The organism is Streptomyces griseicoloratus, from assembly GCF_014534645.1.
GTDB lineage: Bacteria > Actinomycetota > Actinomycetes > Streptomycetales > Streptomycetaceae > Streptomyces > Streptomyces griseicoloratus.
Genome location: NZ_JACVQF010000168.1, coordinates 115344 through 172888, shown reverse-complemented (window position 1 = coordinate 172888; position 57545 = coordinate 115344). Strand labels below are relative to the sequence as shown.

At 72.8% G+C, this 57545-nt stretch carries 51 protein-coding genes, 1 tRNA gene, 2 pseudogenes and 1 riboswitch (1 of these 55 only partly in view); of the genes and pseudogenes, 31 read left to right on the top strand and 23 right to left on the bottom strand.

The genetic code is table 11. The features are described 5' to 3' along the window. Positions 1-75: 75 nt before the first annotated feature. The 3 genes and pseudogenes from H0H10_RS07470 to H0H10_RS07460 all read left to right on the top strand — a co-directional run. Positions 76-726, top strand: coding sequence for a GntR family transcriptional regulator (locus H0H10_RS07470; RefSeq protein ID WP_188180046.1), 651 nt, complete (start codon positions 76-78; stop codon positions 724-726). 46 nt (positions 727-772) lie between these two features. After that, positions 773-914: pseudogene (locus H0H10_RS07465) on the top strand (PIG-L family deacetylase); the annotation flags it as partial. Further along, positions 911-1294: pseudogene (locus H0H10_RS07460) on the top strand (VOC family protein); the annotation flags it as partial. The pseudogenes H0H10_RS07465 and H0H10_RS07460, both read left to right, overlap by 4 nt. 179 nt (positions 1295-1473) lie before the next feature. Here the strand turns inward: H0H10_RS07460 and H0H10_RS07455 are convergent. The 5 genes from H0H10_RS07455 to H0H10_RS07435 all read right to left on the bottom strand — a co-directional run bounded on the left by H0H10_RS07455 (position 1474) and on the right by H0H10_RS07435 (position 6029). After that, positions 1474-2436: a bile acid:sodium symporter family protein gene (locus H0H10_RS07455; RefSeq protein ID WP_188180045.1), complete on the bottom strand. Its 963-nt coding sequence runs from the start codon at positions 2434-2436 to the stop codon at positions 1474-1476. A 212-nt stretch (positions 2437-2648) separates the two neighbouring features. Next, entirely contained in the window at positions 2649-3686 is a 1038-nt protein-coding gene (locus H0H10_RS07450) for a hypothetical protein (RefSeq protein WP_188180044.1), read from the bottom strand. A 48-nt stretch (positions 3687-3734) separates the two neighbouring features. Next, positions 3735-4700: an alpha/beta hydrolase gene (locus tag H0H10_RS07445; RefSeq protein ID WP_188180043.1), complete on the bottom strand. Its 966-nt coding sequence runs from the start codon at positions 4698-4700 to the stop codon at positions 3735-3737. A 200-nt stretch (positions 4701-4900) separates the two neighbouring features. Next, positions 4901-5122 (bottom strand): hypothetical protein, encoded by a 222-nt coding sequence (locus tag H0H10_RS07440; protein WP_188180042.1) that lies wholly within the window; start codon positions 5120-5122, stop codon positions 4901-4903. Positions 5123-5153: 31 nt separating this feature from the next. Beyond that, a complete protein-coding gene (locus tag H0H10_RS07435) occupies positions 5154-6029 on the bottom strand; it encodes an SDR family NAD(P)-dependent oxidoreductase (RefSeq protein WP_188180041.1) in 876 nt (291 codons plus the stop codon). Positions 6030-6426: 397 nt separating this feature from the next. On the opposite strand from H0H10_RS07435, the gene H0H10_RS07430 reads away from it, so the two are divergent. From H0H10_RS07430 to H0H10_RS07375, 14 genes are all read left to right on the top strand, one after another. Then, on the top strand, positions 6427-7479 hold the full coding sequence (locus H0H10_RS07430) for a 2,3-butanediol dehydrogenase (protein WP_188180040.1): 1053 nt from the start codon (positions 6427-6429) through the stop codon (positions 7477-7479). A gap of 178 nt (positions 7480-7657) precedes the next feature. Next, positions 7658-8623: an alpha/beta hydrolase gene (locus H0H10_RS07425; protein ID WP_188180039.1), complete on the top strand. Its 966-nt coding sequence runs from the start codon at positions 7658-7660 to the stop codon at positions 8621-8623. 277 nt (positions 8624-8900) lie between these two features. Then, positions 8901-8974: transfer RNA gene (locus H0H10_RS07420), tRNA-Pro, on the top strand. A gap of 178 nt (positions 8975-9152) precedes the next feature. Further along, on the top strand, positions 9153-9287 hold the full coding sequence (locus tag H0H10_RS40495; protein WP_262506238.1) for a putative leader peptide: 135 nt from the start codon (positions 9153-9155) through the stop codon (positions 9285-9287). Between the two features lie 119 nt (positions 9288-9406). Further along, positions 9407-10078, top strand: coding sequence for a glutathione S-transferase C-terminal domain-containing protein (locus H0H10_RS07415; protein WP_188180038.1), 672 nt, complete (start codon positions 9407-9409; stop codon positions 10076-10078). Between the two features lie 53 nt (positions 10079-10131). Continuing rightward, positions 10132-10241: riboswitch (SAM riboswitch) on the top strand. 32 nt (positions 10242-10273) lie between these two features. Next, positions 10274-10426 (top strand): hypothetical protein, encoded by a 153-nt coding sequence (locus H0H10_RS07410; RefSeq protein WP_188180037.1) that lies wholly within the window; start codon positions 10274-10276, stop codon positions 10424-10426. A gap of 204 nt (positions 10427-10630) precedes the next feature. Beyond that, a complete protein-coding gene (locus H0H10_RS07405; RefSeq protein ID WP_188180036.1) occupies positions 10631-11611 on the top strand; it encodes an amino acid ABC transporter permease in 981 nt (326 codons plus the stop codon). Further along, entirely contained in the window at positions 11608-12405 is a 798-nt protein-coding gene (locus tag H0H10_RS07400; protein ID WP_188180035.1) for an amino acid ABC transporter ATP-binding protein, read from the top strand. Before H0H10_RS07405 ends, H0H10_RS07400 begins: the two co-directional genes overlap by 4 nt. A gap of 67 nt (positions 12406-12472) precedes the next feature. Further along, complete coding sequence (locus tag H0H10_RS07395; RefSeq protein ID WP_188180034.1) at positions 12473-13492, top strand: ABC transporter substrate-binding protein; 1020 nt, start codon at positions 12473-12475, stop codon at positions 13490-13492. Between the two features lie 57 nt (positions 13493-13549). Continuing rightward, positions 13550-14296 (top strand): GNAT family N-acetyltransferase, encoded by a 747-nt coding sequence (locus H0H10_RS07390; RefSeq protein ID WP_188180033.1) that lies wholly within the window; start codon positions 13550-13552, stop codon positions 14294-14296. Beyond that, positions 14293-14445, top strand: coding sequence for a putative leader peptide (locus H0H10_RS41180; protein WP_373566819.1), 153 nt, complete (start codon positions 14293-14295; stop codon positions 14443-14445). Before H0H10_RS07390 ends, H0H10_RS41180 begins: the two co-directional genes overlap by 4 nt. Before the next feature lie 79 nt (positions 14446-14524). After that, positions 14525-15727: an LLM class flavin-dependent oxidoreductase gene (locus H0H10_RS07385; protein ID WP_188180032.1), complete on the top strand. Its 1203-nt coding sequence runs from the start codon at positions 14525-14527 to the stop codon at positions 15725-15727. A 19-nt stretch (positions 15728-15746) separates the two neighbouring features. Continuing rightward, positions 15747-17123 (top strand): NtaA/DmoA family FMN-dependent monooxygenase, encoded by a 1377-nt coding sequence (locus tag H0H10_RS07380; protein ID WP_188180031.1) that lies wholly within the window; start codon positions 15747-15749, stop codon positions 17121-17123. Next, positions 17120-18211, top strand: a complete 1092-nt coding sequence (locus tag H0H10_RS07375; protein WP_188180030.1) for an LLM class flavin-dependent oxidoreductase — start codon at positions 17120-17122, stop codon at positions 18209-18211. The genes H0H10_RS07380 and H0H10_RS07375 overlap by 4 nt, the downstream gene beginning before the upstream one ends. Positions 18212-18337: 126 nt before the next feature. On the opposite strand, the gene absR1 is transcribed toward H0H10_RS07375, so the two are convergent. Next, entirely contained in the window at positions 18338-19417 is a 1080-nt protein-coding gene (gene absR1 / locus H0H10_RS07370) for a beta-glucuronidase AbsR1 (RefSeq protein ID WP_188180029.1), read from the bottom strand. A gap of 96 nt (positions 19418-19513) precedes the next feature. Between absR1 and H0H10_RS39675 the strand changes: the two genes are divergently transcribed. Then, positions 19514-21904, top strand: a complete 2391-nt coding sequence (locus H0H10_RS39675; protein WP_373566818.1) for a LuxR C-terminal-related transcriptional regulator — start codon at positions 19514-19516, stop codon at positions 21902-21904. Positions 21905-21911: 7 nt separating this feature from the next. On the opposite strand, the gene H0H10_RS07355 is transcribed toward H0H10_RS39675, so the two are convergent. After that, entirely contained in the window at positions 21912-24992 is a 3081-nt protein-coding gene (locus H0H10_RS07355; protein ID WP_223179522.1) for a CHAT domain-containing protein, read from the bottom strand. Positions 24993-25149: 157 nt separating this feature from the next. Here H0H10_RS07355 and H0H10_RS07350 point away from each other — a divergent pair, with 157 nt between their 5' ends. From H0H10_RS07350 to H0H10_RS07340, 3 genes are read left to right on the top strand one after another with little or no spacing between them, the layout of a single operon-like run. Beyond that, positions 25150-26583, top strand: coding sequence for a S8/S53 family peptidase (locus H0H10_RS07350; protein WP_188180027.1), 1434 nt, complete (start codon positions 25150-25152; stop codon positions 26581-26583). Between the two features lie 8 nt (positions 26584-26591). After that, positions 26592-27230 (top strand): RNA polymerase sigma factor, encoded by a 639-nt coding sequence (locus H0H10_RS07345; protein ID WP_188180026.1) that lies wholly within the window; start codon positions 26592-26594, stop codon positions 27228-27230. Further along, complete coding sequence (locus H0H10_RS07340; protein ID WP_188180025.1) at positions 27227-27727, top strand: hypothetical protein; 501 nt, start codon at positions 27227-27229, stop codon at positions 27725-27727. The genes H0H10_RS07345 and H0H10_RS07340 overlap by 4 nt, the downstream gene beginning before the upstream one ends. Positions 27728-28097: 370 nt before the next feature. Here H0H10_RS07340 and H0H10_RS07335 read toward each other — a convergent pair whose 3' ends face one another. Continuing rightward, the gene (locus H0H10_RS07335; protein WP_188180024.1) at positions 28098-28895 is read right to left on the bottom strand and encodes an N-formylglutamate amidohydrolase; all 798 of its coding nucleotides are present in this window, start codon (positions 28893-28895) and stop codon (positions 28098-28100) included. Between the two features lie 86 nt (positions 28896-28981). Between H0H10_RS07335 and H0H10_RS07330 the strand changes: the two genes are divergently transcribed. Beyond that, the gene (locus H0H10_RS07330; protein WP_188180023.1) at positions 28982-29323 is read left to right on the top strand and encodes a DUF5713 family protein; all 342 of its coding nucleotides are present in this window, start codon (positions 28982-28984) and stop codon (positions 29321-29323) included. 61 nt (positions 29324-29384) lie between these two features. Here the strand turns inward: H0H10_RS07330 and H0H10_RS07325 are convergent, their stop codons facing one another. The 5 genes from H0H10_RS07325 to H0H10_RS07305 all read right to left on the bottom strand — a co-directional run bounded on the left by H0H10_RS07325 (position 29385) and on the right by H0H10_RS07305 (position 36831). Next, the gene (locus tag H0H10_RS07325; RefSeq protein WP_188180022.1) at positions 29385-31604 is read right to left on the bottom strand and encodes an NADP-dependent isocitrate dehydrogenase; all 2220 of its coding nucleotides are present in this window, start codon (positions 31602-31604) and stop codon (positions 29385-29387) included. A gap of 129 nt (positions 31605-31733) precedes the next feature. Beyond that, a complete protein-coding gene (locus tag H0H10_RS07320) occupies positions 31734-32813 on the bottom strand; it encodes a mechanosensitive ion channel family protein (protein WP_188180021.1) in 1080 nt (359 codons plus the stop codon). 183 nt (positions 32814-32996) lie between these two features. After that, entirely contained in the window at positions 32997-34514 is a 1518-nt protein-coding gene (locus H0H10_RS07315; RefSeq protein WP_188180020.1) for an amino acid permease, read from the bottom strand. A 27-nt stretch (positions 34515-34541) separates the two neighbouring features. Continuing rightward, positions 34542-35546, bottom strand: coding sequence for a hypothetical protein (locus H0H10_RS07310; RefSeq protein ID WP_188180019.1), 1005 nt, complete (start codon positions 35544-35546; stop codon positions 34542-34544). Positions 35547-35886: 340 nt separating this feature from the next. Next, entirely contained in the window at positions 35887-36831 is a 945-nt protein-coding gene (locus tag H0H10_RS07305; protein ID WP_223179516.1) for a lysylphosphatidylglycerol synthase transmembrane domain-containing protein, read from the bottom strand. A gap of 201 nt (positions 36832-37032) precedes the next feature. Here H0H10_RS07305 and H0H10_RS07300 point away from each other — a divergent pair, with 201 nt between their 5' ends. Then, positions 37033-38907 carry an ABC transporter ATP-binding protein gene (locus tag H0H10_RS07300; protein WP_188180017.1) on the top strand — a complete coding sequence of 625 codons (1875 nt, stop codon included), beginning with the start codon at positions 37033-37035 and terminating at the stop codon, positions 38905-38907. Positions 38908-39025: 118 nt separating this feature from the next. Next, complete coding sequence (locus H0H10_RS07295) at positions 39026-39469, top strand: DUF3093 domain-containing protein (RefSeq protein WP_188180016.1); 444 nt, start codon at positions 39026-39028, stop codon at positions 39467-39469. 58 nt (positions 39470-39527) lie between these two features. Here H0H10_RS07295 and H0H10_RS07290 read toward each other — a convergent pair whose 3' ends face one another. Then, positions 39528-40859 carry an erythromycin esterase family protein gene (locus H0H10_RS07290; protein WP_309141745.1) on the bottom strand — a complete coding sequence of 444 codons (1332 nt, stop codon included), beginning with the start codon at positions 40857-40859 and terminating at the stop codon, positions 39528-39530. A 237-nt stretch (positions 40860-41096) separates the two neighbouring features. On the opposite strand from H0H10_RS07290, the gene H0H10_RS07285 reads away from it, so the two are divergent. Next, entirely contained in the window at positions 41097-41489 is a 393-nt protein-coding gene (locus H0H10_RS07285) for a DUF2267 domain-containing protein (protein ID WP_188180015.1), read from the top strand. A 150-nt stretch (positions 41490-41639) separates the two neighbouring features. After that, positions 41640-42098: a YceI family protein gene (locus H0H10_RS39670; RefSeq protein ID WP_309141744.1), complete on the top strand. Its 459-nt coding sequence runs from the start codon at positions 41640-41642 to the stop codon at positions 42096-42098. A 69-nt stretch (positions 42099-42167) separates the two neighbouring features. Here H0H10_RS39670 and H0H10_RS07275 read toward each other — a convergent pair whose 3' ends face one another. The 5 genes from H0H10_RS07275 to H0H10_RS07255 form a co-directional block, all read right to left on the bottom strand. Beyond that, positions 42168-42806, bottom strand: coding sequence for an MBL fold metallo-hydrolase (locus H0H10_RS07275; RefSeq protein WP_188180014.1), 639 nt, complete (start codon positions 42804-42806; stop codon positions 42168-42170). A gap of 10 nt (positions 42807-42816) precedes the next feature. Then, the gene (locus H0H10_RS07270; protein ID WP_188180013.1) at positions 42817-43248 is read right to left on the bottom strand and encodes a DUF2267 domain-containing protein; all 432 of its coding nucleotides are present in this window, start codon (positions 43246-43248) and stop codon (positions 42817-42819) included. 85 nt (positions 43249-43333) lie between these two features. Continuing rightward, positions 43334-44041, bottom strand: coding sequence for a CBS domain-containing protein (locus tag H0H10_RS07265; RefSeq protein WP_188180012.1), 708 nt, complete (start codon positions 44039-44041; stop codon positions 43334-43336). A gap of 58 nt (positions 44042-44099) precedes the next feature. After that, a complete protein-coding gene (locus H0H10_RS07260; protein ID WP_188180011.1) occupies positions 44100-45635 on the bottom strand; it encodes a carboxylesterase/lipase family protein in 1536 nt (511 codons plus the stop codon). 100 nt (positions 45636-45735) lie between these two features. Next, positions 45736-46389, bottom strand: a complete 654-nt coding sequence (locus H0H10_RS07255) for a maleylpyruvate isomerase N-terminal domain-containing protein (protein ID WP_309141743.1) — start codon at positions 46387-46389, stop codon at positions 45736-45738. 115 nt (positions 46390-46504) lie between these two features. Between H0H10_RS07255 and H0H10_RS07250 the strand changes: the two genes are divergently transcribed. Further along, on the top strand, positions 46505-48397 hold the full coding sequence (locus tag H0H10_RS07250; RefSeq protein ID WP_188180010.1) for an ABC transporter ATP-binding protein: 1893 nt from the start codon (positions 46505-46507) through the stop codon (positions 48395-48397). 293 nt (positions 48398-48690) lie between these two features. Then, positions 48691-49938: an MFS transporter gene (locus H0H10_RS07245; RefSeq protein WP_188180009.1), complete on the top strand. Its 1248-nt coding sequence runs from the start codon at positions 48691-48693 to the stop codon at positions 49936-49938. A 178-nt stretch (positions 49939-50116) separates the two neighbouring features. On the opposite strand, the gene H0H10_RS07240 is transcribed toward H0H10_RS07245, so the two are convergent. Beyond that, positions 50117-50824, bottom strand: coding sequence for an NAD(P)-dependent oxidoreductase (locus tag H0H10_RS07240; RefSeq protein ID WP_188180008.1), 708 nt, complete (start codon positions 50822-50824; stop codon positions 50117-50119). A 114-nt stretch (positions 50825-50938) separates the two neighbouring features. On the opposite strand from H0H10_RS07240, the gene H0H10_RS07235 reads away from it, so the two are divergent. After that, complete coding sequence (locus H0H10_RS07235) at positions 50939-51655, top strand: TetR/AcrR family transcriptional regulator (protein ID WP_309141742.1); 717 nt, start codon at positions 50939-50941, stop codon at positions 51653-51655. Between the two features lie 246 nt (positions 51656-51901). Here the strand turns inward: H0H10_RS07235 and H0H10_RS07230 are convergent, their stop codons facing one another. Together H0H10_RS07230 and H0H10_RS07225 are read right to left on the bottom strand one after the other, a co-directional pair. After that, entirely contained in the window at positions 51902-53497 is a 1596-nt protein-coding gene (locus H0H10_RS07230; RefSeq protein ID WP_223179486.1) for an MFS transporter, read from the bottom strand. An 87-nt stretch (positions 53498-53584) separates the two neighbouring features. Next, positions 53585-53956, bottom strand: a complete 372-nt coding sequence (locus H0H10_RS07225; protein ID WP_309141741.1) for a MerR family transcriptional regulator — start codon at positions 53954-53956, stop codon at positions 53585-53587. 47 nt (positions 53957-54003) lie between these two features. Here H0H10_RS07225 and H0H10_RS07220 point away from each other — a divergent pair, with 47 nt between their 5' ends. Then, the gene (locus H0H10_RS07220; protein ID WP_188180006.1) at positions 54004-54888 is read left to right on the top strand and encodes an NAD(P)H-binding protein; all 885 of its coding nucleotides are present in this window, start codon (positions 54004-54006) and stop codon (positions 54886-54888) included. A 45-nt stretch (positions 54889-54933) separates the two neighbouring features. Here the strand turns inward: H0H10_RS07220 and H0H10_RS07215 are convergent, their stop codons facing one another. Then, positions 54934-55452 carry a hypothetical protein gene (locus tag H0H10_RS07215; protein ID WP_188180005.1) on the bottom strand — a complete coding sequence of 173 codons (519 nt, stop codon included), beginning with the start codon at positions 55450-55452 and terminating at the stop codon, positions 54934-54936. 559 nt (positions 55453-56011) lie between these two features. On the opposite strand from H0H10_RS07215, the gene H0H10_RS07210 reads away from it, so the two are divergent. Then, positions 56012-57545 carry the 5' end (the start) of an ALF repeat-containing protein gene (locus H0H10_RS07210; protein WP_188180004.1) on the top strand. Its footprint extends 1850 nt past the window's final position, so 1534 of the gene's 3384 nt are visible here — the first part of the coding sequence; it begins with the start codon at positions 56012-56014; its stop codon lies off the right edge, out of view.

The window sequence follows — 57545 nt, the reverse complement described above, 5'->3', positions numbered from 1 at the left end:
TACGGCAAACAAAATGGTTGACAATCCTGTTTGGCTGGATTTACGTCCGACAGGCACTCACTCAGGGAGGGCGACATGCCGGAACAAGCGCGTCCGAGCACCGGGGAGCAGGCGAAACAGCTTGCGCTCGGGCAGCTGCGGCAGGCGATTCTGCGCGGCGAGATGGCACCGGCCCAGCGGCTGGTGGAGAACGAGCTCGCCGAGCAGTTCGGCGTGACCCGGGCCAGCATCCGGGCCGCCCTGATCGATCTGGAGTCCCAGGGGCTCGTGGAGCGGATCCGCAACCGTGGTTCACGGGTGCGGGTGGTGACCGTGGAGGAGGCGGTCGCCATCACCGAGTGCCGCCTGGTCCTCGAAGGGCTGTGCGCGGCGAAGGCGGCCGTGGCCGTCAGCGACGAGCAGCTCGCCGAACTGAAGGAGCTGGGCGCGGCGATGCGCAAGGCCGTGGCCGGCGGCGAGCCGCTGACCTACTCGGACCTCAACCACGAACTCCACGCCAGGATCCGGGAGTTCTCCGGCCAGCGGACGGCCGTGGAACTGCTGGAGCGGCTCAACGCCCAACTGGTGCGCCACCGCTTCCAGCTGGCGCTGCGCCCGGGACGTCCGCAGCAATCCCTGAACGAGCATCTGGCCATGATCGAGGCGATCGAGGCCAGGGACCCGCAGGCGGCCGAGGCGGCCGTCTGCGCCCACCTCACCAGCGTGATCGAGGCGCTGCGCGACTGACCGCGCACCGAGGCGGGCGCCCCCTGTCCACCAAGGAGAAGCATCGATGACGCACGGCAACGCGCCCGCCGCCGCCCCACGTTCCACACTCGTCGTCACCGCGCACGCGGGGGACTTCGTGTGGCGGGCAGTCGGCGAAGGCCTGGCGCGAGGGGAAGACGGTGGAGGAGATCAAGGTGCTGCGCCGTCCCGCTGGCTGACGTTCACCGACAAGTCCTACGACGTCGTCTGCACCGAGGACTGGACCGGCTCCTTTGGCCGGCTGCACCACATCGCCTTCGCGGCCGGCACCCGCGAGGACATCCTGCGCGCCGCCGACCTCGCCATCGACACCGGCGTGTTCATCGAGACCGGCCCGCACGAGCACGCCGTCCAGCAGACGTTCTTCCTGTACGTCTACGAGCCCGGCGGCAACCGCATCGAGCTGTGCAACCCGCTCACCCGCCTGGTGCCGGCGCCCGACTGGCCGCTGGTCACCTGGACCGAGGCCGAGCGGGCCAAGGGCCAGGCCTGGGGGCTGAAGACCATCGAGTCCTTCCACACCCACGGCACGCCGCCGGTCGCCTGACAGGGCCCACCCCCTCCAAATTGTTGCTGAGATTGTCAACAGAGGCATTGACACTCAACGACGCCGGGCTGGGACAAGGCGGGTGCGGTCTTCACGCGAGTTCCTTCCTCGGCCGGCCGGCACGCGCCACGGGCGTGTCACGCCAGGCCAGTCGAAGGGGGCGTACGGCGGTTGACGGATCAGTGCCGCCGCCGGGACAGCCAGGCGGCGGCCAGGGCGCCGGAGATGTTGTGCCAGACGGAGAAGACCGCGGCCGGGAGCGCCGCCAGCGGGCTGAAGTGGGCGGTGGCCAGGGAGGCCGCGAGCCCGGAGTTCTGCATGCCGACCTCGAAGGCCATGGCACGGCTCGCCGGTTCACCGAGCCGGCCGATCCGTCCCGCGCCGTAACCGAGTGCCAGGCCGAGTCCGTTGTGCAGCACGACGGCCACGAACACCAGCCCCGCCGCCGACTTGATGGCGTCGGCACTGCCCGCCACCACCACGGCCACGATCACCGAGATCGTCAGCGCGGACAGCCAGGGCAGCACCGGCAGCGCCCGCTGCACGTACCGGCCCGCCAGGAGCCGCACGACGAGGCCCGCGAGGACCGGGAGCAGCACCGTCTTGAGGATGTCGGTCACCATGGACCCGGCGTCGACCGGCAGGTACTCACCGGCCAGCAGCAGCGTCAGCGGCGGCGTGACCAGAGGGGCGACGAGCGTGGAGACGGTGGCGACGGAGACGGACAGGGCGACGTCACCGCGCGCCAGGAACGTCACCACGTTGGAGGCCGTGCCGCTGGGGGCGCAGCCCACGAGGATCACGCCCGCGGCGAGCTGCGGCGGGAGCTGGAGGAGATGGGCGACGGCCCAGCCGAGCCCCGGCATGATGACGTAGTGCGCGACCAGCCCCAGCGCCACGGCCCAGGGGCGCTTGGCGACGCCCCGGAAGTCCTCCGGGGTCATGGTGATGCCCATGCAGAACATCACGACGCCCAGCAGGTACGGCACCGCCTCGCCCCAGCCGGCGAAGCTCCCGGGGAGCAGCAGGCCGAGGGCGCCGGCCGCGAGGACGAGGAGCGGGAAGACGGTGACGGCGCGCCGCGCGGAGCGGTCGCCGGTGACATCGGCGTTGCTGAGGTGTTCGGGTTCTTCGGTACGCACCGTGCGAGGTAACGCCCGGTGGAAGGAGGGACGCAAGGCCGTCTCGCGATGTGATCATCGGGCCGGCCCGCGGCGCCGGCCGGCTCAGTCGCGGCCCGTCCGGTCCTCGTCCGACAGATGCTCCACCGTGCTGCCGGTCTCCGTGAGCGTCGTGTCACCTGGCCGCAGGAGTACACCCCGTCATGGCCTGCGCGTTCCCTGGATCCCTCTCGTCAGCGGTTCCCGAACCGTTCATGACGCGTCTGGTCATGGGGCCTCTGGGGGAAGGCCGGGCGTTCCGCGACGCCCGGGTCGGTGAGCCGCAAGAGGAACTCGGAAGCCGCGTAGCGCACCTTGCCCGCGGCAGTGCGCGGGTCGTATCCGAGTTGACGCGTCAGTGCATCGTGCCGCGCCTGAAGCGTGGAGTGGTGCATGCCGAGTGCGGCCGCCGCAGCCCGAAGGCTGTCCGCTTCGACGAGTGCCCGTAGTACCTGGGCCGAGCGGGCGTCCAGGCGGGCGAGTGCTCTGATGTCGTCATGCGGCTCCTGCGGATCGTGTGCCCGAGCGAGCAGCAGCAGGGCGCCCAGGTCTGTCGCATCGACGACCGGATCCGTCGCGTCGGTGAGCCGCAGCGCGATCACCGCGCCGTCCCAGGAGTCGGGCGCGTGGTCGGCTCGCACCCACTGACCGAGCCCCGCCGGCTTTGACGGCGGCTCCTGCGCGGTGCGGCACAAGGTGGCACGCACGATCCCGTACTTGGTGGGGACGACCGCCGACGATGCGCTGGCGGCTTGCGTATCCGATCGCGTCGCCATGATCCGGATGCGCGATCCCGGATCGACCCGCAGCTTCGCCAGCGCTGTGGTCCGCTCGGTGACGGTGCGGGCCGGGTCGATCACGATCTCGAGGTCGCTGACCGGGTTGCGTCGCGCTTCGATGAGGTCGAGGGACAACGCCAGGCGTTCGACGATCATCTGGTCGTTGGCATGGTGGGGGCCGATGCGCTCCAGCCACACGGCTCCGACCGAACACGCCCGCTCCGGCGATCGTGTGATCGGCTCGGTCCGGACGGTCTGGCCGTCGGGGCCACGACGGCTGATCCGTCCGCGCCGGTCTGCCCCGGCAACGACCCCGGAGAGTGCGGCCGCGCCGCGCAGCAGCGCGTCGAGCCCGGCGCCGGCGGTGACGAGGGTGTCGAAGTATGTGACGACTTTGAGGGTCTCGCTGGCCTCGGGATCGAGGGCGGTGAGCCGTCCGACGAGTTCCTGCATCTGCTCTCCCTCGCTCAGGTGGCCAGACTACCGCCCTCGCCGGGTGCATCAGGCTCCGAGGAGCCGGTTGACCCAGGTGCTGCGGGCGGCCAGCATCGCCCGTCCGAGAGTGCTGTCGGGCGCGGCGAGGTCGAAGCCGTGGAACCCGCCCGGCCACACGTGCAGTTCGGCCTGTACTCCGGCCGCCCACAGGGCGGTCGCGTAGGCGACGTCCTCGTCCCGGAACACCTCGGCCGATCCGCAGTCGATGAAGGCCGGCGGCAGCCCGGACAGGTCCGTGGCCCGTGCCGGCGCGGCGTAGACCGAGACGTCGTCGGTGCCGCGCCGGTCGCCCAGCAGCGCGGTCCATCCCATCCGGTTGCTCTGCCGGTCCCACAGGCCGACGCCGTCGAACTGGACGCTCGAGACGGTCCGGTCGCGGTCGTCGAGCATCGGGTAGATGAGCATCTGCCCGATCAGCTGCGGGCCCTTGCGGTCACGCGCCAGCAGAGCCGTGCCGGCCGCGAGACCACCGCCGGCGCTGGAGCCGGCGATCATGAGCCGCCGAGGATCGAAGCCGAGCCCGGTGGCGTGCTCGGCCGCCCACACCAGTCCCGCGTAGCAGTCCTCCACGGGGTACGGGTCGGGGAACTCCGGCGCCAGCCGGTACTCGACCGTCACGAGGACGGCGTCGTTGTCCACGACCCAGGGGATGACGTGCTGGATTCCGGCGAAACGGTCGCCGGTGACCATACCGCCGCCGTGGGTGTGGTAGATCCCCGGGCCCAGACCCCGGTGGTCCTTGCGTGCTATGACGCTGACGAGGATGTCATCGCCCTGGTGGCCGGGGATGGTCACGTCGCGGACCGTCACGCCCATCGCGTCGAAGTCTTCGTCGGTCAGCTGGTACGGCGGGTTCGCGCGGACCACCGGGATCATCTCCGCGGTGAAGGTGAGCGGCGCCACCTCGGCCATCCGGCCGAGGGCGATCTCCAGCTCCGGGTCGAACGGGGGGCGGGGGAGGGACGTCGTCATGAGGAACTCCTTTGCTGTTGGGGGGCATGCGACAGACGGGATCCCGGTGGACCGGGACAGCAGGGGGGAGGGACAGGGGGCAGGGCACGGGGGAACGGCGCTGCGCTGCTACGGCAGGGGTCATCACCGGACCGGAGTCCACCCCGTGACCATCCACTCGGCGGGGCGGCTGCGAGGATCCCGAGCCGGGCCGTGCCGGGTCAGTCGTCGGCGGCAGTGGCCCGGCCGACGGCGATCGGCGGCATCATGATCTTGCGGGTCCGGTGATCGCCGATCTTTGCGGAGGTGTGCGGACAGCTCCTCGCCGACGGCGTACTCGGCGACCTTGCGGTCCCGGAGCCGTTCATGACGTCGTCGACGCGGCCCAGGACTCGGATGCCGCCGGGGTCGGCGTCGGCTTCGGCGTACGCGTCGGCCGGCACCCCGGCACGTACGCCGTTTGGTGGGGCGCGCTCAAGCCGAGACGGGGTTCGTGCCCCCGGCCAGCATCTGAGCGGTCGTGTCCGGGCCGTGGCGGCCGTCGAACGCCTCGTACGCGTCCTCGATCTCGGCGTGTATGCGGCGGGCAAACGCTCCCCACTCACGATGGGTGACGATGACGAACCGACCGTCCCGGACGGCTTCCACGACCTGTTCGCCGACACGGTCGGGATCGGCGCCCTTGGCGAGCACCGCGTGGTTGGCCTCGGCGACCTCACGGTTCAGCTGCCGCCCGAGCAGCTTGGCCTCGGCCTCGCCGGCGGTGAAGTTGATGCGGGTGGCGACGGTCCCCGGGATGAGCAGGGAGACTCCGACGTTGCTGTCCCGCATCTCCTCGCGCAGCACCATGGTGAAACCGACGCTCGCGAACTTCGACGCGCTGTAGGCCCCCACGTTGGCCATTGGCACCAGTCCGGAGACCGAGGCGGTGTTGAGGACGTGCGCTCGCGTGCCGCGGCTCCTGAACCGCGGCAGGAATGTCGACACGCCGAGGAACTGGCCGTCGATGTTCACTCCGAGCACCCAGCGCCAGACCTTGAGCGGCGTCTCCTCGATCGTGCCGCCGCCGTTCACGCCGGCGATGTTGCACAGGATCGAGATCGGGCCGAGTGCTTCCTCGGCCAGGTCGGCCGCGGCCGCCCAGCTCTCCTCGTCGCTCACGTCGAGCCGTACCGCCGTCACGGTGCCGCCGGCGTCCGTCAGCTCCTGGGCGGCCTCGGCGAGCCGCCCTTCGTCGACATCGGCCAGTGCGACCTTCGCGCCTGCGGCGACGAGCGCCCGCGCGACGCCGAGGCCGATCCCGGACGCCCCGCCCGTGACGAATGCCGCTTCACCAGCCGGCCAGTCCATGATGAGCTCCTTCGCTGTGTCTGCCGCTCACCACCCTCAGGTGAGCTGCGTCCATGGTCGGCAGGGGGCGCTGCAGCAAGGAACCGCCGTTCGCGGCAGATGCCGGCCGATCAACCCGCCGTTCGGGCACACCGTCGTGTGTGAGAGCCGATGAGATGAGTGGCTCAGCGACTCGTCGCGCGAACGGCGGGCAGGACCGTGGAATCCAGCCGCGTCCGGCGGTGGGCCCGGCACCCCGGCGCACACGACGATGAGGGACGGACGGCGCAACCGCGCGACGGGCGCGCACACCCGGCCGGTCCGATGTCTCATGACCGCACCGCAGCGCCGCGAGCGCGCGGTACGCGGCGGGAGAAGCACCGGCGACCCCGGTCCTGTCAGGAGAAGGAGAAGAGGAATGAAGGCAGCACGGTTCTACGGCAAGGAGGACCTCCGCATCGAGGAGGTGCCGGAGCCCAGCCCCGGTCCCGGGCAGGTGAAGCTGCGCAACGCCTACGCCGGCATCTGCGGCTCCGATCTCCACTTCTTCTTCTATCCCGAGTCGCTGCCGTTCGCCTTGGACAAGCCGCACCCCCTGACCGGTGCCACGTTGCCGCAGATCCTTGGCCATGAGTTCTCCGGCACCGTCGTCGAGGTCGGCGAGGGCGTGACGGACGTGAAGGTCGGCGACCGCGGCGCCGTCTACCCGCTGGCGGTCTCCTGCGGCACGTGCGCGGCGTGCCGGAAGGGCCTGTTCTTCTCCTGCCCGCTGATGGGCTCGCTCGGATCGAACGTCACCGGCGGCGGCCTGGCGGAATACGTCACCCTCGATGCGTCCAAGCTGCATGTGCTGCCGGACAGTGTGGACCTGCGGACGGGCGCGCTCGTCGAGCCGATGGCGGTGGCCTGGCACGCAGTCTCGCGCGGCGGCGTGAAGCCGGGCGGCACGGCACTCGTCGCCGGCGCCGGCCCCATCGGCATCGGATCCTGGTTCGCGCTCAAGGCGCGTGGTGTGGACAAGGTGCTCGTGTCCGAGCCGAGCGCGGACCGCCGCGCCATCATGTCCGGCCTGGGCGCGCAGGTTGTGGACCCGGTGAACGAGGACCTCGCGGCCGCCGTCGCCTCGCTCACCGACGGCGACGGCGTGGACATCGCGGTGGACGCGGCAGGTGCGGGCCCGGCGCTCGCCTCTGCCCTGGCGGGCCTCGCCCCGGGCGGCCGACTGGTGGTCCCCGCGCTGCACGAACACCCGGCGCAGCTCCAGCCCACGCAGCTCATGATGACCGAGACGGAGATCGTCGGGGCGGTCGGATACCGGCCCGCAGAGTTCGACGAGGTCATCGCGGCCATGGTCGACGGCTTCTACGACACCACCGGCTGGGTGCAGGAGCTGCCGTTCGAGGGCATCATCGACGCCATCCATTCGCTGCGCAGCGGCGTCGGCGGGAAGATCCTCCTGCAGGTCGGCTGAACGCATCCCCGGTCCGGTACGGACGGCCTGGCGTGGCCGTCGGTACCGGACCATGGCGTTGTGGCGGGCTGCGCGCGCGAACGGCGGAAGCCGTCTGCCGATACCGCAGCGGGGCCCACCACGCGCAGGACGATTGATTCGACGCCGCAACCGACGTGGCGCAGGTGAAGGAGTCCAGATGGCCGTGAACATGCCGCGACCGCCGTTCGACCCGGAGCTTGCGGCTGTACTCGCGATCCTCGCAGACCAGATCCCCCCGACCCTGACGGCGCAGATGATCCCCGACATGCGCCGAACCGCACCGGCGGAGGTCACCGACGAGACGCTCGAGGACGCCGGTCTGACCCGGCGCGACGTCCCGGTCCCGGGGTACCGGGGTGCCGGCATCACCGTCTCGGTGATCGCCCGCCGAGATCATCAAAGGCCCGGGCCGGGGATCTACCACACGCACGGAGGCGGCATGGTCTCCGGGAATCGGTTCTCCGGCCTGATCCAGGCCCTCCCCTGGGTCCTCGAGCACGACGCCGTCCTGGTCACCGTCGAATACCGGCTCGCACCCGAGCATCCCGATCCCCACCCGGTCGAGGACTGCTACGCCGGGCTGCTCTGGACGGCCGAGCACGCCCGGGAACTCGGGATGGACCCTGACAGGCTGATCATCGCCGGGCAGAGCGCCGGTGGCGGCCTCGCCGCGGGCACCGCGCTCCTGGCCCGCGACCGGCAGGGGCCGCCCCTGGCCGGCCAGGTCCTGATGTACCCGATGCTCGACGACAGGGACCAGACGGTCTCCTCGGTCCAGTTCGATGCTGTCGGGGTGTGGGACCGCGGCAGCAACGTCATGGGCTGGACGGCGCTCCTCGGCGAGCGGCGGGGAACCGACGAGGTGTCGATCTACGCTGCGCCCGCCCGTGCGACCGACCTGACCGGGCTGCCGCCCGCATTCATCGACTGCGGCTCGGCCGAGGTCTTCCGGGACGAGGACGTCGCGTATGCGACAGCCCTTTGGCACGCGGGCGTGCAGACCGAACTCCACGTGTGGCCCGGCGGGTTCCACGGCTTCGACCTGACCGCACCCCACACGGCTCTCGCGCATGCCATGACGGCCGCGCGAAACGCCTGGGTGGCACGCATCCTGGGCTCCTGAGGCGACGCCCGCACGCGGATCACGAGGAACGGGGGAGAAGACGATCGTCTCATAGGGGCCTCGGCGGACCTTGCAGACGCGGGATCCCGGTGGCCCGAAGGTGTGGCGCGAACTCACGGAGCAGGCGGCGAACCGGGGGTGACACCGCCAGACCGCGCACAGGGCGTGCACCGTACTCCGCCGGCCGATCCGAGGGGGACGGTCGGCGGCCTCCGCGGTGCCGACGATGAGGTAGGCTTGACCAGCGCGATCACACGGAAACCGTGGGACGCGGCACCGGGACGTGGCGCAGCTTGGTAGCGCACTTGACTGGGGGTCAAGGGGTCGCAGGTTCAAATCCTGTCGTCCCGACGGTTGCGAAGGGTCTTCGCGGGCAACTGCCCGCGGGGGCCCTTTCTGCATGCGGTGAACGCCCGCCCCGTCGGCCGGTGCGCACCACCGCGACGGACCGCCGCCCGGACACCCCCTTGACGCGCCCCGGATGCCGGTCGACACTTCGTTAGGAATCCTAGTGAACAGGTAGGGAAAGATGGCGCGCCTTCAGCCGGCCACCAGCCGAGTGAGCCGTACGCCCGGACCGTCGCTGCCGCCGTCCCCCCTGCTCACCTCCCGCCGGCACATCGACCTCCTCCGCGTCTGCAGCGCGATCAGCTCCCTGCGCTGAGCCCCCGGTGCCGGCCGACGGCGGTCCCCAGAACGGGTCCCGTCCGCACCGGCACCCGCTCACGGCCCGACGCCGCTTCCGCCGCGCGTACCTCCACGCGCCCGCCCCCGGGGAGAACCATGTCCGTCACACCGCTCGCCCCCGTCCCCGCCTTCCGGGGACGCATCGGCCGCGACCCGCGCAGCGGCCACTACGCCGTGCCGCGCCGCTACCGGCTCCACCTGTCACCCACCCACCCCGACTGTCTCCGCATCGCCGTCGTGCACGGCCTGCTCGGACTCGGCGAGATCTGTCCCGTCACCCTCCTCGACCCGGTCCCGGACTGTCCGGACGGAGGTCACTCCGCGCTGCGCCCGCTGTACGAGGCGAGCGCGCACCACTACCGGGGCCCGGCCGTCGCACCGGTGCTCAGCGACGCCTGGTCGGGCCGGATCGTGAGCACGCACGCGCCCGACATCATGCGCGACCTCGCCCGCCGCTTCACCTCCGCCGGGCCCGTGCTGTACCCGGGGGGCGCGGAGGCGGAGATCGAGGCCGTCGAGTCGCTGTGCGCGCGGGCGGCCGACCCGGCGGCGCTGCCCGAGGTGCTGGACCGGCTGGAGGGCCGGCTGACCGCCCACCCCTGCGTCCTGGGCGACCGGCTCACCGCGGCCGACGTCGAGGTGTGGGTGGCCCTGGCCGGCCTCGACACCGCACACCGCGGCCCCCGCCACCCCGCCCTCTGGGCCCACGTGCGGCGACTGACCGCGCACCCGGCCTTCGGCCGCCTGCTCCAGGTCCGTCCCACCTGACGGAACGGCGTTGACACGCGAAGGGTCAACTGCCTTAACTACGCACCACGAACGGTCATGAGCGTCAGCGGCAAGCCCTGGCTGGCTGACCGGCAACCCTCGCTCCGCGGTGGGGTGCCCCAGGTGACGACCGGACCGGATGACGTTTCGGTAAGCGCGAGGGCCCACAGGGCCGGAACAGAGACGATGACGGACATGTACGCAGCACCCAGGACGGCCGCCCGCCGCCCCCAGGGCTGCGTACGGCCGTACCCGAGCCCGCTCGTCGCCGACCGCGCCGTCGATCTGCTCCGGGTCAGCAGCGCACTGTGTACCGACCCCGGCCGCGCCGCCCGCTGTCAGGGCTGACCTCTTCCTCCAGCCTCAGCGGCGGCCGCCCCGCCCGACGAACACCGCCCGTGCGGTGTGCCGTTGTCCGCCCCACCCCGGTCCCGTGCGTCCCCGTGCGCCGCCGCGCCCCGCAGAGCGGTCCCCGCCCTGCCGTCCCGCCGTAGCGGCTCACCACCACCCTCACGGCCGCCCCGGGGTGTCCGACTCCGCCGGAGCCCACCCATGAGCCAACCCCCAGGCGCCGCCGTGTCCCTCGCCGAGGCACCGCCCGCCGGCACCACATCCCGGCCACCCGCGGCCCAGCGGGTGCTGCCGCTGCGCAGGCCGGGCCGCTGGATCGCCACCGCCGCCGTCCTCGTCGTGGTCGCCCAGATCATCCACGGACTGGCCACCAACCCCTTCTACCAGTGGGACCGCTTCCGCTACTGGTTCCTGCGCCCCACCATCCTCGACGGACTGCTCATCACCCTCGAAGTGGCCGCGCTCAGCGCCGTGCTCGGGCTGCTGGGCGGCGTCCTGCTCGCCCTCGGCCGGCTCTCCGGCAGCCCGGTACTGCGCGCCGTGAGCTGGACGTACACCTGGCTGTTCCGGTCCGTCCCGCTGATCGTCGTCCTGATCTTCCTCTACAACTTCAGCGCCCTGTACCAGACGCTCAGCCTGGGCGTGCCGTTCGGCCCGGCCTTCGTCACCTTCGACGAGTCCCGGCTCGCCACCGACATGGCGGTCGCCGTCGTCGGCCTCAGCCTCAACGAGGCGGCCTACGCCTCCGAAGTGGTCCGCGGCGGCATCCTCTCCGTCGACCAGGGTCAGCACGAGGCGGCCGCGGCGCTCGGACTGCCGAAGGGCTACCAGTTCCGCCGGATCGTCCTGCCGCAGGCGCTCAGGTCCATCACCCCGAACTACGTCAACCAGCTCATCGGCCTCATCAAGGGCACGTCCCTGGTGTTCTACGTGTCGCTGCTGGACCTGTTCGGCTCCGTGCAGACGATGGGCAGCACCTACCCCGGCGACATCGTGCCTCTGCTGCTGGTCGCCACCGTCTGGTACCTGATCCTGACCAGCGCCGTGTCCGTCGTCCAGTTCTACGTCGAGCGGTACTTCGCCCGGGGCGCGACCCGCACCCTGCCGCCGACGCCCCTGCAGAAGGCGCGCACCGGCCTCGCCGAGGCGCGGGCCCGGCTGCGCCGGGAGGCCGCCGTATGACCACCACCGAAAAGACCCCGACGACCCCGACGAGCCCGGCCGCCCTGGAGGTGCACGGCGTGCACAAGTGGTACGGCACCCACCACGTGCTCGACGGCATCGACCTGTCGGTACGGCCCGGCGAGGTCACCGTCGTCCTCGGCCCGTCCGGCTCCGGCAAGTCCACCCTGCTGCGCGTCATCAACCACCTGGAGAAGCCGGAGCTGGGACACGTCAGCGTCGGCGGCGAACCGATCGGCGTCCGGCGCCACGGCGCCCGGCTGAGGGAGCTGAGCGAGCGGGCCATCCTGCGCCAGCGCGGCCGGATCGGCTTCGTCTTCCAGAACTTCAACCTCTTCCCGCACCTGACCGTCCTCGACAACGTCGCCGCCGCACCCGTCGCCACCGGCAAGCTCACCCGCGACGAGGCGCGGGAACTGGCCCGCGAACTGCTCACCCGCGTCGGCCTCGGCGACCGCACCGGCGCCTACCCCCGGCAGCTCTCCGGCGGCCAGCAGCAACGCGTGGCCATCGCCCGCGCCCTCGCCCTGCGCCCCGGCATCATCCTCTTCGACGAGCCGACCTCGGCCCTCGACCCCGAACTGGTCGGCGAGGTCCTCGCCGTCATCAAGGACCTGGCGACCAGCGGCACCACCCTCGTCATCGTCACCCACGAGATCGGCTTCGCCCGCGAGGTCGCCGACCGCGTCGTCTTCATCGACGGCGGCCGGATCGTCGAACAGGGCCCGCCCGCCCAGGTGCTGGACCACCCCCGGCACGAGCGGACCCGGGACTTCCTCGCCAAGGTGCTCTGACCCGCCCCACGCCGCTCCACCCACCCTCCCGCCCCTCACCCCGCCCTCTCGGCGACAAAGGACAGTCATGCCCCACCACCTCTCCCGACGCGGCCTCCTGCGCGGCATCACGGCGGCGACCGCCGTCACCGCCCTCGCCTCCTCCCTCGCCGCCTGCGGCGGCGACAGCGACGCCGCCACCACGACCGACGCCGCCGGCACGGTGACGGTGGGCCGGCTGTCCAACGGCGCCGCGCGGCAGACGGCGCTGAAGGTCTCGGAGGTGAAGGCCATCAGCGCCCGCCTCCCCGAGTCCGTCCGCAGCCGCGGCACGCTCGTCATCGGCGTCGGCGCCCTCCCCGACGGATTCCCGCCGCTGGCCTACGTCGGCAGCGACCAGAAGACCCTCACCGGGGCAGAACCCGACCTTGCGCGGCTGGTCGCCGCCGTGCTCGGACTGCGTCCCGAACTGAAGAACTCCACCTGGGAGAACATGTTCGTCGGCATCGACAGCGGCAAGGTCGACGTCGCCTTCGCCAACATCACCGACACCGAGGAGCGCAAGCGGAAGTACGACTTCGCCTCCTACCGCAAGGACGACGTCGGCTTCGAGGTGCTGAAGAAGAGCACCTGGAACTTCGACGGCGACTACCGCAACCTCGCGGGCCGGACCGTCGCCGTCGACAACGGCACCAACCAGGAGAAGATCCTCCTGGAGTGGCAGGCGAAGCTGAAGCAGGAGGGCAAGAAGCTCACCGTCAAGCACTACGCCAGCAAGAACAGCACCTATCTCGCCCTGACCGGCGGGAAGATCGACGCCTACTTCGCCGCCAACCCGGGCGTCGCCTACCACGTCACCCAGACCGCCAGGTCCCCCCGGCCCACCCGCAGCGCGGGTACCTACTCCGGGGCCGGCGCCTCGCTCCAGGGGCTGATCGCGGCGACGGCCAAGAAGGACAGCGGACTCGCCGAGCCGATCGCGGACGCCATCAACCACCTGATCGACAACGGGCAGTACGCCAAGTGGCTGGCCGCCTGGAACCTCACCACCGAGGCCGTGGAGAAGTCCGAGGTCAACCCGCCGGGACTGCCCCTCGACAACTCCTGACGCCCAGTCAATCTCCTGCGGCAGCAGCTCGATCACCTCGTGAAAGGAACACGCTCCGTGGTCCATCCGCCCGACGTCCGCCTGGACGGAGCCCCGGCCCCGGTCGCCCCGCACCCCCTGGACAACGCCGCCTGGGCCGCCCTGACCGGCCCGCACGCCCACCTCGCCGAACGCGTCGGCCGGGCCGCCCGCTACCCCTCGGACGTCGCCGTCTTCGCCGCCCTCGCCGACCCCGCGGACCCGGCCGCCTGGGCCGACCTGCACCGGCTCGTCGGACCGGCCACCGACGTGGCCGTCCCCGGCGCGGACGCCGTCCCCGAGGGCTGGCAGACGTCCGGCGGCGTGCCCGGCGTGCAGCTCGTCGACACCGCGCTGCGGGCCGAGCCCGACCCCGAGGCCGTGGCGCTCGGCCCGGCCGACGTCCCCGAGATCCTGGATCTGATCGCCCGGACCAGACCCGGCCCGTTCCTGCCCCGGACCGTGCTCCTCGGCACCTACCTCGGCATCCGCCACCGGGGCCGGCTGATCGCCCTCGCCGGTGAACGGCTCCGGCTGCCGGGCTGGACGGAGATCAGCGCCGTGTGCACCGACCCCGGCCACCGCGGCCGGGGCCTGGCCACCCGCCTCGTCCGGGCGGTCGCCGCGGGCATCCGCGAACGCGGCGACACCCCGTTCCTGCACGCCGCCGCGAGCAACACCCACGCCATCGGGCTGTACGAGTCCCTCGGCTTCACCCTGCGCCGACGCACCACCTTCCTCGAAGTCCGCACACCGGGAACAGCGCACGCCCCGGAGGCGTTGTGACAGCGGACACGAGGTGCGCGGCGCCGCTCACGCGGACCGCCCCGGCGACGGAGGTGACGGACGTGGCACGTGCTCCGCACGCCGTCCGCCTCCACTCCCGGCCCCACATCGACCTGCTGCGCGTGGCCGGCGCGCTCTGTCGCCCCTGACCTGTTGCTCCCAGCCGCCGTGCCCCCGCCCCGGTGACGGCCGGCGTTCCCGTACGGACGATCAGGAAGGCACCCACACGTGTCCACAACTTCCGCCTCCCCACTGCACCTCGCCGTCGCCCTGGACGGCACCGGCTGGCATCCCGCGTCCTGGCGCGAGCCGGTGGCCCGGCCCCGCGACCTGTTCACCGCCGGGTACTGGGCCGACCTGGTCACCGAGGCCGAGCGCGGGCTGCTCGACTTCGTGACCATCGAGGACGGACTCGGCCCGCAGTCCTCGCACCTCCTCCTCCCGGACGAGCGCACCGACCAGGTCCGCGGCCGGCTGGACGCCGTCCTCATCGCCTCCCGCGTCGCGCCCCTGACCCGGCACATCGGGCTGGTGCCGACCGTGGTGGCCACCCACACCGAGCCGTTCCACATCTCCAAGGCGATCGCCACGCTCGACTACGTCAGCACCGGCCGCGCCGGACTGCGCGTGAAGATCTCGGCCCGCCCCGACGAGGCCGCCCACTTCGGCCGCCGCACGATCCCCCGCATCGACGGCTACGAGAGCCCGGCCGCCCGTGAGCTGGTCACCGAACTGTTCGACGAGGCCGCGGACCACGTGGAGGTGGTCCGGCGCCTGTGGGACAGCTGGGAGGACGACGCCGAGATCCGGGACGTGGCCACCGGCCGCTTCGTCGACCGCGACAAGCTGCACTACATCGACTTCCAGGGCCCGCACTTCAGCGTCAAGGGCCCCTCCATCACCCCCCGGCCCCCGCAGGGCCAGCCCCTCGTCACCGCCCTCGCCCACTGGACCGTGCCGTACCGGCTCGTGGCCCGGCAGGCCGACGTCGGCTACGTCACCCCGCACGACGCCGGCCAGGCCCGGGCGACCGTCGCCGAGATCCGCGCCGAGCAGGAGGCCGCCGGGCGCGCCACGCAGCCCCTGCACGTCTTCGCCGATCTGGTCGTCTTCCTGGACGACGACCCGGCCGCGGCCGCAGCCCGCAGGGACCGCCTGGACACGGCCGCCGGACAGCCGTACACCAGCGACGCCCGGATCTTCACCGGCAGCCCCGCCCAACTCGCCGACCTCCTGGAGGAGCTGAGCGGCACCGGACTGACCGGGTTCCGCCTCCGGCCCGCCGTCCTCGGCCACGACCTCCCCGCGATCACCCGGGGCCTCGTCCCCGAACTGCAGCGCCGGGGAGCCTTCCGCCGCACCTACGAGGCGGACACCCTGCGCGGACTGCTCGGCCTGTCCCGCCCCGCCAACCGCTACGCCGCCGCCTGAGCCGGAGGACGCCACCACCATGACCAAGCCGCTGAAGCAGATCCACCTGGCCGCGCACTTCCCCGGCGTCAACAACACCACCGTGTGGAGCGACCCGAGGGCCGGCAGCCACATCGAGTTCGCCTCGTTCGCGCACTTCGCACGCACCGCCGAACGCGCCAAGTTCGACTTCCTGTTCCTCGCCGAGGGACTCAGGCTCCGCGAACAGGGCGGGCAGATCTACGACCTGGACGTCGTCGGCCGCCCCGACACCTTCACCGTCCTCGCGGCGCTCGCCGCCGTCACCGACCGGCTCGGCCTGACCGGCACCATCAACTCCACCTTCAACGAGCCCTACGAGGTGGCCCGCCAGTTCGCGAGCCTCGACCACCTCTCCGGCGGACGCTCCGCCTGGAACGTCGTCACCTCCTGGGACGCCTTCACCGGGGAGAACTTCCGCCGCGGCGGCTTCCTGCCGCAGGAGGAGCGCTACTCCCGCGCCCGGGAGTTCCTGGCCACGGCGAACGAGCTGTTCGACTCCTGGCGCGGCGACGAGATCGTCGCCGACCCGGTCACCGGCACCTTCCTGAGCGACGCCAAGGCCGGTGCCTTCGTCCACCGCGGACGGCACTTCGACATCCACGGCCGCTTCGACGTCCCCCGCTCCCCGCAGGGCCGCCCGGTGATCTTCCAGGCCGGGGACTCCGAGGAGGGCCGCGAGTTCGCCGCCGCCGACGCGGACGCCATCTTCAGCCGGCACGCCACCCTGAAGGAGGGCCAGGCCTTCCACCGGGACGTCAAGAGGCGGCTCGCCAAGTACGGCCGCCGCCCCGACGAACTGCTGATCCTGCCCGCCGCGACCTTCGTGCTCGGCGACACCGACGCCGAGGCGGAGGAGCAGGCACGCGAGGTACGGCGGCAGCAGGTCAGCGGCGCCACCGCCCTCAAGCACCTGGAGTTCGTCTGGAACCGGGACCTGTCCTCCTACGACCCCGACGGCCCGCTGCCCGACATCGACCCGGACGTCGGCGAGGAGCACATCGCGCGCGGCCGGGCCCAGGTACGGATGTACCGCGACCCGCTGGCCACCGCCCGCGAGTGGCGCGCGCTGGCCGAGGCCAACAACTGGTCCATCCGGGACCTGGTCATCCACACCGGCAACCGCCAGACCTTCGTCGGCTCCCCGGCCACCGTCGCCCGGACCATCGACGACTTCGTGCAGGCCGACGCCGCCGACGGCTTCATCCTCGTCCCGCACATCACCCCCACCGGCCTCGACGAGTTCGCCGACAAGGTCGTCCCGCTGCTCCAGGAACGGGGCGTCTTCCGCGCCGACTACGAGGGCACGACCCTGCGCGACCACCTCGGCCTCGCCCACCCGGACGCGGCGCGCGGCAACGAGCGGGCGGCGTCGTGAAGTTCCTCGCCATCACCCTGATCGTGCACCGCCCGGACCCGGTCACCGGCGTGCGCAAGAGCACCCACGAGCGCTTCCGCGAGGTCCTCGGCAACGCCGTGCTCGCGGAGGAACTCGGCTTCGACGGCTTCGGCGTGGGGGAGCGGCACGAACGCCCCTTCATCTCCTCCTCGCCCCCGGTCGTCCTCGGCCACATCGCCGCGCTCACCCGCAGCATCCGGCTGTTCACCGCCGTGACGACGCTGAGCCTGCTCGACCCGGTCCGCGCCTACGAGGACTACGCCACCCTCGACCACCTCTCCGGCGGACGCCTGGAGCTGATCATCGGCAAGGGCAACGGCACCGCCCAGCGCGAGCTGTTCCACGTCACGCCCGAGGACCAGTGGGACCGCAACGCCGAGAGCTACGAGGTCTTCCGGCGGCTCTGGAGGCAGGACAAGGTCACCGCCCGCACCCGCTTCCGGCCCGAACTGACCGACGCCGAGGTGTGGCCGCGGCCCTACCAGCAGCCGGTCCGCGTCTGGCACGGCAGCGCCACCAGCAAGCAGTCCGTCGACCTCGCCGCCCGCTACGGCGACCCGCTGTTCTCGGCCAACGTCACCCACCCGGTCGAGCCGTACGCCGAGCTGATACGGCACTACCGCGAGCGCTGGGAGCACTACGGGCACGACCCGGCGGACATCGCGATCGGCGCGGGCACGGCGGGCCTGTACGTGGCCCGCACCTCGCAGCAGGCCCGGGAGACGTACCGTCCGGTCTTCGAGAGCAACCTCGCCTTCCAGCGCGCGACCGGCCTGCCCGTCGTCTTCGAGACCCTGGAGGACTTCGTCGAGCGCAGCTCGGCGCTGATCGGCAGTCCGCAGGAGGTCGTCGAGAAGGTGCACCGCTACCACGAGCGGTTCGGGCACACCGTGCTGCACCTGCACGCCGACGCCGACGGGCTCACCGACACCGAACACCGCCGGTCCCTGGAGCTGTTCCAGTCCGAGGTGGCCCCGGTGCTGCGGCACGGCATCCCGGACCCGCCCTTCGCGTGGGGGCCGGTCCGCCCGGAGTCACCGGTCACCGGGGAACCCGCCCGCGTGTGACACCCCCCGGCGTCCCCGGCCGCGCCGGTGCGGCCGGGACCCGTCTCCCTCCCCCGAAGGTGACGGATCCCGGCCATTTCCCCCGGCGCCGGACTGGTCTGTGTGCGCAGGTGCCGCCCGCCGCCGTCACCAGCACATGACGGCCGTCTCGCCCGGACCCCAGCAGGAGTACAGGCGGACCCGGACGACGTAGCGGCGGCCCTTGACGAGCCGTGCGCGGATCCTGGCGTTGCGCGGGGTGCCCCCGTCGTCCTGGCCCGCGAGGTAGCGCGGCTCCCCGTCCCGCTCCTCGAAGACCACGACGACGGCGTCGCTGTCGCCGAAGGTTCCCACGGTGTACTCCCGGGTCTCCGGCGGGTCGACACGGAAGTCCGCCTGCTCGCCCGGGCCGAGACCGAGCGGCACCGAGCGGAACGGCAGCAGCGGCCCCGGCCGGTCGGCCGGCGGGTACCAGCGCAGCACGAACTCCTTGTCGGCGGCCGAGAGGGTGCCGGCCGGGTGCAGGCCCGATCGGTAGTGCTCCGGCTCCAGGATCAGCCCCGACGGGAACGGGTACTCCATGATCGACTGCGGGTCCCAGACCGCGCCGTTGACCTCGTCGGAGTCCAGTTTGCGCAGTATGTTGTGGAACGTCCGCTCGCGGCTCCAGTGGTTCGGCGGGCCCGCCAGTTCGGCGTACACGGCCTCGTCGTCCCAGTGGATGCCGGCGAACGGGCTCTGGTGCTCGTGGAGCATGCCGAGCGCGTGCCCGATCTCGTGCAGGGCCGTCGCGCGCTCCCCGGGCGCGGTCAGGTCCCAGCCGAAGTTCATGGTGCGGTCGTTCACACCGATCCGCAGCGCGTCCTTGCCCACCGCCGACCAGGAGCCGTCGCCGGCCTGGAACCCGATGCGCAGCTCGGCCTCCGAACGGTCGCCGACCTCGGTGAAGACGAGCCCGATCCCCAGGTCGGCCCACTCCCGGAAGCAGTCGCGCACCACGTCCCGCTGCTCCTCGGCGCCGACCCACGACACCCGCCGCAGCTGACCGGTTCCCGGTACCGGGATGACCGACGCGTCGGCGTCGCCGTCGAAGAAGCAGTAGTGCAGCACCGTGCCGTTGACCCACATCCGCCGCCCGCCCACGAGCGCGGCGAGCCGCTCGGCGGCCAGCCCCGGCGGAAGCGCGGGGGCAGGCTGCTGCGCGAGCGAGCAGTAGCGTGCGGTCATGGCCCCCAGACTGCCCCCGGGCAGCGCCCGGGCACCTGAGTCGGGGGCTACTCAAGTCACCCTGTATCAGGGATGAGTATCCGGGCTCTTGTTTCCGTGACGATTGACGAACGGGACGCGCGGACGCCCGATACGCCCTGGCCGTTCACCGGGCGCGAGGACGAACTGGAGCTGGTGCGCCGGTCGGTGACCGCCGGACGGAACGGCATCGTGGTGACGGGACCCGCGGGCTGCGGCAAGACCAGACTGGTGGTGGAGGCCGTCCGCGGCACGGACTGCGCCCGGGTGGCGGGGACACCCGGGACGCGGGGGATCGCCTTCGCCGCGTTCGCCCACCTGCTGCCCGAGTCGGTCACCCTGCACCGCGCCGTGCAGTTGCTCTCCGGCGTACGGCTGCTGCTGGTGGACGACGCGCACCTGCTCGACGACGCCTCCGCCGCGCTCGTGCACCAGCTCGCCGTGCAGGGCCGCACCCGGCTGCTGGTCGTCGCCACGGACGGCGCCCGGGTGCCCGGCGCGATCGGCAGGCTGTGGACCGGCGAACTGCTGCCCCGGCTCGCCCTGGAGCCGCTGCCCCCGGAGGAGACCGCCCGGTTGCTCACGGCGGGCGCCGGCGGGGGCCTGGAACCGCTCACCGCCGACCGGCTGCACCGCCTGTGCGGGGGAGACCTGCGGCTGCTGCGCGAGCTGCTGGCCGCCGTGCGCGGGCAGGGGCTGCTCGCGACCGTCCCGGACACCGGCGAGCGGGCCTGGCGGGGCCCGGTGCCGCTGACGGTGACGGTGCGCGAACGCACCGCGCACGTCCTCGACCGCGGGCGTCCCGGGGAACGCGAGACGCTGGATCGCCTCGCCTTCGCCGAGCCCCTGTCCCTGGACGTGGACGAACTCGACGTACGGACCCTGGAGCAGCTGGAGTCCGAGGGACTGGTGCACGTCGACGACCAGGGTGCCGCCCGCCTCGCACACCCCCTGCACGGCCCCGTGCTGCGGGCCGCGGCCGGCAGGCTGCGGGCCCGGCGCCTGGCCCGCACACCCGACCGGTGTGCCTCGGCCCTGGCGGCGGAGACGGCCGCGCTCGCCCGGCGCATCGAGCAGGCCGACGTACGGGCGCCCGAGACGCCCGTGGGGGACTGGCTCGTGGCGGAGGGCGCGCCGGTCCCCGCCGGGTACGCGGCCGTACGCGCCCGGCTCGCCCGCCTGCGCGGCCGGCTCCGCGAGGCCGCGGCCTGGGCCCGCGAGGGCCTGCGCGAAACCACCACGGACCCGGCCTGCCTGACCGAACTCATCCTCGCCACGGCCCAGCAGGGCGAGACACCACGCTCCGGGGAGACACCCGGGGTCGGCTCCACCATGGCCTGGCCGACCGAGAGGCCGCCGTCCGGCGCGACGCCCGGGGACGGCTTCGCCATGGCCCGGTCGGGTGAGGTGCCGCTGTCCGGCGCGACGCCCGGGAACGGCTTCGCCATGGCCCGGTCGGGTGAGGTGCCGCCGTCCGGCGCGACGCCCGGGGACGGCCCCACCACCGCCCGGCCGAGCGAGACGCCGAACGCGTGCGCAGACAGCGCCGTTGTCGGTCCCACGCAGAAGACCGCCCTTGCCGGCCCTGCGCCGGACGCCGGCCTCGTCGATCCGGCGCCGGACGCTGCGCGTGTCGTTCCCGCCTCGGGTGTCGGCCGCGTCGGCCCCGAGTCGGGCGCGGTCCCTGCCGGCGTCGGGCCGGCGGCCGTTCTCGCCGGCGCCGCGCCGGGCGCCGGTCCTGCCGGTCCCGATCCGGACGCCGTTCTCGTCGGTTCTGTGTCGGGCGCCGCCTTTGGCGGTCCCGCGCGGGGTGCCGGTCAACTCGACGGCGCGTCGGGCGCCGCTCGTGTCGGTTCCGGCTCGGACGCCGGACCCGGTGGTGGGCAGCCGCTCGCGCCCCGCGGCGGTACCGCGGTCGCGTGGGGTGCCGTAGCGCGCGGTGATCTCGGTTGGGCGGCCGTGCTGGCGGTCGAGTCCGGTGATCCCTACGACGCCGTGCGGTTCGGCGTCCCCGAGCGGGCGGCCGGCCGGCTCACCGGCGTCTTCGCCGCCCACGCCGACGCCCTGGCCCGCGGGGACGGGCCCGGGCTGGACCGGGTGGCCGAAGAGCTGGAGCGACGCGGCTTCCTGCTGTTCGCGGCGGAGGCGCACGCCCAGGCCGTCCGCGCCCACCGGGATCCGCGTGCCGCTCGTGTCTCCCGGACCCGCGCCGTCGCCCTCGCCCGGCGCTGCGAGGGCGCCCGCACCCCGGCCCTGTCCGGCCTGGTGCTCGGCGAACTCACCGCCCGTCAGCGGCAGATCGTCACGCTCGCCGCGGCGGGCCTGAGCAACCGGCAGATCGCCGAACGCCTCACCCTGTCCGTCCGCACCGTCGGCAACCACCTCTACAGCGCCTACACCCGGCTGGGCACCGGTGACCGGGGAGCCCTGCCGTGGCTGGTGGAACTGCCCGAGACGCAACCGGCCTGATGACGCATCAGGCCGCTCCGAACGCTGAGAACGCCCACCCCGTCGCCTGATGCGTCGCGTCGCCCGGCAGCGCGGCCCGCGCGTCGCGCAGCGCCTCCGCCAGGGACAGGCCGGCGTCCAGCCCCTTGTGCAGCGCGAGCATCAGCGGCACGACCGCCGCGTCGTTGACGGGCGCGCTGCACGCCACCACCCCGGCGGTGCCCAGCGGCAGCAGCGCCGTGACCAGCCCGAGCAGCTCGTCCGCGCCGACGGACGCGAACCGGGCGGTGTCGCAGCAGGAGAGGATGATGCGGTACGGGCTGCGGTCCAGCCGCTCGAAGTCGTGCACGATCAGCGGCCCGTCGGCCATCCGCAGCGACGAGAACAGGGGGCTGTCCGCACGGAAGGTGCCGTGCGCCGCGATGTGCGCCAGCGCGGCCCCGTCCAGCTCCTCCAGCACCCGCGGCACCCGCGCGTCGTCCCCCTCCAGCACGACCGGCCCGCCGACACGACCGCCTGCCGGAGCAGCAGCCTCCGCGCCGCCGTCACCGGCCGCCGGCCCCTGCGCCGCTTCGCGGTCCGCCCCGCCGGCCTGCCCGCCCCGCCCACTGGACCCCGGCACGACAGGCCCGCCGGCCGCCCCGGACCGTGCGCCACCCCGGGGGGCCGGCGGCCCGGGCCGGTCGCTGCCTGCCGGCGTCCGTGCTCCGGTGCCGCCCGGTGTGCCGGCGTACTCGGGCTGGTTGTGCCGCGGTGCGGCCGGTGATCCGGGCCGACCGGTGGCCTCCGGTGGACGTGGTCCGGTGTCGGCTGGCGTGCCGGCGTACTCGGGCCGTTCGGTGCCCTCCGGTGGACGTGGCCCCGTGCCGCTCGGTGTGCCGGCGTAGCCGGGCCGGTCGTGCGGCGGTGCGGCCGGTGGTCCGGGCTGGTCGGTGCCCGCCGGCGTCCGTGGCCCCGTGCTGCCCGGTGGGCCGGCGTAGCCGGGACCGGGGCCGGGCCGGCCTGACGGGCCGCCGTACCGGGCGGCGAGTTCGGGGACCTCCGCGCCACCGCTCGCCAGGCCCGGCCCCCGTACCAGCACGTGCCGGCCGCCGGGCGGCGGCGCGGTCTCCCGGGCCCGCAGCCAGCTGCTCGCCGACGGGGACACGCTGAACACCCGGTCCCGCAGCGCGGGCAGCAGCGCCCACGGCACCCGGTGCAGCCGCCCCGGCGGGACGACCACGACCGGGCCGGAGCCCAGGTGCGCCGCCGCGGGACCAAACAGCAGTTCCTGCAGGCGCACACCCGCCGCCTCCACCACCGGAAGCCGGGCCTCCGCACCCGGGTGCGCCAGCCGCCGCAGCCCGGCCTGCACGTGCTCCGCCTCGCGCTCGGCCTCCGCCAGCAGCCCGGCCTCGAACCGCCGTACCCGTCCCTGCCCGCACAGCAGCACATGCACCCGCCCGTCGAGCACGGCCAGTTCCACCAGCCGTACGCCGTCGCCCAGCCGCTCCAGCAGCCGCCCGACGTCGAACCGGTCCCCGTCGCCGGGCGCCTCGCCCCGCATGTGCAGGGTGCGCGAGCGGATCTCCCGCTCCAGGCGCCGCTGTTCCCGTTCCAGGGCCGGGACGGGCCGGCCGCCGTCCGTCCGGGCCTCCTCCGCGCGGGCGGCGATCTCCCGGAACGCTGTCATGGCGCTCAGCAGCACCGGATCGGCCGGCGGCCGGGTCGGCGGCGCCGACAGCACCGTCGCCCGCCAGCGCTCGCTCCACACCAGCAGCCGCCGCGGCCCGCCCGACACCAGACTCGCCCGCTGCGCCAGCCCCGCCAGCTCCGCGCCCTGCTCGGTGGCCCGCGCCCGCAGCTCCGAGGCGCCCAGCGTCATCCGGTGGTCGTCGAGTACGTCCAGCCCCCGCCGGCACGCCTCCAGCACACCCCGCGTCGACCCGGCCGCCCGCGCCCGCAGCGCCTGCGCCGCCCAGCCCGTCAGCCGCGCCAGCGGCGGCCCGCCGTGCCGGCTGCGCGCGGCGACCGCCAGATGCCGCTCCGCGTCCGCCGTCCAGCCCAGGCCCAGCGCGATCCGCCCCGCCAGCAGCGACGCCTCCGGCGCCGCCGGCGCCCCGAACGACGCCAGCTTCTCCGCCACCGCCGCCGCGTCCGCGACCAGCCGTCCCGACCCGCGCCCGGCGGCGACCCGCGCCTCGATCAGCACCAGCCGGGCGTGCGTCTCGTACCAGGTGCGCCGCTGCCCCGCGAACAGCCGCACCGCGACGGCCGCGCGCGCGACGGCGGTCTGCGCGTCACCCGCCAGCCGGGCCGCCCGCGCCGCGACCAGCAGCAGCTCCGCTTTGCGGGTGGACTGCCCGCCGATGCCGTCCAGCGCGGCGATCGCCGCGTCCGCCTCGGCCAGCGCCTCCGGCGCCAGCCCCGCCGCCATCAGCACCTCGCAGCGCCGGATGGTCAGCATGAACGTCGGGGTGCCCAGCTTGGCGTACCGCTCCTCCGCCTCGTCGAGCAGCCGCAGCGCCGCCGGCACGTCACCGGACCGGAACGCGGCCAGCCCCCGGCTCTCCACCGCGTCGGCCTTGTCGTGCTCCTGGCCCGTCGTGTCCCACAGCGCCTCCGCCGCGGTGAAGTCGGCGTCCGCCCGCTCCACCGCGCCGAGCGCCAGATGCACCGTGGCCCGCAGCGTCAGCGCCCGCGCCGTCCAGATCACGTCCTCCGCCTGCCGCAGCACCGGAATCGCGCGCCGTACGTCCTCCAGCGCCTCACCGTGCCGGCCCAGCACCCACCAGACGTACGCCCGCCGGTACAGCACCCGCGCACGGGTGTGCCCCGTGCCGCGCGCCACGCCCTGCTCGAACGCCGCGAGACCGTCCCGGGTGCGGCCGCTGTGCACCAGCGCCACCCCGAGCGTGGCGAGCACGTCCGCCTCCCGCTCGGCCGAGTCCGCGCGGGCCGCGAGATCGCGGGCGCGCCGCAGATGGGCCAGGGCCCGCCGCATGTCGCCGAAGTCCCGCTGCCAGATGCCGATCACCTGGTGGGCGACGGAGGCGTGCAGCGGCGACGGATCGGCGGCGAGCACCGCTTCCGCCCGTGCCAGAGCCTCGTTGGGGGCGGCGAACACCATCGGCAGCAGTTGGAGAACCGAGTCGTTTCCCGCTGTCACCCCACGGATGGTAGTGGTCCGGAACCACGCCCCACAGGTTCGAGTCTGTATCAATCAGTCACCCTCGGACTCTGATTGACGACCGTCGCCACGACCGCCGCCTCAGTGAGGACACGCCATGGCACCACAGAGATTCCGCGAGCAGTTCGACCAGATCCAGCGCTCGATGCCCGACGTCCCGCTGGCGATGGGCCCGGACGACTCCGCCGAGTTCTTCTACGAGAAGGGAGTCGTCCTCGCCCGCGACGGCGAGGAGGCGCGCCTGGTCGAGGACACCGTGCGGGAGCACTTCACCACGTTCGCCGGCCTGACGCCGGACCACGTGCGCCGGGCGAGCCCCGAGACCAACCGCACGGGCATCACCCGCATCCGGGTCGGCGACCCCGGCGAGGGCGACCGCAGCGGCGACCCCACCGTCGCGCACGCCCTGCGCTCCCTGCGCACGGCGGAGGGACGCGCCGGCCGCCGCCTGATCAGCCGCAACCACGTGGTGTCCATCGCCGTCAACGCCTGCCCCGGCGACGAGCCCGTGCCCGTACCGCCGACCGAGCCGCCGAACCCGGCCGCCGCCGAGACCGCGTACGACGCCGACACCGCCGTCGGCGTCCTCGTCATCGACACCGGCCTCATGCGCGACTACCGCTCCTACCCGCTGCTGGCGCACACCGAGGGCGACGCCCAGATCCGCGAGTGCGACGACGACGGGATCCTCCAGCAGTACGTCGGCCACGGCACCTTCATCGCCGGACTGCTCGCCGCCGTCGCCCCCAACACCGACCTCGTCGTGCGGAACACGCTCAACGACGCCGGAGCCATCCTGGAATCGGAGTTCGGCGAGAAGCTGTTCGAGGCCGTCGACCGGGACGGCTGGCCCGACGTCATCAGCCTCTCCGCCGGCACCTCCAACGGCCGCACCGACGGCCTGCTCGGCGTGCAGGCCTTCATGGAGGAGCTGCGCGAACAGCGCACCCTGCTCGTCGCCGCCGCCGGCAACAACGCCAGCGCGACGCCCTTCTGGCCCGCCGCCTACGCCGACCTGCCCGGCTGGGAGGACGCCGTGCTGTCGGTCGGCGCGCTGCGCGCCGACGGCGAGTTCGGCGCCTGCTTCAGCAACCACGGCGGCTGGGTCAAGGTCTACGCCCCCGGCGAGCGCCTGACCAGCGCCCTCACCGGCTTCGGCACGCCCGTGCCGTACGTGTACCAGCACTCCACCTACGACGCCTGCCGGTACGGCTTCGGCTACGCCTGCACCTGCCAGTACCCCCGGCACACCGGAGTGCTGAGCGAGCCGGGCGAGGCGCCCGCCAAGCCGGACCAGGTGATGTTCGAGGGGCACGCGCAGTGGAGCGGCACCTCGTTCGCCACGCCGGTGGTCGCCGGCCTGGTGGCCCAGCACATGACGGCGAAGGGGGAGACCGACCCGCGCGCGGCCCGGTCCCAGCTGCTCGCCGCGAACACCGAGTACGCGGAGGTCCGCGGGGCGCACGTGCCGGCGCTGCTCCCGCCGACCTGGCGCCCGGTGTCCGTGGACCCTCCGGCCCCGGGGACGTGAGCGGGGGAATGCGGGGCGGAACCGCCCCCTCCACGGCGTACGATGACGAGTCGTACACGAGGGGTGGGGCCGTGGACCGTGGAGATGTCGGGGCGCTCGTCCTGTCCGCCGCCGACGGGGACGCGGCGGCCTGGAAGGCGCTGGTGGACGGGCTGGGACCGCTGGTGTGGTCCGTCGTGCGCGCGCACGGGCTGTCGGACGCGGACGCGCACGAGGTCTACCAGACCGCCTGGTTCCGGTTCGCCCAGCACCTGCAGCGGATCCGCGAACCGGAGAAGGCCGGCTCCTGGCTGGCGAGCACGGCACGGCACGAGTGCCTGAAGCTGCTCAGGGCGGCGCGGCGGTGGACGCCGACGGACGACCCGCAGCTGCTCGACCGGGTCAGCGAGGACCGTACGCCGGAGGAGTCGGTGCTCGACTCGGAGGAGGCCGCCGCGCAGACCGAGCGCGTGAGGCGGCTGTGGCAGGAGTTCGAGGAACTGGGGGAGCGGTGCCGGCAGCTGCTGCGGGTACTGATCGCGTCACCGCCACCCAGCTATCAGGAGGTGTCCGCCGCGCTGGGTATCGCGGTGGGCAGCATCGGGCCGACGCGCCAGCGCTGTCTGCGCAGGCTGCGGGCCCGGCTAGAGGCACGGGGGACGCTGTGAACGGTACGCACGACGACGGTTTCGACGACGACGACTTCGCCGAGGGGGCCTTCTCGGACGAGGAGTGGGACACCGGGCTGCTGGAGGAGGAACTGCGGCAGGCCGCCGCGATCCTGGACCCGGTACCGGCCGGGCTGCGGCAGATCGCCGTCGAGGCGTACGCCCTGCGCGACGTGGACGCCCGGATCGCGGAGCTGACGTTCGACTCGCTGGTCGACGCCATCCCGGTCAGGGGAGAGACGGACCCGCCGCGGATGCTGACGTTCCGCGCGGGCGAGGTGACGGTGGACGTGGAGGTGACCGCCGAGGGCCTGATCGGCCAGCTGCTGCCGCCGGGGCCGGCCCGGATCGACGTGCTGAGCGGCCCGCGGGCCCACGCGCGGCTCACGGCGGACGACATGGGCCGGTTCACCGGCGACGCGCCGCCCGCCGGCCCGTTCGCCCTGCGGCTGCGCACCGGCGAGGACCTGGTCGTCACGGAGTGGCTGCGCGCCTGACGCCCCGCCCGGCCGGGCCCGTCGGGCGCGCACGGCAGGGTCCGGGGTCGCGGCCCGCGGTCTTGCGCGCCGGGCCGCTGTCCGGTGGGGAGCGCACGCCCGCGGCCTCCGGCCGTCCGTCGATGAGGAATCCGGTCCGCGTCCGCTGAGCGCGGCACCGGTGCCATGGCGATGTCCGTTGCCGACGGGCCGATGCGGGTCGGCACCCGCTCCGGGCGGACCCGGGCGGGAGCGTCCCCCAGGTCGCCGACGCGATGCGCGTGTCGTGCAGGCCGACGTCCTCCGGGGCCGGGCGCGGGCCCGCCGGTCGAGGCGCCGTACCCGGCCCTCGTCGCCGTCCCCTGGCGCGCGGGAGCGCTCCGGCCGGGGTTCAGCCCGAGACGGCGTCGACGAGCGTCGCCAGGGACGCGGCGAGGCGGGACAGGCCGGGCCCGGCCGGGCCGCCCGGCTCCGTCATGTAGGTGTCCCGGCGGATCTCCACCATCAGCGCACGGACCTCGCTCCGCTTCCCGTAGAACTCCAGCGGCACGTACGCCCCGCTGAACGGGCTGTCCAGCCCCGTCTCCCCGCACGGGGCGAACGCCTCGCGGGCCGCGGCGAGCAGCGCGGGCGGCGTGTGGAAGGAGTCGGTGCCCAGGCAGACCGGCGGGCGCGGGCCCTCGCCGTGCAGTTCGTAGGGCAGCCGTTCGGTGGGGTAGGAGTGCACGTCGATGATCACGGCCCGGCCGGTGGCGGTGAGCCGGTCGGCGACGGCCTCGGTCATCGCCCGGGCGTACGGCCGGAAGTACCGCTCGATCAGAGGCTCCGGGTCGGTGTCGTCGGGGCGCAGGACGGCACGGTGCGTGGTCCGCGTGTACACGGCGCCCATCCCGACGGCCGTCATCTCCTCCCGCTCGTCCGGGAACCGCTCCGGGTCGACGACCAGCCGGGACGTCCGGTTGACGAACCGCCACGGCGTCACACCGGCCAGACCGGCCGCCTCCTCGGCGATCTCCGCCGTGTGCGAGTCGGTGATGTGGTCGAGCTCCCGCCGGAGTTCGTCGTCGTCGAGGACGATGCCCGAGCGGACGGCGGGCGGTATCTCCCGCGAGGAGTGCGGCACGTGGAGGATCACGGGGGAGTGCCGGTCGCCGGGGAGGACGTCGAAGGACTGCGGGCCGTCGGTCATGGGCTGCTCCAGGGGCGTTGTCAGTGGGGTGCGGCAGGATCACGTCCGGATGCCGGGGGACCCGGACGACGAGAGCGGGAGACATCGTGCCGATCACCAACCAGCAGGCAGCCGCACATCCGTTCCTGCGGGGGATGTACGAGGACGGGTACTACCCGGACCACGTCGTGGACCGGGCCAGGGAGATCCTGCTGCGGCTGTGCGAGCGCATCGAGGCGGAACGCCCCGCCGATGTGGCGGCGCTGTACGCGCTGACCCACGCCGCGACCGAGGAGTTCAACGCGCTGGAGGACGAGTTCGACGCGGCCGGCAGCGAGCTCGGGACCGTGGCCCGGGAGCTGATCGGCGAGGACTTCTGGTTCGTGGCCCGGGCGTACGGCTTTCCGGACGCCGATCCGGAGGAGCTGATCGCCACCCGGGACTGGTGAGAGACGGGCACCCCCGCCTCCGCCGGAGCGGAGACGGGGGTGCCTGCGCAGGCCCCTCGGATCAGGCGAGGGACGCCAGCGCCTCGTTCCAGGTGGCCGACGGGCGCATGACCTCGGCCGCCTTGGCCGGGTCGGGCTGGTAGTAGCCGCCGATCTCGGCCGGCTTGCCCTGGACGGCGATCAGCTCGTCCACGATCTTCTGCTCGTTGGCGGCGAGCGTCTCGGCGAGCGGGGCGAAGGCCTTGGCCAGGTCCGCGTCGTCGGTCTGCGCCGCCAGCTCCTGCGCCCAGTACAGGGACAGGTAGAAGTGGCTGCCGCGGTTGTCGATGCCGCCGACGCGCCGGGTCGGGGACTTGTCCTCGTTGAGGAAGGTCGCCGTGGCGCGGTCGAGGGTGTCGGCGAGGACCTTGGCGCGGGTGTTGCCCGTGGCCTCGGCGTACTGCTCCAGGGACGGCACCAGGGCGAAGAACTCACCCAGGGAGTCCCAGCGCAGGTAGTTCTCCTTGACCAGCTGCTGGACGTGCTTCGGCGCGGAGCCGCCGGCGCCCGTCTCGAACAGGCCGCCGCCCGCCATCAGCGGGACGACCGACAGCATCTTGGCGCTGGTGCCCAGCTCCAGGATCGGGAAGAGGTCGGTGAGGTAGTCACGCAGCACGTTGCCGGTCACCGAGATGGTGTTCTCGCCGCGGCGGATGCGCTCCACCGACAGCTTGGTCGCCTCGACCGGGGAGAGGATCCTGATGTCCAGGCCCTCGGTGTCGTGCTCCGGCAGGTACTGCTTCACCTTGGCGATCAGGTTGGCGTCGTGGGCGCGGCCCTCGTCCAGCCAGAACACGGCCGGGTCGCCGGTGGCGCGGGCGCGGGTGACGGCCAGCTTCACCCAGTCGCGGATCGGGGCGTCCTTGGTCTGGCAGGCGCGGAAGATGTCGCCGGCGGACACGGTCTGCTCGATGACGGCGTTGCCGGCCTGGTCGACCAGGCGGACGGTGCCGGTCACCGGGATCTCGAAGGTCTTGTCGTGGCTGCCGTACTCCTCGGCCTTCTGCGCCATGAGGCCGACGTTCGGGACGGAGCCCATGGTCGACGGGTCGTAGGCGCCGTTGGCGCGGCAGTCGTCGATGACGGCCTGGTACACGCCGGCGTAGGAGGAGTCCGGGATGACCGCGAGGGTGTCGTGCTCCTGGCCGTCCGGGCCCCACATGTGGCCGGAGGTGCGGATCATGGCGGGCATGGAGGCGTCGATGATGACGTCCGAGGGGACGTGCAGGTTGGTGATGCCCTTGTCGGAGTCGACCATCGCCAGCTCCGGGCCCTCGGCCAGCTCGGCGTCGAAGGAGGCCTTGATCTCGGCACCCTCCGGCAGGCTCTCCAGGCCCTTGTAGATGCCGCCCAGACCGTCGTTCGGGGTCAGGCCGGCCTTGGCGAGCGTCTCGCCGTACTTCGCGAAGGTCTTCGGGAAGAAGGCACGGACCACGTGGCCGAAGATGATCGGGTCGGAGACCTTCATCATCGTCGCCTTCAGGTGCACCGAGTACAGGACGCCCTCGGCCTTGGCGCGGGCGACCTGCGCCGTGAGGAACTCGCGCAGCGCGGCGACGCGCATCACGGAGGCGTCGACGACCTCGCCCTTCTTCACCGGCACCGACTCGCGCAGGACGGTGGTGGAGCCGTCGTCGCCCTTCAGCTCGATGCGCAGCGCGCCGTCCTCGGCGATCACCACGGACTTCTCGGTGGAGCGGAAGTCGTCCACGCCCATGGTCGCCACATTGGTCTTGGACTCGGCGGTCCAGGCGCCCATGCGGTGCGGGTGGGTCTTGGCGTAGTTCTTCACCGACGCCGGGGCGCGGCGGTCGGAGTTGCCCTCGCGCAGGACCGGGTTGACCGCGGAGCCCTTGACCTTGTCGTAGCGGGCGCGGATCTCGCGCTCCTCGTCGGTCTTGGGGTCGTCCGGGTAGTCCGGCAGCGCGTAGCCCTGGCCCTGCAGCTCGGCGACGGCGGCCTTGAGCTGCGGGATCGACGCCGAGATGTTCGGCAGCTTGATGATGTTGGCGGCGGGCGTCTTCGCCAGCTCACCGAGCTCGGCGAGGGCGTCCGGGATGCGCTGGTCCTCGGTCAGGTACTCCGGGAACACGGCGATGATGCGCCCGGCCAGCGAGATGTCCCGCGTCTCCACGGAGACACCGGCCTGCGAGGCGTACGCCCGGATGACCGGCAGGAAGGAATACGTCGCCAGGGCCGGGGCCTCGTCAGTGTGCGTATAGATGATGGTCGAGTCAGTCACCGGGTGCTCCGCTCCACGTCTGCAACATTGCTCGACATCAAGATATCTCGTGATCGACCTCGGCTCGACAGGGGTCGCGCGGAGATTCCGGACGGCCGGCCGCCCGACCCCTGTCGAACGACCGATCGATCAGGGGGACGGGACGACGTCCTCGCCCGTCCGCTGCGGCGGGATCACCACGGTCCCCTGCTGCAACGCCACCGTCCGGGTGGGCGCCGGGATGCGGATGCCCTCCTCGCGGTACCGCCGGTGCAGGCGCTTGATGAACTCGTGCTTGATCCGGTACTGGTCGCTGAACTCGCCGACGCCCAGGATCACGGTGAACCCGATCCGGGAGTCGCCGAAGGTGTGGAAGCGCACGGCCGGCTCGTGGTCCGGCACCGCGCCGGTGATCTCGGTCATCACCTCGGCGACCACCTCGGTCGTGACCTGCTCCACGTGGTCCAGGTCGCTGTCGTAGGCGACGCCGACCTGGACCATGATGGTCAGCTGCTGCTCGGGCCGCATGAAGTTCGTCATGTTCGACTTCGCGAGCTGGCCGTTCGGGATCACGATCAGGTTGTTGGACAGGTCGCGGACGGTGGTCTGCCGCCAGTTGATGTCCTCGACGTACCCGTCCTCGCCGCTGTCGAGCTGGATGTAGTCACCGGGCTGCACGGTCTTCGAGGCCAGGATGTGGATGCCGGCGAAGAGGTTGGCGAGCGTGTCCTGCAGGGCCAGGGCGACCGCCAGGCCGCCGACGCCGAGCGCGGTGAGCAGTGGCGCTATGGAGATGCCCAGCGTCTGCAGGACCACCAGGAAGCCGATCGCCAGCACCAGGATCCGGGTGATGTTGACGAAGATCGTGGCCGACGCGGCGACCCCGGAGCGGGACGTCGTCACCGTCCGCACCAGTCCGGCGATCACCCGCGCCGCCGACACCGTCGCCACGAAGATCAGCAGGACGGTCAGCACCTGGTTGACGTTGTGCTGCACCGTTCTCGTCAGCGGCAGCGCCGCCGCCGCGCTCGCCGCGCCGCCCACGACCGCGGCCCACGGCACGATCGAGCGCAGGGCGTCCACGATCACGTCGTCGCCGCTCCAGCGCGTGCGCTTGGCGTGCCCAGCCAGCCAGCGCAGCAGCATGCGCAGCAGGAACGCGCCCAGCAGGCCGGCGGCCAGCGCGATGCCGGCGAGCACCAGGTCGTCCACGGTGAGGTCGCGGGTCACCGGTCACCTCCGGGAAGTGCGACTGCGGCGAAGGCCCTCGCCGACGGCCGGATGTGAAGTCTCGTCACGTCGTCACCTGTTCGATTCCGGGATGTGCGATCGCGCCGGCCCGCAAGACAGTTCGACCGGCGCGACCGCTCATCCTGCCGCATCGGGCGCGGCGGTCCGTACCGGCGGGGTGTCTCAGACGATGCCTTCGGCCAGTTCGGCCTGATCCCGGTCGTCGCCGTACGCGGCGGTCGTGGGCGTCCCGTACGAACGGCGGGCGACGAACCACCACACCGTGGCCAGCACCAGTACGACGACGAGGGCGACCGCGGCGTAGTTCATCGTGCCGGCCGTCACCGGCGACGACTGCGGCAGACAGAAGAGCACGGTGACGAACGCCACCCACACCACCGCCGTCCAGCCGACCGGCCTGCTCCACCGGCCCAGGTTCCACGGGCCCGGCGTGAACCGGTCACCCGCCCGCAGCCGCAGCAGCACCGGGATGGCGTACGCGGGCGTGATGCCGATGACGTTGATCGCGGTGACCGCGCCGTACGCCGTCGCCGAGTACAGGGACGGCAGGGCCAGGACACAGGCGACCGCCACGGACAGCCACACGGCGGCCACCGGCGTCTGGGTGCGGGCCGAGACCTTGCGCCACAGGGCGGAGCCGGGCAGGGCCCCGTCCCGGCTGAACGCGAACACCATCCGGCTGGCGGCCGCGACCTCGGCGTTGCCGCAGAACAACTGGGCGACGATCACCACAAGCAGCAGCGCGCTCGCGCCGTCCGTGCCCAGGCCGTCCAGCAGGATCTGCGCGGGCGGCACCCCGGTCTCGGTGTTGCGCGTGGCGTCGTAGTCCTGGATGGCGAAGGTCAGCCCGGCCAGCAGCACGAAGCCGGCCAGCCACGACACCCAGATGGCCCGCACGATGCCGCGCGCCGCCGACACCGAGGCGTTCGAGGTCTCCTCGGACAGATGGGCGGAGGCGTCGTACCCGGAGAAGGTGTACTGCGCGAGCAGCAGGCCGATCGCGGCCACGTACAGCGGGCTCTCCCAGCCGGTGTCGTTGACGAACTCCGTGAACACGAACGACGGCGACCGGTGCTCGTCCGGGACGATCACCAGCGCGCCGACGATCAGGGCCACGCCCGCCAGGTGCCACCACACGCTGACCGAGTTGAGCACACTGACCAGCCGCACCCCGAAGAGGTTGAGCACGGCGTGCAGCAGCAGGATCACGACGAATATCAGCATCGTCTTCTCCGGCGTCGGCTCGAAGCCCCACTGGAGGTTCAGGAAAGCGCCGGTGAACAGGGCGGCCCCGTAGTCGATCCCGGCGATCGCGCCGAGCAGGCCCAGCAGGTTGAGCCAGCCGGTGTACCAGCCCCAGCGGCGGCCCCCGAGCCGGTCGGCCATGTAGTACAGGGCGCCGGAGGTCGGGTACGCGCTGGTGACCTCCGCCAGCGCGAGCCCCACGCACAGCACGAACAGGCCGACGCCCGCCCAGCCCCACAGCATCACCGCGGGGCCGCCGGTGCCCAGACCGAAGCCGTACAGGGTCATGCAGCCGGACAGGATGGAGATCACCGAGAAACTGATGGCGAAGTTGCCGAATCCGCCCATCCGGCGGGCCAGCACCGGCCGGTAGCCGAGTTCGCGCAGGCGCTGCTCCTCGTCGGTCGTACCGGACGGGTCGGGGGTGGGTGGCATGCGAGAGCCTCCGGGCGGTGTGGGGGGTCAGGGACGTCGGCCGCCTTCACGGGCGGCCGACCGGCTGCGCGTCCGGGCCTGGAGGAAGACCTCCACCGCCCGGTCGGGACCGTTCGCGCCGGGTGCGCGGCAGGCCCAGGGGAGCGGGGTGCAGTACGGACCGAGCGCATCGAACACCTGGGCGGCCTCCCGGAAGCGGAGGGCGCCCCACAGGGCGTGGGCCAGGTGATTGAGGTCCAGCAGGGAGCGTTCGGCGCGGTGGGTGAGCGTGAACCAGGAGTGGAACGCCTGGTCCGCCTCGCGGGTGGCGTCCTCGGACACCCAGTGCAGATCCAGGGCGGCGTCGCGCCCGCCCGAGCGGCGGTAGCGCTCGACCCGCACGTACAGCGGGAGAACGTGCAGCGCCGAGCCCGGCGGAGCCGATCCGGCGGCCCACTGCGCGAACCCCGCCGCCCCGGCGAGCCGCCCCGAGGCATCCCGCGGGTACAGGAACTGCAGCATGCGGTGGTGCGCCTCGCGGTTGTACGGATCCCGCTCGGCGGCCTGCGCGAGCAGACCCCACGGACCCGGCGGCAGCATCGGCTCCGGCGGCGCGACCCGGTGCTGCGCCCAGTGCCGCTCCCCGTCCAGCCGGGCCAGCGCCAGCAGGCACACCCACGGCACCGGGTCGTGCGGCGCGACACGCGTCGCCGTGTCGCTCGCGTGCCAGCCCTCCCGCCACAGTTCGCGTGTGCGGCGGTGGTCCTCCCGGTGCGCCCGCAGCGCACGCTCCACGGCGACGCGGGCGTGCATCACCGCGGCCGCGACACTGTGCGGCTCCTCCGCGCGCCAGGCCCGCACCACGTCGGTACCGGCGGCCGCGGCCGCCAGGACCTGTGTGCGCTGCGTCCACTGCCACCAGGTCGTGGTCTGTTCGAGCAGGGTCCGCATCGACATCCAGCGTCCTGCGCGCAGTTCCTGCAGGGCGGCGCGCAACGCGCCGTCGTGACCGGCGGGATCGTAGGCGGGGCGTGCTCCGCCGGCGGACCTCACCCGTCCGCTCCGGGGGGCGGAACGGGCCGGACGCAAGGGTGCGGTAACAAACAGCCTCCCCAGGGCGGCGGTCCAGGAGTCGCGGTGGTCGGCGGCCACTATAGAGGCGGAGGTTCCGCCTCTGTCCCCTTTTCCCGCAGCCTCGTGCGACCGGTGCCCCCCACCGCGGCGGCCCGTCCCTCGCCGTCCGGTGCGCGGGCGGCGGCACCCGCGGCGAACCGGGCCGCACCCTGCCGTGCCCGCGCCGGCGCGGCCGTACCGCCGCACGGTTCCTCGGCCATCGGCCCGGGCGACGCCGGCCGGCACGCCACCGGTCGTGCCGACCCCGCGCCGCCCGCCCTCAGATCACCCTCAGCCGGACCAGCGCGGCCAGCGTCAGCGCGCCCGGCGCCAGCGGCAGCCACACGGTGATGATCCGGTAGGCGAGGACCACCGCCGTCGCCACGGCCGCCGGACCGCCCACCGCCACCAGGGCCACGACCAGCGCCGCCTCGACCGAGCCGAGGCCGCCCGGCGTGGGCACCAGCGCGACGGCGACCGTCGCCGCCAGGTACGCCACCGCCATGTGCCCCGCGGGCACCGGCAGCCCCAGCGCCCGCCCGACCAGGACCAGTCCGGTGGCCTGCAGCGCGGGGAAGGTCAGCGCACCTCCCCACAACGCCAGCGCCCGGGCCGGGCGGGTGTGCACCGAGCGGGCCTCGCCGAGCGCCGTGCGCAGGAAGGAGACCACGGCCGTGCGCAGCCGCCGTACCAGCACCAGGACGCCCGCCGCCACGACCGGCACCACGGCCGCGACGAGCAGTAGCGGACCGGCCGCCCCCTCCGGCACCAGCGTGCCGAGCCGCAGCGCCCCGGGGAAGGCGATCAGCAGCGCACCCAGCAGCGCGAGGCGGCCGACGCTCTCGGCCAGCAGATACAGCGCGAGGGCGGCCGACGAACGGGCGAGCGGCAGCCCGCACACCGTCATGAACCGCAGGTTCACCGCGCTCGCACCCAGGCCCGTGGGCAGCAGATGATTGGCCGCACCCGCCGCGAACTGCACGGCGAGCAGCCGCCGTCCGGGCAGCCGTTCGACGACGGCGCCCTGCCGGGTGCAGGCGGCGGCGACCCAGGTCAGACAGGTCGCGCCGGCCGCGGCCAGCAGCCAGGTCCACTCGGCGGTGGCCAGATGGCCGAAGCCCTCGGCGAGCACGGCCCTGTGCCGCACCGCGACCACGGCGACCAGCAGCAGCGGAAGGACGCAGAGGAGCGGGCGGACCGGGACGCGGCGGGAGAGCCGGGACAACCGGGGGAGCCGGAGCAGGCGTCCCGGACGGGAGCCGGGGCGACGGGGGCGCTCGGGGAGGTGTACCGCTGTCACATCACCAGACCTTCCCCGTGCCGCGCCAACTGCGGACGACGCGGGCACGGACGGAGCCTTACGGCCGGCCGGCGGCCGGTCCTTGACCTCAAGGTTGATCGAGGTTCTAGTTTTTGCCGTATGAGCATGGAGACCACAGCCTGGACCCAGCTGCACAGCGTGATGAACGCCGAGCAGGAACGCCGTCCCTTCGCCCGCGCGACCCTTCGCCGCATCGGCGGCTTCGCCCGTCCGCACCGCCGCCGCATCGCCTGGTTCGTGCTGCTCGGCATCGTGACCGCGCTGCTCGCCGTCGCCACCCCCGTGCTGGCCGGGCGCGTCGTGGACGCGATCGTGTCGGGCGGCGACGAGGGCACCGTCGTCCGCCTGGCCCTGCTGATCGCGCTCATCGCGGTCGTGGAGGCCGCACTCGGCATCCTCTCCCGGAGGCTGTCGGCGACGCTCGGGGAGGGACTCATCCTCGATCTGCGGACGGCCGTGTTCGATCATGTGCAGCGCATGCCGGTCGCGTTCTTCACACGCACCCGTACGGGAGCGCTGGTCTCCCGTCTCAACAACGACGTCATCGGCGCGCAGCGGGCGTTCAGCAACACCCTGTCCGGCGTCGTCAGCAACCTGGTGACGCTGCTGCTCACCCTCGCCGTCATGCTCACCCTGTCCTGGCAGATCACCCTGCTCGCCCTGGTCCTGCTGCCGGTGTTCGTGGTCCCCGCCCGGCGCATGGGCAGCCGCATGGCCCGCATGCAGCGCGAGGCCGCCGCCCTGAACGCGGCGATGGGCACCCGGATGACCGAGCGCTTCTCGGCGCCCGGCGCCACACTGATCAAGCTGTTCGGCCGCCCCGAGAAGGAGTCGGAGGAGTTCGCGGACCGCGCCCGGCGCGTCGCGGACATCGGCGTGCGCACCGCGACCGCCCAGGCCGCCTTCATCACCGCACTGACCCTGGTCTCCGCCCTGGCCCTCGCCCTCGTCTACGGACTCGGCGGCTACTTCGCCCTGCGCGGCACCCTCGACCCCGGCGCCGTCGTCGCGCTGGCCCTGCTCCTCACCCGCCTCTACGCGCCGCTCACCGCCCTGGCCGGCGCCCGTGTGGAGGTGATGAGCGCGCTCGTCAGCTTCGAGCGGGTCTTCGAGGTACTGGACCTCCAGCCGCTGATCGAGGAGAAGCCGGACGCCCGCGAGGTCCCCGACGGCCCGGTCGCCGTCGAGTTCGACGACGTCCGCTTCGGCTACCCCTCCGCCGACAAGGTCTCGCTGGCCTCCCTCGAAGAGGTCGCCTCCCTGGACACCCGGGGCGGGGCCGAGGTCCTGCACGGCGTCTCCTTCCGCGCGGAACCCGGCCAGACGATCGCCCTCGTCGGCTCCTCCGGCGCCGGCAAGTCCACCATCGCCCAGCTGCTCCCGCGCCTGTACGACACCGACGCGGGCGCCGTACGCGTCGGCGGCGTCGACGTCCGCGACCTCAGCGCCCGGTCACTGCGCGACACCCTCGGCATGGTCACCCAGGACGGCCACCTCTTCCACGACACGGTCCGGGCCAACCTGCTGCTCGCCCGCCCCGAGGCCACCGAGGCCGACCTGTGGGACGCGCTGCGCCGGGCCCGCCTCGACGACCTCGTACGGTCCCTGCCCGACGGCCTCGACACCGTGGTCGGCGAACGCGGCTACCGGCTCTCCGGCGGCGAACGCCAGCGCATGACCATCGCCCGGCTGCTGCTGGCCCGCCAGCGCGTCGTCATCCTCGACGAGGCCACCGCCCACCTCGACAACACCTCCGAGGCGGCCGTCCAGGAGGCCCTGGCGGAGGCGCTGGAGGGCAGGACGGCCGTCGTGATCGCGCACCGGCTGTCCACGGTCCGCACGGCCGACCAGATCCTGGTGGTCGAGGGCGGCCGGATCGTCGAGCGCGGCACGCACGACCAACTCCTCGCGACCGGCGGCCGGTACGCCCAGCTGCACCGCACGCAGTTCGGCCGGCGGGCGGTGGAGAAGGCGGCGTAGGACCTTTGGCACCCGCCCGTCACGCGCCGGCGCCGGCGAGTCGCCCGGCACACCGGCGTCGCGGCGGGTGGCCGGGCCTCGCCGCGGCCCCGCCCGGCCGCGATGCCAGACTGAGGCCATGTACCTGTACGAAGAGCGGCTGGCCGTTCCCCGTTCGTGGTGGGTAATGGCCCTGTGCGCCGGCCTCGGGCTCGCCCTCGTGGCCCTGCGCGTCCACCCGTTGGGTGCCCTGGCCGCCCTGATCGTGGGCACGGCCGCGGTGGCGGCCGCCATCGCCCGCTACGGGGCCCGGCGCATCCGCCTCAGCCACCACTCGCTGACCGTCGGCGACACGGAGATTCCGCTCGACGCCCTCGGGAGCGTGGAGATCCTCGACGAGCAGGAGGCGTTCCTGTGGCGTACGCGCCGCGCCGACCCCCACGCCCTGATGGCACTGCGCTCCTACATCCCGACGGCGGTGCGCCTGCAGATCACCGACCCCGCCTTCGGCGCACCGTACCTGTACCTGTCGACACGTCAGCCGATGACCCTGGCCGCGGTACTGGCCTTCGTCCGCCGCTGACCCCGCCCGGCACGGCCACGCCGTCCACACGTCCGGTTCCGCGGCGCTGATGCCGGCGTCAGACACCCGCCGGCCAGGTCTGCTGCTCCCGGCTCTCCGCGGCCATCGGGCGCAGCGGTGTGAGGGCCCGGGTGCGGTCGAGATGGCAGAAGGCGTCGTAGCGCTCGGCCAGGACGGTGGGGACGTAGTTGCCCAGACGTTCGTACCCGGGCCGGTAGACGACACCGATCGCCCGGTGGCCGTGCTCCTCGTGGAACCACTCGCCCCGGCCGGAGGTCGGCGGCCTCTGGAACTGCACATGGGGGAAGACGAACAGGGCCCGCTCGCCGGACAGCGCCGCGTGCAGCAGATCCTCCAGGCTGCCGGTGCGCGCGGGCGGCACGTCCATGACGCGGGGTACGCCGCCCCACGCGTCCGCGGCGACGACGGTGCCGGAGTACGAACCGAAGCCGACCAGGACCACCCCCTTGCCCATGTGGCGTTCGCGCATCAGCTGGCCGACGCTGACCATGCCGGTGTCGGCCATGTCCGTGGCGCGGGCGTCCCCGATGTGCGTGTTGTGCTCCCACACCACGGCCTTGGCGCCGGGGCCGTGGTGCTCCATCAGCCGGTCCAGCGTGTCGGTCATGTGCCGGTCGCGGATGTTCCACGACTCCGGGCCGCCCTCCAGCATGGCCCGGTAGTAGCGCTCGGCCCCGGCCAGCACCTCCGCGTTCTGCCGCGCGGCGAACTCGGCGAGCGAGCCGTCCGGGGAGCCCGCCCGCCCGGCTGTGCGCCGCAGCTCCGTGAGCAGGGACAGCACCTGCGGCTCACAGCCCTCGGGGGCGAGCCGGGCGGCCACCGCGTAGGACTCCGGGTCCTCGGCGTACGGCTCGAAGCACCGGTACGCCTCCAGGGCGTCGTCCACCCGCTCGGGGTCGTGCTCGCGCAGGTGCTCCAGTACCGCGTGCAGTGACTCCCACAGGCTGTAGACGTCCAGCCCGTAGAAGCCGACGCGCCGCTCGGGCGGCAGTTGCTCATTGTGCCGGCGCAGCCAGCGCGTGAAGGCGGCCACGTCCGTGTTGCCCCACATCCACGTCGGCCAGCGCCGGAAGTCCGCCAGCACCCGCGCGGGGTCCTCGGGCGCGCCCGGCGCCGCGACCACCGAGCAGTGCACGGCCTGGCAGTCGGGCCAGTCGCCCTCCACGGCGACGAAGGAGAAGCCCTTCTCCTCGATCAGCCGGCGCGTGAGCACATCACGGACCTGGTAGTAGTCGGCGGTGCCGTGGGACGCCTCGCCCAGCAGCACGTAGCGGGCGTCGCCGATGCGGTCCATCAGCGGGTCCAGCGACGTCTGGTCCGTCAGGGGCAGTGCCGCTCTGCGGATACGCGTCTGCTCGGTGCCGGGCACGGCCGTCCCCCTTCCGCAGGGTGCGACCCGGGTCCCCGCGGTGCCGCACCCCGAAACCGTACGGCGGCCGGACGCCGGCCCCCGGAGGGGCGACGGCGGCAGAAGACACCCGGTTGCCGGTGCCGTCCGGGGGGACCCGGTGGCAGAGCGGGCCGGCAGTGCGTGCGGGCGCCGGTTCGGGCCGGCGGCGGCCTCTGCCGGGCCTGGGAAGTGACGGAGCGACGGAGGGAGCAGGCGATGACGTACCGGGAATTCCTGGCTGCCGTGCGCGAGCGGGGCGAGTACGGCGACACCTCGGAGGTGCTGGGCGTCACCGAAGCCGTGCTCTCCACCCTCGGTGAACGCCTGCAGCCCGTCGCCGCGAACCACCTCGCCGACCAGCTCCCGATCGAGCTCGCCGAAGTGCTCGTGGACGCGGCCGACGCCGGTCCGGGCAGGTCCTGGGGCGTCCAGGAGTTCGTCCGGCGGGTGGCCGAGATCACCGGGGACGACGAGGAGGCCGCCCACGCCCACGCGGAAGCGGTGCTCACGGTACTGGCGCAGACGATCTCCGGCGGCGAGCTGAACAGGCTCATCAGCCAGCTGCCGACCGCTTACGCCGAGCTGCTCGGCCATGCGGAACTGGCCTGAGGGGTGAGACGCCGTGCCTGCCGCCGGACCCGGGAAAGTGAGTGACGGAACCTACGGCTTCGGAGCGCCGGCCGGCCGTCTGCTGGTCAGGACCAGCCGCGCGGGTCTCGGCCGGAAGGCCGGGCACGACCTCACCATCGAGGCGACCCGGTGGTCCGGCAACGCGGTGGTCGTCGCGAGCGAGCCGGGGAAGTCGTCGGTGACCGTGACGGTCGAGACCGGGGCGCTGAGCGTCCGGGAGGGCACCGGGGACTCAAACCCCTCAGCGACGCCGACAAGGCGCAGATCGAGCGGCTGCTGACGAGCGAGGCGCTGCTGGACACCGGGGAGCACCCCACCATCACCTTCCGCTCCACGAGCATCACCGGAACGCCCGCGGAGTTCGAGATCACCGGGGACCTCACGATCAAGGGCCGGACCCGTCCGGTCACCGTGCACGGGGGCAGCGACGGCGACGGCATGGTCTGCGGCTGGGCCACCGTCACCCAGTCCGCCTTCGGCATCAAGCCGTACAGCGCGTTCATGGGCGCGCTGAAACTGGCCGACGAGGTCCGGATCGAGTACGCGGTGACCAGCCTCGAACCGCTGCCGGGCGCCGAGTCCGCGTAGCCGCGGCGGGGCTGCTCGTCTGCTCGGCACATCAGGCCCGGCTCGGCACGTAAGGCCCGGCTAGGCACATCAGGCCCGGCTCGGCGCCGATGCGGTGAAGCAGACGGAGTACGTGCGGCCTTCGACGCCCCACTCGCCGGCGGGCGGCTTCAGCCCGGCGTCCATCGCCCGCAGGCTGGGGCGGCCGATATGGGCGTAGACCAGGCGCCGCACGCGGTGGTGCACGGCCAGCTCGGCGACGGCGCGGACACTCGCGTGGCCGCCCACCCCGCCCCGGAACCGTATCGGCCGGTCCCAGGCCGCCGCCTCGGCGAACATCAGGTCCGCCCCCGCCGCCCAGGCAGGGAAGTCCCAGAACTCCGGCGCCCAGACCACCACCGAGTTCCCGGCTTCCACGCGGTACCCGTACGCGGGGTGCGACGTGTGCACCACGGGACAGCAGCGCACCCGGACACCGCCGATCTCCAGATCGCCGGCGCGCGTCTGCAGGCCCCGTACGGAGGCCCGCCGCCGCAGCACCGACTTCAGCTCGGCACTCTCGTCGGTCACCAGCCACGCGTCCAGCCGTCCGGGCGGCGGTTCGGCCCCGGGTCCGCCGTCGAAGGCCACCCGGTACCCCGCGCAGCGCAGCAGCAGGCCCGCCGGGGCGTACCGGGGCGAGTTCATCGCCCCCACACCGAGAAGTGTCAGCCGCAGCCAGCGGTTCACCGGGCTCCGGTCAGGCGGCCGGCTGGAGGAGCAGGGCACGGATGTCGTGCGGGAGCTGTTCCAGCGCCGACTCCAGGGTCCCGGGCGAGACGTGCTCCTTCACGACGGTGGTGACGGTGGCGGCCATCCCGGGAGCGTCCTCCGCGGAGACCTTGGCCTCCTGGACGAAGCGGTTCACATAGCCGTCGCGGTCATAGCGGACGGGTACGGAACTCGGGCTCCAGCCGTCGTAGTAGGCGCCCCGCAGCAGTTCCGGGAGCTGTGCGGCGAAGTGGGCGGCCACGTCGACGGTGAGCCTGTCGCGGAACGTGTGCAGCCAGGCGCGCAGGACCCGGTGGGCGAAGTGACGGTCCTCCGTCCCCAGGGCCTCCGCCACCGCTTTGAGCCAGATGTTCGCGGTGTGGATGGCGTGCTCGAAGTCGGGCGGGTGCGTGGCGGGCATGGTCTTCGCCTTCCGTGTGTCCTTGCGTTCATGGGCTCGGGGTGATGCCGCGCCTCCACGGCCGCCCGGTCCGCCCCGGGCGGCCTCAGTGGACCATGGCCTCGCGCCGGGCGACGGCGTGCTCGGCGTCGTCGCGTTCCAGGAGGCCGAGGAGGCGCCCTTCGGGGTCGGTGACCGGGACGGCGGCCGTCCCCGTCTGCGTCATGCGTTCCAGGAGAGGGGGCAGCGGCTGGTCGGCCCGGACCGTCACCGGCCCCGGCCGCATGGTGTCACCGACGGTGCCGCCGGTGTGGCCGGCCGCTTCCCGGTGGCGGACGAGTCCCATGACCACCTGGTCGTCGTCGACCACCACCGCCGCCCGGCGGCCCGTCTCGTCGAGCATGTCCACCACGTCGTCGAGCGGTTGGTCGAGGGTGCACAGGGGTACGTTCCGGTCGGCGACGTCCCCGGCCAGGGCCGTGTCCGCCGCTTCGCCCTCCCTGGGCAGGCCGGCGGCCAGCCAGTCCGCCTTGCCGGGCACGTAGTCGTACACCTGACGGAAACCGAGCCGGCGCAGCCGTGCGGCGGCCCGTGGGCTCAGGTCGCACAGTTCGTCGGCGCAGTAGACGATGACGGGCCGCTCGGCGTCCAGCCGCCGCGGTGCCTCCTCGTCCAGGTCGCGCAGACCGATGTTGATCGCTCCCGGCAGGTGCACCTGCTCGTACGCCTGTCTCGGCAGCACCTCGACCAGCTGGGCCAGGTCCTGCTCGACGAGGCGGAACACCTCCTGCCGGTCGAAAATGCGTGCCGGCATGTCGGCCTCCCTTCGACACCTCCGCCCAGGTACCCGGGAGGTCGCACGTCACACGGGCTCAGGCAGTGCCGGGTGCGGCCCGGCGCAGGTGGTGCCACAGCCTGCGTTCATCCGCCGCGGCGTCCTCGGCCACGCGGGGCGCACCGTCGCCCAGACGCATGACGGATCCGTGTCCGGCGTAAGGGGGCCAGTGCGGCAGTCCGCCGACGGGAGTGCCGGTGGCGGTGGGGGATCCGGTGCGGGCGAAGGAGATCCAGGCCCCGCGTACGAGGTCGGAGAGCTCCTGCGGGGCGCCGGGGCCGGTGAGCGGGCCGGCGAGGTTGCCGAAGACGAAACCGATCTCCGCCATGTGGCAGGCGCCGAGGGCGCCACCGAGCGCGGGTGAGGGCCGGGCGAACTCGTACACGAAGGTGTCCGCTCCGTGCGCGGCGCGGTACTCGGCCACCCGGAGCGCCGGAATGCGGTAGGCGTGGTCGCTCATGGCCGCGGACAGCAGGTCGCCCGGAGTCGCCCCGGGGTGCGCCGCCGTGTAGACCCTGCGGGCCTCGGCGGGATCGAGGCCGAGTCCGGCGAGGAAGCCGGTCAGCACCTCGTCGGTGATCCTCGCACCGATGCCCAACGGGACGAGGAAGAGGCGGAATTCGTCGCTGGTCGTGCCGGTGAGCAGATCGACGTCCCGCCCCGCTCCGCCGGCGAGTGCGTCGATCGGACGCCGGGGCAGGGTGTTCCCGTCCACCACGGGCAGCACGGTGGTGCCGCCGCCCGCTGATTCCCCCCACTGCCCGGGGTCGGTGGCCTGCGCGATCTCCCGGCCCAGCGCGCCTTCGGCGGCGATGAGCCGATCCGGCGGTACGGCGGCCAGCCCCTCGCGTGTCGGCTCCGCACCGGCGAGGGCCGCCAGCCGCTCGGTGACGCGTCGGGCGACGTCCTCGGGGTGGCTGTGGTGGCCGCCACCGCTCTGCGTGATCGCCCGTCGGAACAGTCCCCGGGCCCGCGGCATGGTCATGAGGGCGGTGATGCCGATGGCACCGGCGGACTGGCCGAAGACGGTGACGTTGTCCGGGTCGCCGCCGAACCCGGCGATGTTGTCGCGGACCCACTCCAGCGCGGCGATCTGGTCGAGGAGGCCGAGGTTGGACGTGCCGTCGGGGAGCAGGAGGAACCCCTCCGCCCCGAGCCGGTAGTTGAGGGTGACGCAGACGACGCCGTCGGCGGCCAGCCGCGCTCCGTCGTAGGAGGGGAGAGAACCGGATCCGTTGCGGAACGCCCCGCCGTGGATCCACACCATGACCGGAAGCCGGCCTCCGGTGCGGCCCGGGGCCGGCGTCCACACGTTGAGGTTCAGGCAGTCCTCGCCCGGGCTCGCCGCTTCTTCCAGCAGGCCGGCCATCGCCGGGAGATAGCCGGGCTGGGGCGCGGCGGGGCCGGGCACGAGAGCGTCGCGCACCCCCGCCCACGGCTGTGGCGGCCGCGGAGGCAGCAGGCGCCGCGGACCGAACGGCGGCGCCGCGTAGGGGATCCCGGCGAAGGCCGCCACCTCACCCTTCCACTGTCCGCGGATCCGGCCTGCCGAGGTGGGAACGGTGACGTGCATGGGGCCTCGCAATGTCGTGGTCTTACGTGATCATCTTCAGCGGCCTCCCGACGGCGGGACAACTGAATTTCCCTTGAATCTCCCTGTACTCACCTGAGGCTCACCGGGACCCGCGAGGTGCTCCGTACCAGCGCCAGGCCGAGCGGCGGGGCCGCTCCGGCGTCCCGATGCGGCCGGTGGCCCACAGCAAGGTGGACGAGGCGTCGTCGGCGATGTCGACGTCCGGGAAGAGCCGTACGAGAACACGACGGCTCAGCTGCTCCGGCGGGGCCCCGTCGCGCTGTACGCCCCGGGCGATGTCGTAGGTGTGGACGAGGGTTTCGACGACGCCCATCGCCGCGAACCCCTCCGGGTCCGAGGCACCGAACACATGCGGGGCCAGCACCGTGGGGGAGGCGTGGTCCACGACGGTCGCGAGCAGACCCCCGCACGCCTCGACGACCGTCAGCAGCCCGTCCGGTCCCGCCGCCGCGTCACCGAAGATGACGTTCTCCGGCCCGTCCTCACGGTCCCTGGACAGGCGCAGCGGCACACGCCGGACGTCCATCGGCTTCGCGAGCCCGAACCGCAGCGCATAGGTGAGCAGGTCGTCCGCCAGGTGTTCGAGGGTCTCCCAGCACGTCCATTCCAGGTCACCGGCAGGAACACGCCACTGGGCCGACGGAACACCGGAAAGCGTCTTGACACAGTGAGCGACGGCCTCACGCACGTGGTCGCCGCTCACCAGCACATCTGAATCTTCGAAACGTGACACCCGGGCAGGCTACAAGCGGCACAGCGGTGTCCGGTTATCGCCCATCCGCGGTAAATGCCTGGACTGGCGCCATCGTTCGACGGGAAACTTCCGAATTCCGACCTCCGGGGGTGTGATGGCGACAACAGACACGCAGGGGCAGGCGCCGGCCAGGGGCGCGGTCGTTCTCGCGCTGCGCCGCTACGGCCGGGAACTGTTCCGACTACGACGCCTGGCCCTGCCCGCCCTGCTGCTGCCGGCCGTGGGCAACATCGGCATCCGCTACGTCGCCCCCCTGCTGGTCGCCAAACTGGCGGGGCAGGCCGCCGACGACGGTGGTCTCACCCTCGCTGCGGCGCTGCCGTACGTGCTGGGCTTCGGTGCGGTGCTGCTGCTCGCCGAGACCGTGTGGCGGATCGGGCAGCACTGCCTGAACCGCGTGGACGCCCTCGGCATGGAGCACCTGTACGTGCTCGGCATGGACGAACTCCTCGCCAAGGACGCGGCGTTCTTCCACGACAACTTCGCCGGCTCCCTAACGAAACGGGTGCTGAGCTTCGGCAGGCGTTTCGAGGACTTCGTCGACACGGTGACGTACCGGATCGTGGGCAGCCTCGTGCCGTTGGTGTTCGGCGCCGTCGTGCTCTGGCACTACGAACCGCTGCTCGTCGCCGGCCTGCTCCTGATGATCGCTCTGACCGTGGTGGCCGCCGCACCCCTCGTCCGCCGCCGTCAGGCGCTCGTCAACGACCGGGAGGCGGCGATCGCCCGGGTCTCCGGCCACGTCGCCGACAGCCTCACGAACATGGAGACCATCCGGGCGTTCGCCGCCGAGCGCAGGGAGGCCGAGGAACACCGCAGGCGCGTCGCGGAATCCCGGCGCCTGACGTTGAAGTCGTGGGACTACGGCAATCTGCGCGTCGACACTCTGGTCGCCCCCATGTCCGTGCTGACCAACGTGCTGGGCCTGTTCGTCGCCATCGCCTTCGGGGGCCCGGGCCAGGGGGTGGAGGAGATCGTCGTCGCTTTCACCTACTACTCCAACGCGACCCAGATCATGTTCGAGTTCAACCAGATCTACCGGCGTCTGGAAAGCTCCATGACCGAGGCCGCGCAGTTCACGGAGCTGCTGCTGGACCCGCCCACCGTGCTGGACGCGGCCGAACCCGAACCGCTCGCGCCGCGGGACACCGGCATCCGCTTCGAGTCGGTGACCTTCGCCCACGCGGGCGCGAAGCCGATCTTCGAGGGCCTCGACCTGGACGTCCCCGCCGGCGCGCGGATCGGTCTGGTCGGCCGGTCCGGGGGCGGCAAGACCACACTCACCCGACTCCTGCTGCGGATGGCGGACATCGACGCCGGACGCGTCCTGGTCGGCGGTCAGGACATCAGCCGGCTGCGCCAGGCCGACCTGCGCTCACTGATCGCCTACGTCCCGCAGGAACCCGCGATGTTCCACCGCAGCCTGCGGGACAACATCGCCTTCGCCCGGCCCGGCGCCACCGAGGCCGAGATCCGAGCGGCGGCCGCGGCCGCGCACGTTACGGAGTTCGCCGATCAGCTCCCCGAGGGCTTCGCCACTCTGGTCGGGGAGAGGGGCGTGAAACTGTCGGGCGGCCAGCGCCAACGTGTCGCCCTCGCCAGGGCCATCCTGCGCGACGCCCCGATCCTGCTGCTCGACGAGGCGACCAGCGCGCTGGACTCGGAGAGCGAGATCCTCGTCCAGGACGCCCTGTGGCGGCTGATGGAGGGACGGACGGCCCTCGTGGTCGCCCACCGGCTGAGCACCGTCGCCGGTATGGACCGTCTCGTCGTCCTGGACCGCGGAAGCGTCGTCGAGCAGGGCACGCACGAGGAACTGCTCGCCGCGGACGGCGCCTACGCCAAGCTGTGGCAGCACCAGTCGGGCGGCTTCCTCGGCGAGGACGCCGAGCCGTGTCCCGGGGAGGAGATGCCGAAGGCCGGTCTCAACGGGCTGCCGGGGCCGACCGGACCGGCATCACAGGCACCGACGAACACGGGGCCGTGATCGGTCCGGATCCGCCACGGTCTGTCCACCGTCGAGCGGCTCACCGCCTTCCGTGACACCGTCGCCGAGTGCGTCCACTCCCACATGCGCGCCATCGCCTCCGGGAAGGTCACGGCACCGGACCAACTCGCCGTCGTCGCCTCTCCTTGCTCACCGCGCTCATCAACCACGAGTACCGGCACGACCAGTGGACCGGTGAGGTACGTTCAGGCGACCTCGGCCGCGCGCTTCCGCCGGACACCTCGTCGTCGACAACCCGTAGCTCGGCCCCCCGCAACGAGAAGAGCGCCCCTGTGACTGGCCCCGCCTCAGCCACCCCCGTCGGTACACCCCCTGCCTCCGAAGCTCAGCGCCGCGTCCTGACCGTCCTGGTCGCCGGCCAGATCCTCAGCGGAGCGGGGCTCGCGGCCGGCATCACCGTCGGAGCCCTGCTCGCGCAGGACATGCTCGGGTCCACCGACCTCGCGGGCCTGCCCAGCGCGCTGTTCACGGCCGGCTCCGCCCTCGCCGCCGTCACCATCGGCCGCATCTCACAATCCCGGGGCCGGCGTCCGGGCCTGGCCGCCGGATACCTCGCCGGCGCCGTCGGCAGCGCCGGCGTCATCGCCGCCGCCGTCGCCGACAACCCCGTACTGCTCTTCGTCGCCCTGTTCGTCTACGGCGCGGGCACCGCCACCAACCTCCAGGCCCGGTACGCCGGAGCCGACCTCGCGGCGCCCGCCCACCGCGCCCGCGCCGTCTCCACCGTCCTGGTCGCCACCACCCTCGGCGGCGTCGTCGGCCCCAACCTCGCCTCACCCACCGGCACCCTCGCCGACGCACTAGGCATCCCCACCCTGGCCGGGCCCTTCCTCCTGGCCGGCGCCGCCTACGCCCTGGCCGCCCTCGTGCTCGCCGTCTGGCTGCGCCCCGACCCGCTGCTGCTCGCCCGCAGCCTCGACCTCCAGCAGCAGAAGCACACCTCGGGCGACAGCGAGGAAACCCCTGTGCGGCAGCCGGGGCTGATGCTGGGCGCGCTGACGATGATCCTCACCCAGCTCGTCATGGTCGCGATCATGACGATGACGCCCGTCCACATGCACGACCACGGCCACGGCACCGCCGCCTCCGGCTTCGTCATAGCCGTCCACGTCGGCGCCATGTACCTGCCCTCGCCGCTGACGGGCCGGCTCGTCGACCGTTACGGCCGTACCAGCATCGCCGCCGCCTCCGGCGTCACCCTCCTGGCCGCCGGCATCACCGCCGCGGCAGCACCCGACGACTCCGTCGGCCTGCTCGCGCTCGCGCTGGCCCTGCTCGGCCTCGGCTGGAACTTCGGCCTGGTCTCCGGCACCGCGATGATCACCGACGCCGTGCCGCTCGCGACCCGTGCCAAGACCCAGGGCCTGGTCGACGTGTCCATCGCCATCGCCGGTGCCACCGGCGGTCTCACCTCCGGCCTCGTCGTCTCGGCGGCCGGCTACCCCGTCCTCGCCCTCACCGGTGGCGTCCTCGCCCTCGCGGTCCTTCCCGCCATCGCCGTGACCGCCGGCAGCCGGTGAACCGGAGCGTCACCTCCGCGCTCCCCGGGCACTCCAGTCGTCCCGGCACGGGCGGCCCGTCAGGTGAAGGCGAGGACCGGCTTGCCACGCTGCGGTCCCCCATGTGGGCCACGGCCGCGCCGACGTCGTCTCGCCGACGGACGGACGGTGGCCAACCCCACGGGGAACGGCCGTGGCTTCAGTAGCCGATGGTGAAGCGACGCTGGACGAACCGGGGCAGCTCGGCTTCGTCGATCAGGGCGACGGCCGCATCCTCGACCGAGATGCGGCTGCGGCCGTCGGCGTCGAGCACCGGCTGGTCGCCGCCGATCCTGAACCGGCCGGTGCGCTCGCCGGGCGCGATCTCCTCGGCGGGGCTGAAGTAGGTCCACAGCCGGTTGGAGGTCCGCAGGACCTGGAGGGCGTCTCGGTGACCGCGCACCGCCGCGGCGTACTCCCGGGGCAGTCCGAGCTGGTCGAGGGCGGTGTGCAGCAGCTCGTCGGAGTCGGCGCGCGTCACTCCGGGTTCGATCTCCAGGCTGCCGGCGCCGCCGATGACGATGAGCCGGGTCCGCGGATGGCTCTCCAGAGCCTTCAGCAGGGCTCGCGCCGCCGCCGCGTAGACGGTCGGGTCGGCGATCGACCGGCGCACGGTGTCCTCGAAGTCCTTGGCCGCATTGCCCGGCTGGAAGCCGCTGATCAGGACGTCGAGGCCCGGCAGGATGCCGGCGACGCTCTTGTGGTCCAGGACGTCGACGCCCGCCCAGCTGATGTTGTCCCGCCGCTCCTCGCGCTGTGCCCGTGCGGCGTCACGGCTGAACGCCCTGACGTGGTGACTGCGGCCGAGAGCTTCGGCGACGACCCGGCTGCCGATCGTCCCCGTGGCCCCGATGACTCCTATGTGCATGGCTCTCCCCTGCATGCCGATGAGGACGCCACGAATGCGTGACGCCGTGCAGAAACTATACGGCGTGAAGTTGCGATACACCGCTCACTAAGTGAACGCTGTAGAGTGCCGGTTGTGACAGCTACAGGCAGCAGGGCCAGGCGCGAGCGGCTACGGGCCGAGACCACGGCCGAGATCAAGAAGGTGGCGCTGGAGCTGATGGCCTCGGGCGGGCCGGATGCCATCACCCTGCGGGCCATCGCCCGCGAAATGGGCATGACCGCCAACGCCATCTACGGCTACTTCGCGACCCGCGACGACCTGGTCACCACGCTGATCAGCGACGTGTACACCGCCTTGGCCGACGCCGTGGACGCTGCCTGGTCGGCCACGCCCGCCACGGATCCAGCCGTCCGCATCGAGGCATGGGCCAACGCCTTCCGGACCTGGGCCCTGGTGAACCCCCAGGGCTTCCGCCTCGTCTACGGCGACCCCGTGCCCGGCTACCGGGCCCCGGAGGGAGGCCCCGCCCCGGAAGCCGCGCGCCGCGTCTGCACCGGGCTCACCGCGCTCGCGGCAGCCGCCTGGCCTCATGCCCGGCACCTCTACCGGGACAGCGCCTTCGACTGGTCCGATTTCGACCCCGGGCTCCTCGACAAGGTGCGTCCCGCCTTCCCCGACCTGCCGCCCGCAGCCGTCGCACTCGCCCTGCGTGTCTGGGGGCATCTGCACGGCCTGGTGTCACTGGAGGTCTACGGCCACATGCACAACCAGACCACCAACCCGGAGAAACTCTTCCGGGAGGAAATCGCCCAGCTCCTGCAGACGCTGGGCGTCCCACGTCGGCGCTGAACGTCCGAAGCGCCGACGGCTCTTCGATGCGTGGGATGGAGGCATGTCCCAAGCGGGGACGGGGTAGAACCAGGCACTCTGCCGCCGCGTGACGGCCTCACGGGCGCCGCCACCGGTTCGGCACGTCGCTGGAGCCACTCGGGCATCCGCGGGCCCCGGCCCCACATACCGGGCCCCGGGTGACGACAAGCCTGCCCCGGGGCCGCGAGTCGCGCGGAGAACCCACTGCCTTTCTGCCGCTGCCGGCTACCCGGCCTGATCTCCCGTCATCATGGCCTTCTGCTCCGCCTGCGGGGCCTCGCCTTCCTCTTCGAGGGTGGGAGTGACCCTGCGGAGCAGGGTGGCCACCAGCAGGGCGATGGCGAGGGCGATGACCACGCTCGCGGTGTAGGAGATCTGGATCCCGTCGGTGAACGCCGTCCGTACGGCGTCCAGGAGGGCATCCTTGGTGTCGCCGGTGAGGTCGTCCGCCGCCGCGACGGCGGAGCCGATGCTGTCCTCGGCCGCCGCCGTCACCGTTTCGGGGGTGCCTGCCGGGATGCCGTCCTGCACCTGGGCGCGGTAGACCGCGGTGCCGGCCGCGCCCAGCAGGGCGATGCCCATGGCGGTGCCCAGCTCGGCGGCGGTCTCCTGGATGGCCGAGGCCTCGCCCGCCTTCTCCGCGGGCGCGGTGGCGAGCACCATGCCCGTGCCCAGGGCCGGTGTCGGTCCCAGGCCCAGGCTCATGATGGCGCCGCCGGCGACGACCATGCCGATGCCGGAGTCCTCGGTCAGGCGGCTGAGGACGAACATTCCCACGGCGGCGATCGCCAGGCCGCCGGCCATCAGATAGGCGGGCCGGATCTTCTGGGCGAGCCCCGGCGACGCCAGGATGCCGATGACCATCATCAGGGAGACCGGAAGCATCAGCAGTCCGGCCTCCATGGGCGTGTGTCCCGACACCATCTGCAGGAACTGCGCCAGGAAGAACTGCGCGCCGGCCATGACGAACATCGACAGGGACAACACGGCCAGGGCGGCTGCGAACGTACGGCTGCCGAACAGGCGCAGGTCCAGGAGGGGCGATTCGAGGTTGCGCTGACGCAGCACGGAGGCAGCGCAGATGGCCAGGCCCAGAGCGAGGACCAGCGAGGAGGTGGCCTCGATGCCGTGCGAGGCGTACTCCTTGATGCCGTAGACCACCGGAAGCACGCCGACCAGCAGCAGCAACACGCTGAGCACGTCCAGACGGCCCGGCCGGTCGGACCGGAACTCCGGGAGCAGCAGGGGGCCGGTGATCACCAGCAGAGCCATCACGGGCGCGCCCAGCAGGAAGACGGAACCCCACCAGAAGTACTCCAGCATCACCCCACCGACGGCCGGTCCCAGGGCACCGCCCAGCACGAAGCCGGCCATCCACACGCTGATCGCGACATTGCGCTGCTTCGCGTCGTGGAACATGTTCCGCAGCAGCGACATCGTGGACGGCATCAGTGTGGCCCCGGCGACGCCCAGCAGTCCACGCGCGATGATGAGCATCACCGCACTCGTGGAGTAGGCCGCGAGAATCGAGGCGGCACCGAATCCCACCGCGCCGATCAGCAGCAGCCTTCGACGGCCGATACGGTCACCCAATGTGCCCATGGTGATGAGCAGGCCCGCGATGAGGAAACCGTAGATGTCGACAATCCAGAGCAATTGCGTGCTCGACGGGTCGAGGTCGGCACTCACATGCGGCACCGCCAGGTGCAGAACGGACATGTCGAGCGCGATCAGGATGGTCGGCAGAGCCAGGACAGCCAGCCCTAACCACTCTCGCTTCCCCGCCTTGACCTGGGGAGATGTTGTCTTCGCTGTCTCCATGGCGCCACCGTAGAAGCTCAACCAAACTCAAGGTCAAGCAAGGGTGTTCGGACCACTCGGCGCTCGTGCTTCCCGGCCGGGGGTGGCTCAGGTTTCACGCACGAAAGTCGCACAGTCCGGGCAGTCGTCGAGATATCGATGCCGGCACTCGACGGTGTGCTGCAGGAAGGTGATCGCCCGCTGTCTCTGGACGACTTCGCTTTCGAGTGCCGCGATCTTCGCCCTGACGACCGCCTGTGCCGCCGACTTCTTCGGCGACATTGCGGCGGTGACCTCGGGCAACGAGAGCCCGACTCGCCGCAGTTTCAGCACGGTGCGCGCCTGCTCCAGAGCCTTGTCGTCGTAGATGCGGTACCCGTTGCCGTCGCGGCGCGGGGTGAGTGCCCCGACGTCTTCCCAGTGCCGCAGCACGTGGGCTTCGATTCCGAGTTCCGCGGCTACTTCCCCGATCGTTCTCACCACACGCCCTTGCCTTCATGTCGACCTGAAGCCCTAGCGTCTCGATCATGCTTGACGCCACCCGCTCCGCGGGCCCCCGCCGCCGTTCATCGATCCTGGTCACCGGCGCAGCCGGCAACCTCGGCCGCGAGGTCGTCGACCGCCTCCGAGCGCACGGCGCTCACGTGCGAAGCTTCGTGCGCCGGCATCGGACCGGCCCGCGCCCCGGAGCGGAGTCGGTGGTCGGTGACCTCACCGACCCCGCTGTCGTCCGCGACGCGCTCGTGGGCATCGACGCCGTCTTCCTCATCTGGCCACTGCTCGACTCCGCCCCCGCCCACGACCTGGTTGCCGAACTCGTCAGGGCGGCACCCCGTGTCGTCTACCTGTCCACGACGGCCATCGACGACGAAGCCGCTCGCCAGAGTGATCCGATCGTTCAGGTGCACGCGGACATGGAAGCCCTGCTCCTCGATGCCGGTCTGCGTCCCGTGGTGCTGCGCAGCGACACCTTGGCATCCAACGCTCGCGGCTGGGCATCACAGGTGCGGGCGGGCGACGTGGTGTCAGGCCCGCGGGTGGCGCGCACAGCCGTCGTCGACGAGCGCGATGTCGCTGATGCGGCCGCAGCCGTGTTGCTGGCACAACGGGACCGACTGGACCGGGATCTGTACGCGTTGACAGGACCCGAGGTTCTCAGCCGCGCCGACCAGGTCGCTCACCTCGGTGCTGCTCTCCGGCGCCCTCTGCGCTTCCAGGCGCTCCCCGCTGACCTCGCGCGATCACAGATGCTCGCGGACGGCCGCCCCGAGCCGCTGGTGGAAGCGCTGATCGCAGCCTCGATGCGGCGACCGGATTCGACCCGCACCACCGATCATGTCGAGCGCCTCACCGGCCGACCGGCCGCCACCTTCGCGAGGTGGGCCGTCGACCACGCGGCCGAGTTCAGCTGACGACAAGGTCGGTCTTCAAGCCCGCAGCCGGGTATCGAAGGCCGGCTACTTGGTGATCCGGATCTCCACGAGCATGTGGTCGCGGCCCTCCGGGTCCGCGGTCTCGCCCACCGGCGTCCAGGCGTTCTTGTTGATCTCGTAGGACTTCTGCTCGGTGCCGACGGTCATGTCGACCGTGGTGGAGTAGTCATTGCCCTTGATCGAGAAGACGGAGGGGATCTCCAGGGTCAGCCAGCCCTCGTTGCCGACGGTGTTGAAGCAGATCTTGTCGGCCCTGTCGCGGGCCAGGAGCTCCAACTGCCCGGTTCCTGTCACACAGTCGGCGAGCGTGATGTGGCCGTCGCCCCGCTTCAGGACGATGTTCTGCTCCGCCAGGATCTTGTCGGCCTGGGGGTAGTTGAAGTCCTCCACGGCATAGCCGGGGGTGTCCTCCGCGACCAGCGCGGCGGTGTCGGCGGCCTCCGCGGTGCCTGTTCCTCCGCCCTGCTCGCCGCCGACGACCGCGGTCCAGGCCAGCGCGCCGCCGACGGCGGCGGCTCCGAGTACCCGTACCGTGCGTCGCATTCTCCGCGGCTTTCCGACGCTGGTGCTGATTTCCTTCATGGCATCCCCAATTTCTTGGCCACGGACCGGACTTGAAAACCACCGGTCGCGAAACCGGTTGCGAAACCGGTGCGGAGCCGGTCGCGAAACCGGTCGCGAACAGGGGAAGCCGCACACGCGGAATGAAAGCCCCCCTTGCGCACCAATGGCGCGCCTCCGCGACGCACTGTTCGAACCCGGTGATCGTCATCGGCCCTGGCATCCCAGCACGGCGACGCACCCACGTCCAGCGCCGTGAACTGCCCATATCTGGACATTGGAAGCAAGCCTTCCGTGACCTGTGTCACGCAGGGAGAAGGCCGTATGGGTCGGCGTCATGATTCGCAAAAAATGTGCCGAAGCGTCAAATCCCCATGTACCGGTGCACGGTTGGAGTCGCAGCAGGTCCAACGTCCGCAGAATTCCTACGACGTTGATACTGTTCACGAATTGCGGCGGACGGCCGATCCACGGATCCGCCGTCCGTCACGGCGTGAAATCCGACACGTCACCGCATTACTCGTAGAAGGGCAAGCCCCGTATGCAGACAGCTTTCTGGAGCAGACGCCGCGTCCTCGGCGCGCTCGCAGCCGCGACCGCTGTCGCCGCCACCCCCACGGTCCTGCGGCCGTCCACCGCCGCGGCCGCGGAGACGGCAGGCGCCGACCCGGTGCCGCTGCCGGACACCGAGCGCGCCAAGGTCGTCCGCGCCTGGCTGACCGGCGGCAAGGGCGTCAAGGCCGCCGCCACCACGGCCCTCTACGGGACCGACAGCGAGGTCCGGACCTTCCTCGCCGAGACGCTGCCGCAGCAGACCGTGCAGGACAACCGGGTCGCGATCGTCCGCAGCCTGGACCGCGCGGGCAAGGGCCTGCGCCGCGAGGCCGTCGCCGCCCTGGACAACGGCGACGCGGCGATAGCCGCCTTCCTCTCGGGGGGCTTCGCCGCCGCCATCCGGGAGGACCTCCAGGTCGCCACCAGCATCGTCGCGTCCACCGGCGGCAAGGCCGTGGTGCGCGAGGCCAACGCCGCCCTCGACGCCGGCACCGAGCAGGCCCTCATCACCTTCCTCGGCGACGAGCAGTACGACGCGCGGCTGGAGGACACCCGGGTCCAGGTCACCACCATGCTGCTGACCGGCGGCCCGGAGGTGCAGAAGTACGCGGACCGCGCGCTCAGCGGCACCGCGAAGGACGTCGAGTGGTTCATCGAGACCGGCCAGCACATCGCGCGCGCCCGCGACCAGGAGTCGGCGACCATCGAGGAGCTGGTGGCCGTCGTCGAGCGCGAGGGCAGGCGCGCCGAGCGCGAGACGAACCTGGCCGTCGAGGCCGGGGCCCGCGCCGAGACCGCCGCCGCCAAGGCCAAGGAGGCCGCCGAGAAGGCCGCCGCCGAGGCCGCCGCCGCCCAGAGCGACGTGCAGAAGTCGGGGGCCGCGGCCCGCAAGGCGGCGAGCGCGGCGAAGGGCGCGGCCGACGCCGCCCGCAATGCCATCAACGCCTCCAACGCCGCCGTGCAGGCCTCCCGCCGCGCCTCCTGGGCCGCCACAGGCGCCGCCCAGGCCGCCGCGAAGGCCGGCAACGCCGCCGCCCGCGCCTACAACGCCGCGATCGCCGCGTCCAAGGACGCCGGCAAGGCCGAGGCCGCCAAGAACGCCGCGGTCGCCGCCCGCAACGCCGCCTCCAAGGCCCGCAGCGCCGCCGCCGCTGCCGACAAGGCGGCCCTCGCCGGTGACGCGGCCTCGAGCGCCGGCCTGGCCGCCGCCTCCGCCGCCCGCAACTCGGCCGCCGCCGCGACCGCCGCCGCCCAGGCCGCCGTCTCCGCCGGTGCCGCCCAGGCGGAGGCCGCCGAGGCCAAGCGCCAGGCCGCCATCGCCACCAGCGCCGCCAACCGCGCCACCAACGCCGCCTCCGCCGCCCAGGCGCTGGCGACCGCCGCCGCCAAGGCGGCCCGCACCGCCCGCGACGCCGCCAACTCCGCCGCCGCCCACGCCGACAAGGCGGCGGCCGCCGCCGAGGAGGCGGTGAAGTACGCGGGTCAGGCCGTCGACTACGCCAACAAGTCGACCGCCCACG

Coding starts and splice junctions, on each gene's coding strand:
- absR1 (WP_188180029.1), bottom strand. CDS start 19,417: ATGACCGCACGCTACTGCTCGCTCGCGCAGCAGCCTGCCCCCGCGCTT.
- H0H10_RS07240 (WP_188180008.1), bottom strand. CDS start 50,824: ATGCACATAGGAGTCATCGGGGCCACGGGGACGATCGGCAGCCGGGTC.
- H0H10_RS07450 (WP_188180044.1), bottom strand. CDS start 3,686: ATGCAGGAACTCGTCGGACGGCTCACCGCCCTCGATCCCGAGGCCAGC.
- H0H10_RS07220 (WP_188180006.1), top strand. CDS start 54,004: ATGCTTGACGCCACCCGCTCCGCGGGCCCCCGCCGCCGTTCATCGATC.
- H0H10_RS07315 (WP_188180020.1), bottom strand. CDS start 34,514: ATGCCACCCACCCCCGACCCGTCCGGTACGACCGACGAGGAGCAGCGC.
- H0H10_RS07335 (WP_188180024.1), bottom strand. CDS start 28,895: ATGACCGACGGCCCGCAGTCCTTCGACGTCCTCCCCGGCGACCGGCAC.
- H0H10_RS07400 (WP_188180035.1), top strand. CDS start 11,608: ATGACCACCACCGAAAAGACCCCGACGACCCCGACGAGCCCGGCCGCC.
- H0H10_RS07350 (WP_188180027.1), top strand. CDS start 25,150: ATGGCACCACAGAGATTCCGCGAGCAGTTCGACCAGATCCAGCGCTCG.
- H0H10_RS07260 (WP_188180011.1), bottom strand. CDS start 45,635: ATGCACGTCACCGTTCCCACCTCGGCAGGCCGGATCCGCGGACAGTGG.
- H0H10_RS07295 (WP_188180016.1), top strand. CDS start 39,026: ATGTACCTGTACGAAGAGCGGCTGGCCGTTCCCCGTTCGTGGTGGGTA.
- H0H10_RS07270 (WP_188180013.1), bottom strand. CDS start 43,248: ATGCCCGCCACGCACCCGCCCGACTTCGAGCACGCCATCCACACCGCG.
- H0H10_RS07435 (WP_188180041.1), bottom strand. CDS start 6,029: ATGGACTGGCCGGCTGGTGAAGCGGCATTCGTCACGGGCGGGGCGTCC.
- H0H10_RS40495 (WP_262506238.1), top strand. CDS start 9,153: ATGGCGCGCCTTCAGCCGGCCACCAGCCGAGTGAGCCGTACGCCCGGA.
- H0H10_RS07230 (WP_223179486.1), bottom strand. CDS start 53,497: ATGGAGACAGCGAAGACAACATCTCCCCAGGTCAAGGCGGGGAAGCGA.
- H0H10_RS07405 (WP_188180036.1), top strand. CDS start 10,631: ATGAGCCAACCCCCAGGCGCCGCCGTGTCCCTCGCCGAGGCACCGCCC.
- H0H10_RS07430 (WP_188180040.1), top strand. CDS start 6,427: ATGAAGGCAGCACGGTTCTACGGCAAGGAGGACCTCCGCATCGAGGAG.
- H0H10_RS07215 (WP_188180005.1), bottom strand. CDS start 55,452: ATGCGACGCACGGTACGGGTACTCGGAGCCGCCGCCGTCGGCGGCGCG.
- H0H10_RS07395 (WP_188180034.1), top strand. CDS start 12,473: ATGCCCCACCACCTCTCCCGACGCGGCCTCCTGCGCGGCATCACGGCG.
- H0H10_RS07470 (WP_188180046.1), top strand. CDS start 76: ATGCCGGAACAAGCGCGTCCGAGCACCGGGGAGCAGGCGAAACAGCTT.
- H0H10_RS07345 (WP_188180026.1), top strand. CDS start 26,592: ATGCGGGGCGGAACCGCCCCCTCCACGGCGTACGATGACGAGTCGTAC.
- H0H10_RS07300 (WP_188180017.1), top strand. CDS start 37,033: ATGGAGACCACAGCCTGGACCCAGCTGCACAGCGTGATGAACGCCGAG.
- H0H10_RS07415 (WP_188180038.1), top strand. CDS start 9,407: ATGTCCGTCACACCGCTCGCCCCCGTCCCCGCCTTCCGGGGACGCATC.
- H0H10_RS07410 (WP_188180037.1), top strand. CDS start 10,274: ATGTACGCAGCACCCAGGACGGCCGCCCGCCGCCCCCAGGGCTGCGTA.
- H0H10_RS07445 (WP_188180043.1), bottom strand. CDS start 4,700: ATGACGACGTCCCTCCCCCGCCCCCCGTTCGACCCGGAGCTGGAGATC.
- H0H10_RS07355 (WP_223179522.1), bottom strand. CDS start 24,992: ATGGTGTTCGCCGCCCCCAACGAGGCTCTGGCACGGGCGGAAGCGGTG.
- H0H10_RS07250 (WP_188180010.1), top strand. CDS start 46,505: ATGGCGACAACAGACACGCAGGGGCAGGCGCCGGCCAGGGGCGCGGTC.
- H0H10_RS07285 (WP_188180015.1), top strand. CDS start 41,097: ATGACGTACCGGGAATTCCTGGCTGCCGTGCGCGAGCGGGGCGAGTAC.
- H0H10_RS07425 (WP_188180039.1), top strand. CDS start 7,658: ATGGCCGTGAACATGCCGCGACCGCCGTTCGACCCGGAGCTTGCGGCT.
- H0H10_RS07380 (WP_188180031.1), top strand. CDS start 15,747: ATGACCAAGCCGCTGAAGCAGATCCACCTGGCCGCGCACTTCCCCGGC.
- H0H10_RS07265 (WP_188180012.1), bottom strand. CDS start 44,041: ATGCCGGCACGCATTTTCGACCGGCAGGAGGTGTTCCGCCTCGTCGAG.